The organism is Aeromonas sp. ASNIH2, assembly GCF_002934795.1.
Lineage (GTDB): Bacteria > Pseudomonadota > Gammaproteobacteria > Enterobacterales > Aeromonadaceae > Aeromonas > Aeromonas caviae.
Map to the genome: position 1 here is coordinate 2,097,501 of NZ_CP026406.1, position 56,883 is coordinate 2,154,383.

Sequence of the window (56,883 nt, forward strand, 5' to 3'; positions counted from 1 at the left end):
GCGTCTGCTTCTCGGGCTTGCGTGCCGTCAGGTTCACGCAGAAGAACGCCGCATTGGCTACTTCCAACTGTTCATGATGTGCGTGTATGAAGCTAAGCAGGCTGGGGTGGAAGTTACCATAGCGAATGGAAGCGCCAATCAACACCTTGGCATACTTGCTGAGGTTGCACATGGGCAGGGTGTGCAGGTCGTGCATCACCACTTCGCATCCTGATATTTCCTCCAGCATGACATCCACGATTTTCCGCGTTTGCCCGTCCCGGGAAGAATAAAGCACCAAAATCTTGTCCATACCAACCTCAACTACGCCAGAATGCAGGAGTAAACAGTACCAGAAGTGTGAAGATTTCCAATCGACCAAACAACATGGCCACGATTAATATCCACTGTGCTGTGGCCGAGATATTGCCGAAATTGGCCGACACCTCCCCCAGACCCGGCCCCACGTTGGTGAATGCCGCAGCCACGGCGGAGAAGGCCGTCACTTCGTTCAGCCCCGTCATCAGCAGCAACAGCATAAAGATGAAGAACAGGATGATGTAGGTGGCAAAGTAGCCCCAGACCGCTTCCACGATCCGTTCCGGTACGGCGCGGCGTCCCAGCTTCAAGGTGTAGATGGCCCGCGGATGCACCAGCCGTTTGAGTTCACGCATCCCCTGCAGGAACAGGATCATGAAGCGCATCACCTTGATGCCCCCCCGGTACTGCCAGCACAACAGCCGATGAAGGCGGAGAACATCAACAGCATGGGCAGAAAGGAGGGCCACTCCGCATAGCTGGTCGTGCTGTAGCCGGTGGTCGTGCCCAGCGACACCGCCTGGAACAGACCATGGTTGAGCGCCTCCTGCCAGGTGGCGTAATGACCGTGGAACAGCAGAGAGACGAAACAGATCAGCACCAGCACACATTGGATGCTCAGAAACACTTTGAGCTCCGAGTCCCGCAGATAGCTGCTCACGCGCACCGGCTTATGGGCAAACACCATGAAGTGCAGCGCGAAGTTGACGCTCGCCAGCAACAGGAACACCACTGTGATCAGGTTGATGGCCGGGCTGTCGAAGAATCCGATGCTGGCGTCGTGGGTCGAGAACCCCCCAACCGACAAGGTGGAGAAGGAGTGGCAGATGGCATCGAACAACGTCATCCCCGCCATCCAGTACGCGAGAGCACAGAGGGAGGTCAGCAGCAGATAGATGAACCAGAGCGCCTTGGCCGTCTCGGCGATGCGCGGGGTCACCTTGTTATCCTTGACGGGCCCCGGGATCTCGGCGCGATAGAGCTGCATGCCCCCGATACCCAGCAGTGGTAGCACGGCCACCGCCAGCACGATGATCCCCATGCCACCAAGCCATTGCAGCAGCTGGCGATAGAACAGAAACGCCTTGGGCAGATTGTCCAGCCCGGTCAGCACCGTTGCACCCGTGGTGGTCAGGCCGGAAAACGACTCGAAAAATGCCTCCGAGACCGACATGTCAGGCGTGTCGCTGATGATGAAGGGGACGGCACCCACGCTCCCCAGCACCACCCAGAACAGCACCACGATGAGGAAGCCTTCCTTGGACCTGAGTTCCTTTTTCTGGTGCCGGTTGGGGAACCAGAGCAGGAGGCCGAGCAGGAGGGCAATGACGAAGGAGTTGACGAACTCGGTACCACCGCCATCACGATACCCAAAAGCGACCATCGCGGGCAGCAGCATGGTCGAGCTGAACAGGGCAACCAGCAGACCGACGATACGAATGATGCTCAGAATCTGCATTCCGGCTCCCTCTTCAGACTAAAAGAGCGATGGATTCTAGCCATCTAAGGGACGAAGGGATACCCGACCCTGGGTCCGGTCGGTCAATTCCTGTGCGATACGGGCCCAGAGCGCAGACTCCCACGCTACCTGAAGGGTGACGCTGGCACCATAATCGGCCATCAGCAACTGCCCTTGATGGGCAGAGATGAGGGACTCCACGGCCCCCATGTCGGTGTAGTCACACTGGATCACGGAGGAGGTCAGCTGACGCTTGATACAGGTTTCAAGTTGCTTGAGTGCTGCCCCCACACCACCGCCATAGGCCTTGACCAGGCCACCGGTCCCCAGCAGCACGCCACCGTAATAGCGCACCACCACGGCGGCGACTTCACCAAGACCGGCCCCCATCAACTGGGCCAGCATGGGTTTGCCCGCTGTGCCCGAGGGTTCGCCATCATCACTGAAACCATAAACCTGGCTGTCTTGCGGGGCGCCGGCGACAAAAGCCCAGCAGTGATGCCGGGCTCCCGGGTGTTGCTGTTTGATCTCGTCTATCCAGGCCTTGGCGGCCTCGACGGTCGGAGTGTGGGCGATGTAGGTAATGAAGCGGCTCTTCTTGATCTCTTCGCTCACCTCCAGTGGGGCTGCCGGTATGGGGTAATCCGTCGCCATCAGAGCCCTGCTTGTCTGGTCAGGTTCTCCACCCCGTTGGCATGCAGCACCACGTTGTCCTCGATGCGAATGCCACCATAGGGACGCAGCGCCTCCACCTTGTTCCAGTTGACCCGCTTGCCCTGCTCACCCTGGCGCAGCGGCTCCAGCAGGCTGTCGATGAAGTAGAGACCCGGCTCTATGGTGAACACCTGGCCCACTTCCATCACCCGGGTGCAGCGCAGATAAGGGAACTGCTCGGGGGCCGCCAGGTGGGTGCCGCGCTCATCCTGCATGAAGCCGCCGACATCGTGTACCTGCAGGCCGAGGAAGTGGCCGAGACCGTGGGGGAAGAAGACATTGGTCACCCCGGTGTGGATCATCTCGTCCACCGACATGTCTACCAGTTCGGTGGCTTGCAGCAGGCGCGCCAGCCTGTGGTGCATCTGCAGGTGCAGCTCGCTGTAGCGGCGGCCCGGCTTGATCTCGTCGACGATCTCCTGTTGCTGTGCATCCAGCGCTGCGATCAGATCGGCGAACTCACCGCGGCGCCAGGCCCAGGTCCGGGTAATGTCGGAGGCATAACCGTGCACGTCCACACCGGCATCGATGAGGAAGGAGTAACGCTCCGCATCCGGCACCCGCTGGGTGGAGAGATGGGTGTAGTGCAGGATGGCCGCATTGCGGTTGATGGCAACAATGTTGCCGTAGGGCGCCTCATTGGCCCCCTGTCCGACCGCCTTCATGTAGGCTAGGTTGATCTCGAACTCGCTCGCCCCCGCCATGAAGGAGTCCTTGGCCGCGATGTGGCCGCGCACGCCGATGCGGTTGGCATCGCGAAGACATTCCAGCTCATAGGGCGTCTTGTAGGCACGGTGGTAGTGCAGGTAGTTGAGGACCGCCTCCGGATTGGGCTGACCCAGTCCCAGCAGCTCGGCCACTTCCAGATGGCCGCCCAGATAGGCCCACTCCTGCTTGTTGGCCGGCAGGTGATCGGCAACCTGCTCCGGGCGAGTCAGGAAGCGAATGTCGAAGAAGTCGACCCAGAAAGCGTTGGGCAACTCCGCCACCTTGTGCCAGAAGTCCACCGGCCGGTAGAACAGCAGCACCGGCTTGCTCACGCCATCCACCAGCAACCAGCAGTGAGGGTTGTCCAGCACCGGCAGCCAGGCCTTGAACTGGGGATTCACCTTGAAGGGATAATCCTGGTCATCGAGGAAGATACGATGAGTCTGGCCGGAGTGGATAGCGAGACCGCCAAGACCCTGTTGTTGCAGGATGTCGCGGGTACGCTGCTGAAGGGTGTCGAGATGCTGGGCAAAAAGTTGGCTGTAACTGCTCATGGCGTCCTGCTCCGGGCGAATGTGACTTCAGCATAACATCAAGCGAATCAAGGCTCGAGCCACCCGGCTTTCGCTTCGTGAGGTAACGCATAGGTTACAGGCTTTTTGTTATGAAGATAAAACAGACAATTAACAAACAAAGAACAATTCAATACACTGCCCACAGACAGTAGATATCAGCCGTCAGGAACGACTCATGCAAACCCTTTGTCTGTGGACACCGGATCAGGACAGGATGCAGCACTCCAACCTCCACCAGTTCATGGCCGAGGTCAATCACTTCCATGGTCTGCAACTGCGCAGCTATGCCGACCTGTATCAATGGTCGGTGGAGAAGACCACCCGCTTCTGGCCCCTAGTGTGGCAGCACTGCGGCGTCAAGGGCGAGCTTGGCAACATTGTGGCGGAGAACCGCCAGGATATGCAGCGCGCCCGCTGGTTCCCCGACAGCCAGCTCAACTTCGCCGAGAACCTGCTGCGCCGTCAGGATGAGAGCCCGGCCATCATCTCCCGCATCGAAGGGGGTCCAAGCCGGACCCTGAGCTGGCATGAGCTGGCAGATCAGGTCGCCCGCCTGGCCCAGTGGCTTCGCAGCCAGGGCATAGGCCGGGGTGATGTGGTCGCAGCCTACCTGCCCAATATCCCGGAAACCGTGGTAGCCATGCTGGCAACCACCAGCCTCGGCGCGATCTGGACCTCCACCAGTCCCGATTTTGGCGAGGCCAGCGTGGTGGAGCGCTTCGGCCAGACCCGTCCCAGGGTGCTGTTCGCGGTGGATGGCTACCGCTACGGCGGCAAGGCCATCGACATTCAGGACAAGGTGGCCAGCGTCGTCGGTCAGCTCGACAGCATAGAGCAGACGGTGATGATCCCTCTGCTCGGCAACCCGCTGCAGCTTGGTCACAACTGGCAGCAATTGCTGGCAAGCCAGCATGACACCCAGCTCGCCTTCGAGCCCATGGCTTTCAATGACCCGCTCTATATCCTCTACTCCTCCGGCACCACCGGCAAACCCAAGTGCATCGTGCACGGCATTGGCGGCACCCTGCTGCAACACCTGAAAGAGCACCAGTTACACTGCGACATCAAGCCGGGGGAGCGCATCTTCTACTTCACCACCTGTGGCTGGATGATGTGGAACTGGCTGGTGAGCGCCCTCGCCTCCGGCGCCACCCTGGTGCTCTACGATGGTTCCCCCTTCTACCCGGATGGCAACGTGTTATGGGATCTCGCACGAGACGAAGAGGTCGCCCTGTTCGGTACCTCGGCCAAGTATCTCGATGCGCTGCACAAACAGGGTTATGCCCCCATCAATACCCACGACCTGCCTGCCTTGCGCCTCATCTGCAGCACCGGATCCGTGCTGTCGCCGGAGGGGTTTGACTACGTTTACCAGCAGATAAAGCAGGATGTGCAGCTCAGCTCCATCTCTGGCGGCACCGACATCTGCTCCTGCTTCGTCATCGGCAACCCCTTGAGCCCCGTCTATCGCGGCGAGAGCCAGGGGCGCGGCCTTGGTCTCGCGGTGCAGGTATTCAACGAGGCGGGCCAGCCGGTGCTGGGGGAAAAGGGCGAGTTGGTCTGCACCAAGCCTTTCCCGGCCCAGCCCATCTACTTCTGGGGTGACGAGAACGGCGACAAATACCACGCCGCCTACTTCGAGCGGTTCGACAACATCTGGTGCCACGGGGACTGGATCGAGCTGACCCCGACCGGCGGCATTCTGTTCTACGGCCGCTCCGACGCGACCCTCAACCCGGGCGGCGTGCGCATCGGCACCAGCGAGATCTACCGCTATGTGGAACAACTCGATGAGGTGGAAGAGAGCATCGTCATCGGCCAGCAATGGAAACAGGACGAGCGGGTGGTGCTGTTCGTCAAGCTCAAGGCGGGTTGCAAGCTGGACGACGGGCTGCGTGAGCGGATTTGCCAGCAGATCAAGCGACACTGCACCGCCCGTCATGTTCCTGCCCGCATCCTGCAGGTGGATGCCATCCCCCGCACCAAGTCCGGCAAGATAGTGGAGCTGGCGGTGCGGGAAGTGGTGCACAACCGCCCCGTCAACAACACCCACGCCCTCGCCGATCCCGAGGTCTTGAACCAGTATCGCAACCGGCCGGAACTGGCTAGCTGATACCACGCTCATCTCCATCGGAGGCGCCGCAAGGCGCCTCTTTTTTGCCCGTTTTGTGATGAAGAGCTTTTACTCGATAACTGTTAAACAAATGTTTTAAATAGGTGTTGAAAATGTCTCCTTTTGGATCAATAGTGAGCCTCGCCCCCTGCTGGGGATAAAGGAGCACCATTCCCCACAGAGTGGGAACAAGGAGACACTCTCATGATCTACCAAGGCGAAACCCTGACGGTCAGCTACCTCGAAGACGGCATTGCCGAGCTGAGGTTCGATGCCCCGGGTTCAGTCAACAAGCTGGATCGCGCTACCCTGCTCTCCCTGAGCGAAGCGATCGCCGCATTACAGCAACAAGCCGATTTGAAGGGTCTGATCCTCACCTCCGGCAAAGACGCTTTCATCGTCGGCGCCGACATCACCGAATTCCTGGAACTGTTCGATCTGCCGCAAGAAGACCTGCTCGGCTGGCTGAAAAAGGCCAACGACATCTTCAACGCCATCGAAGATCTGCCGGTGCCGACCCTCTCTGCCATCAAGGGTCACGCCCTGGGTGGCGGCTGCGAGACGATACTCTCCACCGATTTCCGCCTGGCTGATACCACAGCCAAAATCGGCCTGCCCGAGACCAAGCTCGGCATCATGCCGGGCTTTGGCGGCACCGTCCGTCTGCCGCGGGTGATCGGTGCCGACAACGCACTGGAGTGGATCACCACCGGCAAGGATTACCGTGCCGATGACGCCCTCAAGGTGGGTGCCATCGATGCCGTGGTCGCCCCGGACGCGCTGCACAGCGCCGCCGTGCAGATGATCAAGGACGCGGTCAAGGGCAAGCTGGACTGGCAGGGCCGCCGTGCCGCCAAGAAAGCGCCGCTGCGCCTCTCCAAACTGGAAGCCATGATGAGCTTCACCACCGCCGCCGGCATGGTTGCCGCCGTGGCGGGCAAACACTATCCGGCCCCCATGGCCGCCGTGAAGACGGTGGAAGCCGCCGCCGGCATGGGCCGTGACGAAGCGCTGGCCGCCGAGGCCGCCACCTTCATCAAGCTGGCGAAAACCGACGTGGCCAAGGCGCTGGTCGGTATCTTCTTGAACGATCAACACATCAAGGCGCTGGCCAAGAAGGCCGCCAAGCAGGCAAACAAGGCCACCGGCCATGCCGCCGTGCTGGGTGCCGGCATCATGGGGGGCGGCATCGCCTACCAGTCTGCCAGCAAAGGCATCCCGGCGGTGATGAAGGACATCAACGAGAAGGCGCTGGCACTTGGCATGCATGAGGCCACCAAGCTGCTCAACGGCCAGCTCGAGCGCGGTCGCATCGACGGCATCAAGATGGGTCAGGTGCTCTCCGCCATCACCCCGACCCTCAGCTATGACAACGTCAAGCATGTGGATGTGGTGGTCGAAGCCGTGGTCGAGAATCCCAAGGTGAAAGCCGCCGTATTGGGCGAAGTGGAAGGGCTCATCGGCGAAGACGCCGTGCTCGCCAGCAACACCTCCACCATTCCCATCTCTCTGCTGGCCAAGGGGCTGAAGCGCCCGCAGAACTTCTGCGGCATGCACTTCTTCAACCCGGTGCACCGCATGCCACTGGTGGAGATCATCCGCGGCGAGCAGACCTCCGATGAAACCATCAACCGCGTGGTGGCCTATGCCGCCGCCATGGGCAAGTCCCCGGTGGTGGTCAACGACTGCCCGGGCTTCTTCGTCAACCGCGTGCTGTTCCCCTACTTCTTCGGCTTCAACAAGCTGGTCGCCGATGGTGCCGACTTCGCGGCCGTCGACAAGGTGATGGAGAAAGAGTTTGGCTGGCCGATGGGCCCCGCCTACCTGCTGGATGTGGTCGGCATCGACACCGGCCACCATGCCGGTGAGGTGATGGCGCAGGGCTTCCCGGCACGCATGAGCAAGGAAGGCCGTACCGCCATCGACGTGATGTACGAAGTGAACCGCTTCGGTCAGAAGAATGGCAAGGGCTTCTACGCCTACGAGCAGGACAAGAAGGGCAAGCCGAAGAAGGTGGCCGACGCCGCCAGCTACGAGCTGCTGGCACCCATTGCCAAGCCGAAACAGGATTTCGACAAGGACGCCATCATCGCCCGCATGATGATCCCGATGATCAACGAGGTGGTGCTCTGTCTGGAAGAGGGCATTGTCGCCACACCAGCCGAAGCCGACATCGCGCTGGTCTACGGTCTGGGCTTCCCTCCCTTCCGCGGCGGCGTGTTCCGCTATCTGGACACCATTGGTCTGGATCGCTACGTGGCCATGGCCGACCAGTATGCCGATTTGGGCCCGCTCTACCGCGTCAGCGACCGCTTACGCGAGATGGCAGCCCAGGGCAAAACCTTCTACTGATTGCGGAAAGGAGATCCATTCATGAAAGACGTAGTCATTGTCGACTGTATCCGGACCCCGATGGGCCGGTCCAAGGGCGGCGCCTTCCGCAACGTGCGTGCAGAAGATCTGTCCGCGCACCTGATGAAATCCATCCTGCTGCGCAACCCCAACCTCGACCCGAACGAGATCGAGGATATCTACTGGGGCTGCGTGCAGCAGACCCTGGAGCAGGGCTTCAACATCGCCCGCAACGCCGCGCTGCTGGCCGGTATTCCGAAGCAGGTGGGGGCGGTCACCGTCAACCGCCTGTGCGGCTCCAGCATGCAGGCGCTGCACGACGCCTCCCGCGCCATTCAGGTGGGTGACGGCGACATCTTCATCATCGGCGGCGTCGAGCACATGGGTCACGTGCCCATGAGCCACGGCGTCGACTTCCACCCCGGCATGGCCAAGTCGGTGGCGAAAGCCTCCGGCATGATGGGGCTGACCGCCGAGATGCTCGGCAAGCTGCACGGCATCAGCCGATCGCAGCAGGACGAGTTTGCCGCCCGCTCCCACCGCCGTGCTCACGCCGCCACCGTGGAAGGGCGTTTCGCCAGGGAGATCGTTGGGCTGGAAGGCCATGACGCCAGCGGCGCCCGCTTCTTCTACGACTATGACGAGGTGATCCGCCCCGAGACCACGGTCGATACGCTGAGCCAGCTGCGCCCGGTGTTCGACCCGGTCAACGGTACCGTCACCGCCGGCAGCTCCTCGGCCCTGTCCGATGGCGCCGCCGCCATGCTGGTGATGAGTGCGGACCGTGCCAAGGCCCTCGGCCTCACGCCCCGCGCCAGGGTGCGTGCCATGGCTATTGCCGGCTGTGACGCCGCCATCATGGGTTACGGCCCGGTGCCGGCCACCCAGAAAGCGCTCAAGCGAGCCGGGCTGACCGTCGGCGACATCGACCTCTTCGAGCTGAACGAGGCATTTGCAGCCCAGTCCCTCCCCTGTGTGAAGGATCTGGGTCTGCAAGACCTGGTGGATGAGAAGGTGAACCTCAACGGTGGCGCCATCGCCCTGGGTCACCCGCTCGGCTGCTCCGGTGCCCGCATCTCCACCACCCTGATCAACCTGATGGAAGAGAAGGACGCCACCCTGGGAGTCGCCACCATGTGCATCGGCCTGGGTCAGGGCATCGCAACCGTGTTCGAGCGGGTGTAAGTGAATCTCCCCTGACCGCTCGCCGATCAGGGACGCCGCCTGGGGGCGGCAACAACAGACAGAAGGCGGCCCTGCTTCCCGGCACAGCGGCCCCATCACGAATACCGGGTCGGCCTGCCGACCCTGCTGTCGAGTCTGTGGAACGCGCCACACGGGGTGCGCTCCTGCCGTCGGAATCTGCGTGTTGGCCGGCCCGTTTGGGTCGGCCTTTTTTATTCTTTTCCCGCGATCGGGGCCAATCCTGAGGCTATATTGCCCATAACTTCACATTAGAGGGGGGGCTTGCTTGCTTTTTGCTCCCCCGACAGGTTCAATCTGCACAAAAAAATGGGTGGATGCACATACATATGTCAACGAGCAAACAACTGCTTATCGTCGACGACGATCGGGAGATCCGCGAGCTGCTCAACGAGTACCTGACCCGGGCTGGTTTCGAGGTACTGACCGCGGCCGAAGGGAACGAGATGCGCCAACAACTGGCCCAGCACAGCCCGGACCTCATCATTCTGGACATCATGATGCCCGGCGACGACGGCTTTACCCTCTGCCAGCAGATCCGCCGCGACTCCCAGGTACCCATCATCATGCTGACCGCCGCCTCCGACGAGGCTGACCGGGTGATTGGGCTGGAACTTGGCGCCGACGACTACATCGCCAAGCCGTTCAGCCCGCGCGAACTGCAGGCCCGCATCAAGGCGCTGCTGCGCCGCGCCGAATTCCGCCAGCCGGAGAAAGAAAAGGAGCCGAGCCGTCGGCTGCGCTTCGCCGAGTGGACCCTGGACACCCTGAGCCACCAGCTGACCCACGAAGATGGCAGCCTGCTGGATCTCTCCGGCAGCGATGCCCTGCTGCTCGGCATGTTCCTGCAGCAGCCCGGCGTGGTCCTGGACCGGGATACCATCTCGGACGCCACCCGCGGTCGCGAGAGCCTGCCCATGGAGCGCGGCATCGATGTGCAGATCAGCCGCCTGCGCCAGAAGCTCGGGGACAACGGCAAGAGCCCGCGCATCATCAAGACCATTCGCGGCAGCGGCTACATGCTGATCGCCGAAGTCCACGAGATCCCGTAACAGACAGATGCTACGGCGAGACCTTGAACGGGCAGAAGAGAGACCCATCACGGGGCAACGGGCAAGGCACAGAGGTAAGCACCCCATGCTGATCGACAAGAGACACACGCTGCCATGACGGGGCAGAAGTTCTGGCGGGCCCTGGTGCCCCGCTCCCTGCTGTCGCGGATGCTGCTGCTGTTGCTGCTCGCCATCCTGCTCTCCCAGACCATCCTCACCGGCATCTGGATGCAGCAGATCCAGAAGCGGGAGCTGGAGGGCATGCTCAGCACCACCCGCAACCTGGCGCTGTCGGCGGCTTCCACCGTCAACTTCTTCAAGTCCCTGCCCCTGCAATACCGCCACATCGCCCTGGATCAGCTGCGCAACATGGGGGGCAGCCGCTTCTTCGTCTCCCTGAACGAGGAAGAGATCCACATCAGCGCCATCCCCGACAGCGAGCGCAAGACGCTGGTGCTCAAAGAGGTGCAGGAGGTGCTCAGCCGCAAGCTCTCCGACGCCATGGCGATCAAGGTGGACTTCTCCCGCCCCGAGGAGCTGCACGTCTTCAACAACGACACCCTGCTGGCGGATCTCCCCTCCTCCTGGGCCCGCTACACCCTGTCCCTGGAGCCTATCAATCCGCCGGTGCTGGTGACCCAGATCGAGATAGAACCGGGGGAGTGGCTCTATCTGGCGGCCCTGCTGCCCGCCCCCTACATGACGCTGGATGACACCGTGATGCCGAGCAACCAGGTGCGTTTCATCGCCCTGATGACGGTCTTCCTCTGCTTCTTCACCTTCATGCTGGTGCGCTGGCAGACCCGCCCCCTGCGTCGCCTCGCCAAGGCAGCGGTCAACCTCGGCAAGGACATCGACCAGCCGTCCCTCAAAGAGGAGGGTGCCTCCGAAATCGTGGCGGCGACCCGCGCCTTCAACATCATGCAGCAGCGCATTCGCCGCTTCATCGACGATCGGGAGCGCCTCTTCAGCTCCATCTCCCACGACCTCAAGACCCCCATCACCCGGCTGCGACTGCGGGTCGAACTGCTGGACGACGAGGTGCAGATCGCCAAGTTCAACAAGGACCTGGACGAGCTGGAGCTGATGGTCAAAGGGGCGCTGCAGACGGTCAAAGAGACGGACATTCACGAGAACCTCGAGCAGATCGACGTCAACGCCCTGCTGGAGCAGATGGCGGAGGCCATGAACCTGCACGAGGATCTGCTCACCATCGAGGGCCACTGCAAGTGGCCCTATCGCGGCAAGCTGCTGGCCCTCAAGCGCTGCATCGGCAACCTGGTGGACAACGGCATCAAGTACGGCCAGAAGGTGCGCATCATCATCATGGATGACGAGGAAATGCTGATCCTCTTCATCATGGACGAGGGGCCCGGTCTGCCGGACGATCAGTTCGAGCGCATCTTCGAGCCCTACTACCGCCTCAGCACCGATGCCGCTGGCACCGGGCTGGGCCTTGGCATCGCCCGCAACATAGCCCACGCCCACGGCGGCGACCTGGTGCTGGAAAATCGCCCCCAGGGCGGCCTGCAGGCCACCCTCTCCCTACCAAGGCAGTAATGTATGAAGTGGTTGTCTTTTTCTGTCATCGCCCTGCTCTCCCTGCCCGTTTGTGCCTCCCAGGTGGAGGTATTGCACTGGTGGACCTCCGGCGGCGAGGCCAGGGCCGTGGAAGTGCTCAAGTCCGAGTGGGCCGAACAGGGCAACCAGTGGAACGACTTCGCGGTACAGGGGGGGGGCGGCAAGAGCGCCATGACGGTGCTCAAGAGCCGGGCCCTGGCGGCAAACCCGCCAGAGGCGGCCCACCTCAAGGGGTTCGAGCTGCACGAGTGGGGCAGCCTGGGCTTTCTGCGCGATCTCACCCCCATGGCCGAGCACCTCGGCTGGTACCCTCAGCTGCCCCCCATGGTGCGCGACACACTCAGCCAGAACGGCGCCCTGATGGCGGTCCCCACCGGCATCCACCGGGTCAACTGGCTGTGGCTCAACCGCAAGGTATTCGAGCGACAGGGGCTCAAGCCCCCCACCGACTGGGCCCAGTTCGTGGCGGTGGCGGACAAGCTCAAGGAGCAGGGCATCACCCCCCTCGCCATCGGTAACGAACCCTGGCAGATCGCGGTGCTGTTCGAAACGGTGGCCCTCGGCGAAGGGGGCAAGACCTTCTATCGCAAGGCCTTCCTCGAACAGGACAGCGCCACCCTGACCGGCCCCGACATGGTGCGGGTGCTGACTCGCTTTCAGCAGTTGCGCGCCTATGTGCCCGAGAAATACGCCGGCCTGAAATGGCACCAGGCCACCAACCTGCTGGAGAGCGGCGGCGCCGCCATGCAGGTGATGGGGGACTGGGTGAAAGGCGAGCTGAGTGCAGGCAACTACCGCCCCGGCGAGGATATCGAGTGCCTGCCAAGCCCGGGCAGCCAGGGGCTGTTCAGCTACAACCTCGACTCCATCGCCATGTTCAAGCAGCGGGATCCCGCCCAGTTGCAGGCCCAGGGCGAGCTGGCCAGGCTGTTGATGACGCCGCGCTTTCAGGAGGAGTTCAACCGGGTGAAGGGCTCCATCCCGGCGCTCATCAAGCCGGACATGAGCAAGTTCGATCGCTGCGCCATCCGCTCCTATCAGGATTTCCTCCACGCCGAGCAACAGGACAACCTGCTGCCCAGCATGGCGGAGGGGATGGCGGTGCCCACCAACATGCGCCAGGGGATCATGGATGTGCTGAGCAGCTTCTTCAACGACGCCAGGGCCAACCCCGAGCAGACGGCGCAGCAGCTGGAACGCGCCATGCGCTCGACCCGTTCCGGCGCGGAGCAGAAATGACAAAGGCGGACATCGTCCGCCTTTGAGTGCCGAGAGCCAGGCTCTCAGGAGGGATCGTTCTCGTCCTCATCCTCGTCGTAGTAGTCGCTGAGCTCGATCCAGAGCCCCAGCCCTATCATCACCATGGAGCCGAACCAGGTACCGGTATTACCGATCGGGCTGCCCAGCACTATCATGGCGAACGACAAGAACCCCATGCCTGCGTAGGCTTGCAATCTGCCGTAGGAGACCTGCATATTCACACCTCCTTGTTGAATATGGTTCAATTTTTATATTACTCATCGAGCGAAGCCTGGGTAGAGCCGGTTCACATTTTGGTAGCATATGCTGCATAACCGCCCCGTGGTTTGATTATTTTTTCGCCGTGAGTATCATTGCTGGCCGAATTGGTTGAAGGTTGATTATTGATGAGTGCTTTATTCTGCGACGCAACGCACGAGTTGGACGCAATCGGGCTTCGTTGCCCCGAACCCGTGACGATAGCGCGCAAGAAGGTGCGGCTGAAGGTTGATTATTCATGAGTACTGAATTCTGCAATGCGACCCACGAGCTGGACGCAATCGGGCTTCGTTGCCCCGAACCCGTGATGATGGTTCGCAAGAAAGTGCGGCTGATGGCGGATGGGGAGACCCTGCTGGTCAGCGCCGACGACCCCTCCACCACCCGCGACATTCCCAGCTTCTGCCGCTTCATGGACCACACCCTGGTCGCCAGCGAGACAGAGCAGGCCCCCTATCGCTATCTGATCCGCAAGGGTCAATAACCCTGTACCGGAGCAAACATGACAACCATTACCCGTATCGGGACCACCCAGCGCTGGTCTGATGTGGTCATCCACAACGGCACCCTCTACGTGGTGGAAGTGCCCGCCACCGACACCGCCGACATCCACCAGCAGACCCGTGAAGTGCTGGAAAGCCTGCAGCGTCTGCTGGAAGCCAACGGTTCCGGCGTCGACAGGATCCTGATGGCCAACATCTATCTCAAGGACATTGAAGACATCGCCGCCTTCAACGCCCAGTGGGACGCCTGGATCCCTGCGGGTACAGCCCCGGTCAGAGCCTGCGTACAGGCCCGTCTCGCCCACGAAGGCTACAAGGTGGAAGCGCAGCTGACTGCGGCTGTCTAAACAAAGCGGGATGCCTGGCTCCCCTGATGCCGACACAGCCCCCGTTCGCGCCTGTGTACAGGCCCGTCTCGCCCACGAAGGCTACAGGGTGGAAGTACAGCTGACTGCCGCTGTCTAATCAAAACGGGATGCCTGTCTCCCCTGATGCCGACACAGCCCCCGTGCGCGTCTGCGTGCAGGCCCGTCTCGCCCACGAAGGCTACAGGGTGGAAGTACAGCTCACTGCCGCTGTCTAAACAAAGCGGGATGCCTGGCTCCCCTGATGCCGACACAGCCCCGGTCCGCGCCTGCGTACAGGCCCGCCTCGCCCACGAAGGCTACAAGGTGGAAGTGCAGCTGACTGCGGCTGTCTAAGAGGCGGTTATCCCCTCATCCCCGACCCTTCTCCCGCAAGGGGAGAAGGGAGCAAAGAACAAGGCGCCACTGCCCACAACGCCGGATAGCAAAAGGCCCCGCCATCACTGGCGGGGCCTTTTTCATGACTGCAACGCAGGCCGCTTAGGCGGTCGGGGTCAGGGTGATGGTTACCCGACGGTTCTGGGCCTTGCCTTCGGCGGTGCTGTTGCTGGCCACCGGCTGATCCGGACCCACACCGCTGATGGCAATGCGGCTGCCGGACACGCCCTGGCCGATCAGCTGGGCGGCGACGGCATCGGCGCGATCCCGGGAGAGCTTCATGTTCAGCTCGCGGGAGCCGGTGCTGTCGGTGTGGCCGACCACGTTCAGACGGGTCTTGTCGAACTCGGCAACCACCAGGGCCACGCCGGACAGGGTGTTGGCACCGGCGGCTTTCAGCTGGGCGCTGGAGCTGTCGAAGGTGACGTTGTTCGGCATGTTGAGGATCAGCTGATCACCGTTGCGGGTCACGCTGACGCCGGTGCCTTGCAGCTTCTCGCGCAGCTTGGCTTCTTGCACATCCATGTAGTAACCGATACCGCCACCCAGGGCCGCACCGGCGGCGACGCCAGTCAGGATGCCCTTTTTGCGGTCGCCCTTGCTGGAGGAGAGCGCCCCCACGGCTGCGCCGGTCGCCGCACCCGCCAACGCGCCCCAGGCGCCCTTGGAGGTCTGGGATTCACCGGTATAAGGGTTGGTGGTACAGCCAGTGATGGCGACGGTCAGGGCAAGTGCAGGAACCAGTTTCTTGAAATGCATGAAAAAACCTCTGAAAAAGAACGACTCTAGCCGATGGTCGCGCATTCTAACCCAGAGAGGCGCCAGAGTGTGACGCGCGCATTGCGAAGATGGGCAGGGGGGCAACATGCCCCCCTGCCCCTAGTGACTTACCCGGTGCAGGCCATCTTCGGACGGGCCCGCATCAATATTTGATATCCCGGGCCTTGTCTCGCCCCTCCTGCTTGTTGTCACGATGCTCCTGGCGGCAGTCGGCATTGCCCACCCCCCCCTCACGACACGCCTGTTTCGCGTCACGGGACTCCTGACGGGTATCCTGACGCACATCGCGGGCGTCACGGCGCTCCTGGGCCTGCTTGGTGGCCTGTGCAGGCAGGGCGGCCAGCAAGGCGGTGGCGGCAAGCAGCGCCAATACAGACTTCTTCATGATGGCTCCTTCGCCAGACAACCTGAACCGGTCCGGCGTCTTTCAATGATAGGGGAGGGGCAGGATCCCGGTAGCGCAACCTCGGCCCTCGGGGACGTCGTCTGTGCAGCCTCGGACCTTCTTGCACAGGGCCGGCTTCCCCTCGTGTTTGCCCTGACGAGCAACATCATCCCCGGGGTACAGCCGATCAGGCTCAGACAACCGGGGAAGAGAGGGCGGCGGCGCTCAGTGACACGGGATTCCCTCGTGATGACGATCCCGATGGTGAACCCGTGTGACTGTATCCCGGCTGTACCGAGGGGCGAAAAGGCCCCAGGCCCGGTGCAACGGAACATGCTCCCGGGGTCTGGAGTGGTTGCCCCCCATATGCGGGTTGTCTCATAAGAGCCCATGGCCCCAGAGTGGGTGACATTTCTCACGGAGCCATGACCATGTCGTCCCTTTCCCGCCCCGCGCTGCTCATCATCGACATCCAGGTGGGCCTCCTTCACGGCCCGGAAGCCCCCCATGCCGGGGCCGAGACCCTGGCCAACATCAATCGCCTGAGCCAGGCGGCCCGCAGTGCCGCTCTCCCTGTGCTGGCGGTGCGCCACACGGGCCCGGCCGGCAGCCCCATCGCCGCCGGCAGTCCGTTCTGGCAGCTTGCGCCTGAGCTGGTCGTCGGCGAGGCCGATCGGGTGTTCGACAAGCAGCGCCCCAGCGCCTTCCATGGCACCGGTCTCGATGGCTGGCTAAAAGAGGACGGCGTGCAGACCCTGATCGTCACCGGCATGAAGACCCAGTACTGCATCGACACCACCTGCCGGGCGGCGGCAGATCTCGGCTACACCGTAGTGCTGGTGAGCGATGCCCATACCTGCATGGACACGCCGCAACTGACCGCCCCCCAGATCATCGCCCATCACAACGCCACCCTGGCCGGCCCCTTCGTGCGGCTGATGAGCAGCGACGAGGTGTGCGAGGCGCTCGGTCGCCCCCTTGAGCCCTGCTGATTCAGAGCAAAAAAGAAGGGAGGCTTGAGCCTCCCTTCTTCGTGCATTTCCCCTTCACGTCGCCGCTGCTTGCTGGCACTCGGCGTGGCAAGGGCAGGTCACCAGATGATCGTTCACCATGCCCACCGCCTGCATGAAGGCGTAGCAGATGGTGCTGCCGACGAAGGTGAAGCCGCGCTTCTTGAGGGCCTTGGACATGGCATCCGACTCTGGTGAGGTCGCCGGAATGTCGCCGTTGCCCTGACGCTGGTTGACGATGGGGGCGCCGCCCACGAAGCCCCACAGATAATCGACGAAGTCGATGCCTTCCGCCTCCAGCGCCAGATAGGCGCGGGCATTTTTGATGATCGATTGCACCTTGAGCCGGTTGCGGATGATGCCGCTGTCCTGCATCAGCCGTTCCACATCCTGCTCGTCGAACTGCACGATGCGCACCGGATCAAAATCCGCATAGGCGCGATGGTAGCTCTCGGTGCGCTTGAGGATGGTGATCCACGACAGCCCCGCCTGTTGACCGTCGAGGCAGAGCTTGGCAAACAACTCGCGGGCGTCATACACCGGCCTGCCCCACTGCTTGTCATGGTATTCGATGTATTCCGGGTCTCTGGTCACCCAGGCGCAACGCAGTTCCATTTCCTCTCCCCTGTTTTTCATCGGCCATCGGCAGGCCGCTTGTGTCGGCGACATCATAGGGCAAGCGGCAACATAGCCCCACTAATCCCCTGTAATTTCGCCTATTATCCGACCATGCCAGACGGTATACTCCCTCGGTTCACATTCAGCAAATCTTGCTCTGATTTCATTTCGCGCGAAAAACACTATGCAAAAATTCGATGTCAAAACCTTTCAGGGCCTGATCCTGCAGTTGCAGGACTATTGGTCCCGCCAGGGCTGTACCATCATTCAGCCGCTGGATATGGAAGTGGGTGCCGGTACCTCCCACCCCATGACCTGCCTGCGCGCCCTGGGCCCGGAGCCCATCGCCTGCGCCTACGTACAACCGTCCCGCCGTCCGACTGACGGCCGCTACGGTGAAAACCCGAACCGCCTGCAGCACTACTACCAGTTCCAGGTGATCATCAAGCCCTCCCCCGACAACATTCAGGAACTCTATCTGGGCTCCCTGAAAGAGCTGGGCATGGATCCCGAGATCCATGACATCCGCTTCGTGGAAGACAACTGGGAAAACCCGACGCTGGGTGCCTGGGGTCTGGGCTGGGAAGTGTGGCTGAACGGCATGGAAGTGACCCAGTTCACCTACTTCCAGCAGGTTGGCGGCCTCGAATGCAAGCCGGTCACCGGCGAGATCACCTACGGTCTCGAGCGTCTGGCCATGTACATCCAGGGCGTCGACAGCGTCTACGACCTGGTCTGGTCTGACGGCCCGCTGGGCAAGACCACCTACGGCGACGTGTTCCACCAGAACGAAGTGGAGCAATCCACCTACAACTTCGAACACGCCGATGTGGAGTTCCTGTTCCACTGCTTCGAGCAGTACGAGAAGGAAGCCCAGAATCTGCTGGCACTGGAAAAACCGCTGCCGCTGCCTGCCTACGAGCGCATCCTGAAAGCCGCTCACTCCTTCAACCTGCTGGATGCCCGCAAGGCCATCTCGGTCACCGAGCGTCAGCGCTACATCCTGCGCATTCGCACCCTGACCAAGGCCGTGGCAGAGGCATACTACGCCTCCCGCGAAGCGCTGGGCTTCCCGATGTGCCAACGTGGCAGCAACGAGAACAAGCAAGGTTAAGGAACGGACATGGCACAACATACATTTCTGGTAGAGATCGGTACTGCTGAGCTGCCGCCCAAAGCCCTGCGCTCCCTGGCCGAAGCCTTTGCCGACAACTTCAAAGCCGAACTGACCAAGGCCGATCTGGCCTTCGGCGACGTCGAGTGGTTTGCCTCACCGCGCCGTCTGGCGCTGAAAGTGAGCGAGCTGGCTGGCGAACAGCCGAGCAAGAGCGTCGAGAAGCGCGGCCCGGCCGTGGCTCAGGCGTTCGATGCCGAAGGCAAGCCGACCAAGGCTGCCGAAGGCTGGGCCCGTGGCAACGGCATCACCGTTGAGCAGGCCGAGCGTCTGGTCACCGACAAGGGCGAGTGGCTGGTTCACACCGCCAAGGTCGAAGGCCGTCCGGCCGTCGATCTGCTGGGCGAACTGGTCGCCTCCGCACTGGCCAAGCTGCCGATCCCGAAAATGATGCGCTGGGGCGACAAGACCATCCAGTTCGTGCGTCCGGTCTTTACCGTGACCCTGCTGCTGGATGGGGATCTGGTGCCCGCCCACATTCTGGGTATCGACTCTGCCCGCACCCTTCGCGGTCACCGCTTTATGGGCGAGAGCGAGTTCACCATCGACAACGCCAGCCAGTACCCGCAGATCCTGCAGGAGCGCGGCATGGTGATTGCCGACTTCATGGCACGCAAGGCCAAGATCAAGGCTGACGCCGAAGCGGCCGCTGCCGCCTTCGGTGGCGTGGCCGATCTGGACGACGCCCTGCTGGAAGAAGTGACCGCACTGGTCGAGTGGCCGGTGGTGCTGACCGCCAACTTCGAAGAGAAGTTCCTGGCCGTGCCGGCTGAAGCGCTGGTGCACACCATGAAGGGTGACCAGAAGTACTTCCCGGTCTACGACAAGAACGGCAAGCTGCTGCCGAAGTTCATCTTCGTCACCAACATCGAGTCCAAAGACCCGAGCCAGATCATCAGCGGCAACGAGAAGGTGGTTCGCCCCCGTCTCTCTGATGCCGAGTTCTTCTTCAAGACCGACCTCAAGCAGACCCTGGCCTCCCGCCTGCCGCGCCTTGAAACCGTGCTGTTCCAGCAACAGCTGGGCACCGTCAAGGCCAAGGTCGAGCGCATCGAGACCGTCGCCGGCTTTATCGCCGAGCGTATCGGCGCCGACGTGGCTCAGGCCAAGCGTGCCGGTCTGCTCTCCAAGTGTGATCTCATGACCAACATGGTCGGCGAGTTCACCGACACCCAGGGTGTCATGGGGATGCACTACGCCCGTCACGATGGCGAAGACGAAGCAGTGGCCGTGGCCCTCAACGAGCAGTACATGCCGCGCTTTGCCGGCGATGCCCTGCCGTCCGGTCTGGTTGCCTGCGCCGTCGCGCTGGCCGACAAGTTCGACACCCTGGCCGGTATCTTCGGCATCGGCATGCTGCCGAAGGGTGACAAGGACCCGTTCGCCCTGCGTCGCGCCGCCATCGGTGCCCTGCGCATCATGACCGAGAAGCAGCTGGATCTGGATCTGGTTGAACTGGTTGAAGAAGCGGTACGCGTCTACGGCGACAAGCTGACCAACAAAACCGTCGTCACCGACGTGGTCGACTTTATGCTGGGTCGCTTCCGTGCCGCCTATCAGGACGAAGGCATCGGTGCCGACGTGGTGCTGGCCGTGCTGGCCCGCCGCCCGACCCGTCCGCTCGACTTCGATCGCCGGGTCAAGGCCGTCAGCCACTTCCGCACGCTGGATGCCGCACTGGCACTGGCTGCCGCCAACAAGCGCGTGAGCAACATTTTGGCCAAGGTCGAAGGCGAATTGCCGACTGCCGTCAAACCGGAACTGCTGGTCGATGCCGCCGAGAAGGCGCTGGCCACCCAGGTTGCCGAACTGCAAGCCGAACTGGCCCCGCTGTTCGCCGCCGGTGACTATCAGGCTGCCCTCACCCGTCTGGCCGCCCTGCGCGAGCCGGTCGATACCTTCTTCAACGAAGTGATGGTGATGGCCGACGACGAAGCCCTCAAGGCCAACCGTCTGGCACTGCTGAACAACCTGCGCAACCTCTTCCTGCAAGTCGCGGATATCTCCCTGCTGCAGTGATGTTGGGTTAGTGATATAAAAAACGGCGCCGTAAGGCGCTGTTTTCATTTATATTTCTTCTCAAAGCTATCATTATCAAACTATAATATATAAATATTTAAAGGAGGCTAACGTGCAAACTACAGATTGTATATTAAAGTCTTTTGAAGAAAATCAACATATATATATGTCACTTGAAAAAATGACAGCAAGTCTAATTTCAAGCTTACTTCAGAATCACTCGTTTCATATTCACTCAATATCAAGCAGAACAAAAACCATTGATAGTTTCAAAGAGAAAACATCACGGCCAGATAAAAATTACGATCAATTGAAAGATATAACAGACATTGTTGGAATAAGAATAACAACGTATTTCTCTGATGAATTAGACAAAGTTTCAGAGTTAATTAAATCACAGTTCAAGGTTGATTTAGAGAACTCAATTGATAAAAGAAAATCCCTTGAACCTGATAAATTTGGGTACATGTCCCTTCATCTGGTCGCTGAGCATAACAACATAAGGACTAATCTTCCAGAATATAGTTTATTTGCTGACATGAAATTTGAAGTACAGATAAGATCTATATTGCAACATGCTTGGGCAGAGATAGAACATGACTTAGGGTATAAGTCTGAAATTGAAATACCAAATATTGTTAAAAGAAAATTCTCAAGACTCTCTGGTTTATTAGAACTTGTAGATGATGAGTTTGTATCTATCAAAAACATTATTTCTGAGTATATCAAGGTTTTGCCAAACAAACTTTCAGAAAAACCTGCAGAAATAACTATCGACATTGACTCTCTAAAAGCTTCTATCTTGAATACCCAAGACGTGATAAGAATAGAGAATCAAATGAGAGATGTATTTGACTGCCCGATTTTTGAACCAAGATCAGATACTCTATCAATGAACCTAGATCGTTTGAAAATACTTAATATAGAAACCATTGAACAACTATCAGGTATTTATGAATCTCATAAGGAAGATATTGCGCGAATTCAACTTCGAAGTGCGACACTCGCCTATGCCGCCTGACAGTACTCTTCGAATACCTTGACAGGCTGCCTGAATCCGAGACATTTCCGAGGTCGTAGGTTGAGCCACTGCTCCGCTCTCCTGACATCCTCGTCCGTGAGGTGTCCTGACAAGATCGGACAGTCCCGGATCAAGCAGCCTGAGCAGTTCTCCAATACCTCTTGTTAAACTCCGCCGGGCTGACATTGCCAAGTCGTGAATGCCGACGCTGGCGGTTGTAAAAAATCTCTATGTATTCCTGAATCGCTGCCTTGGCCTCCGCTCTCGTCTCGAATCTATGGTGGTGAACCAGTTCATTTTTAAGAGACCCCCAGAAGCTTTCTATCGGGGCATTGTCGAAGCAGTTCCCCTTGCGTGACATGGAGGTCTGCATGCCAAATTGTACCTGGAGAGCCCGGTAAGCCTTGGCACAGTACTGACTGCCCCGGTCTGTGTGATGAATAAGCCCAACGGGTGGCCTCTTCTGCTGCACAGCCCGAAACAGCGCCTGACTGACCAACCCGGTGGTCATTCGCTCTCCCATCGCATAACCCACTATCTCACAGGTAAACACATCCTTGAGACCAGCCAGATAAAGCCAGCCTTCGTCGGTGGCGATATAGGTGATATCACCGGTCCAGACTTCGTTGGGCTTCGTCGGCGCAAAGACCTGACCAAGGAGATTCTCCGCCACGGGCAGGGAATGAGCAGAATGGGTTGTCGCCTTGAATTTGCGCTTTTGTTTGCAAGACAACCCCATTTCACGGCGCAATCGTCCAATCCGGTCCCGCCCAGCGTAAAATCCTTCGGCGGCCAACTCAGCTTGTAAACGCGCTGCGCCATAGGTCTGGCGCGTCTTGCTGTGAGCAGCCCGAATGGCGACCTTGAGTCGTTCATCTTCTTGTTGGCGCTGTGACGGTGGACGGTGGCGCCAGTGGTAGAAGCCCGCACGAGAGACCTCCAGCACACGACAGATAACGGAAATGGGATAGAGGTGCATATTCCCACGCATGGCGATCGCTCAATAACATTCATGCCGATCACGTAATAACATCCATGCCGATCACTCAATAACATCCCACGCCGATCACTTTTTACCCTCGATGGGAAACCATGATCGGCATCCATGTTATTGGTGACTTTTTCTCCCCGCTTCGTTAAACCCGCACTTTCCCATCTGCTCCAACAGAGGAACGTGCATGTCTGCGAGGCCTATCACTGTGAGAAAACTCAAAGAAATTCTTCGCCTTAAATATCAGGCTCAACTGGCTCATCGGCAGATCGCCCTCAGCCTGCATATCTCTCCTAGCACCGTATCCTATTACCTCAACCGGGCGGCTCAACTGGGTATCATGACCTGGCCCCTGTCTGAGTCCTGGGATGATGTCTCCCTGGAGCGCGCATTTCTCAAGACCTGCTCTGTCCATAAAACTCAGCACAAACCCACTCCCAACTGGGCCTTGTTGCATCAGGAACTCAAAAAACCAGGTCAAAAAGGCGTGACCCTCGAGCTGCTATGGCAGGAGTACGCCGAGCGCCATCCAGGCTCCCACTACAGCTACAACCACTTCTGTCGGCTCTATAAAGAGTGGGCGGCGCTGCTGCAACCCTCGATGCGGCAGACCCATATTGCGGGCGAAAAACTCTTTGTCGACTACTGCGGCCAGACCATGCCCATTGTCGATCCGCATACCGGCGAGATCCTTTACCGGGCCCAGATCTTTGTCGCCGTGCTGGGGGCCTCCAACTACACCTTTGCCGAGGCCACCCGCTCCCAGCAGCTCGATGACTGGGTGATGAGCCACAAGCGCGCTTTCGAGTTCTTTGGCGGTGTGCCGCAATTGGTGGTACCTGATTGCCTCAAGAGTGCCGTCAGCGTGGCGCGCAATACCGATCCGGATCTCAACCCTACCTACCAGATGCTGGCGGCCCATTTCGGTACGGCGATCATGCCCGCGCGGCCCCGCAAGCCGAAGGATAAGTCCAAGGCGGAGGTGGGCGTGCAGATCGTCACCCGCTGGATCCTGGCGGTGCTGCGTCATGAAACCTTCCATAGCCTGGCCCAGCTCAATCAGCGAATGGGTGAACTGCTGACCCGGCTCAACCAGAAATCCTTCCAGAAGCTGCCTGGCTGCCGTGCCTCACTGTTTGCCGAGCTCGATGCACCGGCGCTCAAGCCGTTGCCGGATTATCCCTATCACTACACCAAAGTAGTGCCGGTGCTGGTTGGTAAGGACTACCACGTCGATCTGGAAAAGCACTATTACTCAGTGCCCTATGCCTTGCAGGGCAAGCGGCTGGAGGCGCATCTGGCCGAGCATACCGTCACGCTGTACCACGCGGGCAAGATCGTGGCCGAACACCAGCGGAGTCATCACAAAGGCCAGCACAGCAGCCTGCGTGAACACATGCCCGCGCATCATCAGGCACTGCTGGAGTGGTCGCCAGAGCGACTGCTTGGCTGGGCGGCGTCCATCGGCCCCTACACCTGCATATTCCGGCTGATCATGAACACCGATTCCGGTTCAACGTGAACACCATTTCCGGACCAATGTGAACGCTCATTCCGGTTCAACCTGAACACTTTGCCCCTCCTTTCCGGAAACAGTGTTCAACATCCCGGAATCACTGTTCACATTCACCGGAATCATCCTTAACGCATTGATTTAACAACCTTTGATACGCTCTCCCTTTTGCCAGGGAAGAGCCTATGTCTGCCAAGAGGATTGCAATGCGTAAAATTCGTGAAGTGCTGCGACTGCGGCTGGAGGCTGACCTCTCTGTTCGCCAGATAAGTTGCTGCACCAAGGTCAGCGTTGGCTCCATCCAGAAACTCCTCAAAAGTGCCCAGGCGCTCGGCCTGACCTGGCCCTTGCCCACCGAGCTTGATGATGCCCGACTGGCTGCCCTGTTCTATCCGCAGGCCGATACCACCATCTCGGCCCGCCATGTCGTGCCGGATTGGCCCTCTGTCCATCAGGAGCTCAAGCGCAAGGGGGTCTCCAAACAACTGCTCTGGGAGGAATACACCCAGCGCTATCCCAATAGCTGTTACAGCTACTCCCAGTTCTGCGACCGTTACAAGTCCTGGTGTCAGTTGCAAAAACGCTCCATGCGCCAGATCCACAAGGCGGGGGAAAAGCTCTTTATCGACTACTGCGGGCCCACGGTGCCCATCGTCTCGCCCTCCACGAGTGAGATCCGTCAGGCCCAGATCTTTGTCGCCGTGCTTGGTGCGTCCAACTACACCTTTGCCGAGGCCACCTGGTCACAGTCACTGCCGGACTGGCTGCAAAGCCATGTCCGTGCCTTTGAGTTTTTCGGCGGGACCCCGGCACTCCTGATCCCCGACAATCTCAAGAGCGGTGTCAGCAAGGCTTGCCGTTACGATCCCGAGCTAAACCCCAGCTACCAGCAGTTGGCCGAGCACTATCAGGTGGCAGTGATGCCAGCTCGCCCTTATAAGCCTAAGGATAAAGCCAAGGCTGAAGTGGGAGTGCAGATCGTCGAGCGCTGGATCCTGGCTCGTCTACGCCATCAGACCTTCTTCTCGCTTGCCGAACTCAACCAGTGCATCCGGGCTTTGTTGAATGAGCTCAACGAGCGCCCGTTCAAGCAGCTGCCCGGTAACCGACGCGAGGCGTTTGAGCAGTTGGACCGCCCGGCACTGGGGTCACTACCGGTGCATCCCTATCGCTATGTCGCCATCAAAACGGTCAAGGTCAACATCGACTATCACGTCAGCTATGAGCAGCACCATTACTCGGTGCCGCACCAGTATGTGGGTCAGCAACTGGAGCTCCATGCGGGCGATACCCTGCTTCAGGTCTATCACCAGCAACAGCTGGTCGCGAGCCATCCACGTAAAACCATCCCGGGGATGAGCACGCTCCCTGAGCACATGCCGGAACGTCACAGCAAGCAGCAACGCTGGACGCCAGGGCGTCTTAAGCAGTGGGCTGCTGACATCGGACCGGGCACCTTGTGCTGGGTTAGCGAACGGCTGGAAGAAAAAGCCCATGCCGAGCAGGCATACCGACTCTGCCTGGGTCTACTGAGTCTTAGTCGAGAGTATCCGCCATCACGGGTCGAGGCTTGCTGCCAGTTGGCTAACCGGGAAGGACTGGTGCGGCTCAAGCAGCTCAAGTCGGTGCTGACCAGTGGCCGCGACCAACTGCCCGCAAGCCCGCTGAGCTACCCAGAGTTACCGCAAGAGCACGAGAACATCCGTGGCCCCCAGAGCTTCCACTAAAGAGGATACGCCCCATGACCCAACAAACCCTGACCCGCCTGAGAAACCTGAAACTGACCGGCATGGCGGATGCCGTGCAACAACAACTTGAACAGGCGAGTACCTACGAAGGGCTGCCCTTCATCGAGCGGCTAAGCCTGCTGGTCGAACACGAACAACTGAGCAGGGAGCAGCGTAAGCAAGCTCGGCTGGTCAAGCAGGCAAGGCTCAAACTCCAGGCCACGGTGCAGGAGCTGGACTACCAGTCAGCACGCAACCTAGAGCGGTCACAGGTAGCAAACCTGGCCCAAGGAGAGTGGCTGCGCCGGGGCCAGAACCTGCTCATTACCGGCCCCTGTGGCTGTGGAAAAACCTACCTGGCTTGTGCGCTGGGCTACCAAGCCTGTCAGCAAGGGCATAGCACTCGTTACTACCGGCTGCCGCGTCTGCTACTTGAGCTGAGCCAGGCCAAGGTAGATGGCAGTTACGCCAGGCTGCTGGGTCAACTGGCAAGGATAGAGCTGTTGATCCTGGATGACTGGGGACTAGAAGCGGTGAATGCCGAGCAGCGCAACGCCCTGCTGGAGATCATGGATGATCGGTACGGGAAATACTCGACGGTAGTGGTCAGTCAGCTGCCAACGGAAGAGTGGTACGCGAGCTTGGGGGACAACACTCTGGCAGATGCGATCCTGGACCGGCTGATGCACAACGCTCACCGGCTGTCACTGAAGGGAGAATCGATGAGAAAGAGGAGAAGTGAGTTGACCCAATCTGAACACTCGAGTTAGAAACGGGGTGACGTGAGCGCGTTAAGGATCAGGGTGTTCACGTTGGCCGGAATGGCTGTTCAACTTCGCCGGAATACGCAACACCACGCATTGGGTGGATGGCTTTATCCGGCAGGCAGAGCATTCGACGCAAGCGGTGCGCCCTTGCCTGGCCTTGCTGGGGCAGAGCAAAACCTATGGCAAGGAGCGGCTGGAAGCGGCCTGCCTCCGGGGGCACCTGACCGGCGCCAACCGGCTGCACAACATCCGCAGCATGCTCAAGCATGGCCTGGAGGAGCAACAACTCATTGCCAACGAGCGACAGGATCCGCTGCAAGACATCCGTCATGACAATGTCCATGGCGAGCACTACTTCCACTAACCCCACGGATCAGGAGAAGCCGATGCAATTACACCTCGATGAACAACTAAGCCGCCTGCACTTGAGCGGCATGAAACAGGCTCTGAACCAGCAGCAGGCCCAGAGCATGCTGTACCTGGATATGGGTTTTGAAGAGCGGCTGCAACTATTACTGAGCCATGAGCTGGTGCAGCGGGAGCAGAGGAAAACCAACCGCCTGGAGAAGCAAGCCCGGTTCCGGCTAGCCGGACAGGTGGAGCAGCTCGACTATCGGGCGGGTCGAGGCGTGAGCAAAGCGCAGATCCGCCAACTGCTGGAAGGACACTGGCTGAGTCATCAACAAAACCTGCTGCTAACGGGCGCGGCAGGCTGTGGCAAGAGTTACCTGGCGTGTGCCCTGGGCCGTTACTTTATCCGGCAAGGAGTGGGCGTGCGGTATTACCGGCTGAAAACCCTACTTGAAGAGATGCGACTGGCCCAAGCGGATGGCAGCTATCCGAAACTGCTGGAGCGGGTAAGCAACATAGGGGTACTGATCCTGGATGACTGGGGCATGGAGATGCTGGACGCGAGCGAACGCAGCAACCTGCTGGAGATCATCGATACCCGCTACGGCAACGTCTCAACGATAGTGGCGAGCCAATTGCCGGTGGAGAAGTGGTACGGGATGATCGGAGAGGCAACCTTCGCCGAGGCGATCTTGGACCGACTGATCCACAGAGCGGTGCGCGTGACCTTAACGGGAGAATCGATGAGAAAACAGGGCGCCAACTTGACCGATGCCGATCAGGCGGAGTAAAAGGAAGACGCTATAAACGCGGGCAGAAAAAAAGTGATCGGCATGATGTTATTGGCTGATCGACATGATGTTATTAGCCAAGAGGTCCTGTTGGTTGGCTATCCACGCGTACTTGGCAGTGACTCCTGAGCAAAGTACGCGGCGGCCTTTTTTATGATGTCGCGCTCCATGTTGGCTTGTGCGAGAGCTTTGCGTAGCCGGGCCACTTCAGCCTCCAGCTCGGCGACAGAACGCGCTCCGGGAATGGCCGATGTATCCTTTCCTCCTTTGGCTGCGACCACCCAGTTGCTCAGTGTGCCTTTGGCAATACCCAACCTTCTGGCGGCTTCAGCTTGGCCAAGGCCTTGCTCCAACACCAGTCGAACCGCCTCTGCCCGAAACTCTGGTGAATAGTGTTCTCTCGATTTCATTCAATACCCCCGATTGTCTCATCGTAACAATCGGGACTGTCTGTGAAAATCAGGATACCTCAATCCAGGGATAACCGGGCAAACAGACGGATGGAGGCGATTTCGTACAGAGCATCTTCCATCGCGCCATCGCTCAGGTTGTACCAATGCTGCATGCAGTGAATGCGTAGCATGGTTTCCAGCGGATAAGGTCGCCGGCCATTACCAGCCTTGGGATAAAACGGCTCGATGACTTCCACCATGTTTTGCCATGGCAGAATCTGCTCCATGCGGGACAAGAAAATCTCTTTTCTGGTCTGACGGCGCTTACTGCTGAATTCACTGTCGGCGAAGGTGAGCTGATGACTCATGATGAACCCTTTTTCATGGCTCCAGATGACAAACATGATCTCATATCAGGGACTTGTTCGCACCTTCCCTAGTCGATTCATTATTTCAACGACTGGTGATTTGGCATACTTATAGTCATACACCAAGTGGCTACTATGCCAGTGGCGATTCACTGTGGACTAACCATGTTAGGCTTACTCTATCTTCCTTTCGAGTCTTTTAAACAAGTTTCTGACCTTTTCGACCAATTACATTATCCATATTTTCTATATACTTACTAAATCGGAAAGATGAGAAAATAAAAGGGATATGGCATGAGAAATTTAATGAAACTTGGTGGTGTGCTAATGATGGCTGTTATATTAATGTTTATTACAGTTAAGTCATATGCCGACCAAAGTGAGTGTAAAAATTCGGAGTTTTTTATGAATGAAAACAATAGTAAGACAATAGTTCAACGTTTCAATAAGGAAGTAATTGTTGATTTAAATAGAAAATCCTTCGATGAATTAATGTCTACGGACTTCATCAATCACTCTGCTGCCTCTGGCACTGATAATGGTCCAAACAGCATGTGGAATACATTTAGTAACGTTCTGCACCCAGCAATTAGCAATCTCAACGTCGAAATACTCGATCAAATCGTTGAGGGTGATAAAGTGGTGACACGTAAGAGAATTACTGGCCGTCATACAGGAAGTCTTATGGGCATTGAAGCCACAGGGCGAGATGTAAGTATTGATGTCATTGACATAATACGAGTTAAAAATGGACAATACGCAGAACACTGGGGGTTAAATACTTTTGGTGCGGTGATACAAGAGTTAAAATCTGCTGAAAACTAAACGAATAATTTACCAGCTATTATTCAAAGTCTTCAAAATTATCCCACGACGTTGTTTTTATGCGTGGGATGCCCCCATTCCTAGGGAAGGTGCGAATAAGTACCCTATGTGCCAAAACTAAAAAGTTTAGCCATTTAATATCAATAATTTAGAATGGTGTGTTTTTGTGCCAAGTGACTTGTTAGCACCTTCCCTAGAAAAGCAGTAATCTGTTTAGATCTGAAAGCTGTTACTACTAACCACAATCACTTGGCTTATTTCAAAACGAAAGCAATCTGTTGTTACTTACGTCAAGAGTTCGGAGGCATTCCTATATGTTCACGAGGACTGACACCAAAATGCTTCTTGTAAGCATGACTAAAGCTTGAATATTCACTATAGCCAAGCTGTGAGTATACTTCAGCTAATGGCACTTTATGCTCACATATAAGCTTTTGAGCGTATGTCATTTTTTTATTATTCAACCATTTTCTTGGTGGCTGATTAAATATGCTAATAAAGGTTCGTTTGAATGTAGATAAGCTCATGTTGCATAAAAAAGCCAACTCTTGTAAAGAGAGATTAGAGTACATGTTACTTTGAATGACTTGGCTCAATGCAACTTCTGAGCGAGATCGGCTATGTACACTGCAAAAAAACGACTGTAATCCCTCTATCTGAGTTGTTTCTAGATACCCAAAAAGTTCTAATAATTTGGCCCATTTTACGGTTGAACTTATAGGGCCGCTGGTTAACAAGAGCCTAAGTGATCGAGCATAATGCCGGATGAAATCATCCTGATTAAAAATTTGGCATGGGGAAGGTCGATTAGATTTACGGGGAAACTCAACGTTTGACAATAATTTTTCTAGCGTTTCATTTTTAATGTAAATAACAATGCTGCTGAAAGGATTATTATCCGGAATAACCTCGGAGGTCATTAAATTTCCAGAATTCAACATTACAAGTTGATTTTTTTTGACCGATACACTCAACTCCGGAGTCAACACAGTTTTCTCTCCAGATAATAATATGTTCACCATGACTCTGTTTAGCTGAATTTTATTCTTATTAGATGCTTCCTTAGTGACATAATGACGGATAATAATATCCTCATTGCATTGTGACTCCGTAAGCAAATCTTCCGGTAGGTTATATATCATCATCTTGTCCAAAATAGATCGCCTGATTTCCTATAGTGGATTCGAGGCTCAATAAGTTTAAGCTATTTTCCCATACATAAAGTAATTCATAAACTTACAAATTAGCAAAGGCGCCAAAATGGATATGTCCAGAAACGTGTTTCTAGACTAGCCCCCTGAATCTCCAGACAGTTGGTATCACTTAAGTTAGGGAAGGTGCGAATAAGCGGGGAAATTCTTCTCGGCTGACGCAGTCATTTCATTTCTTCATGTTTGAGCCGATTTTTTCTCCCGTAAATGCCTTGAATCAGCCTATTTAGACCGTTTCTTCGCCATTTAAGGCGCTATTCCCAGTTTTTAGTGAGATCTCTCCCACTGACGTATCATTTGGTCCGCCCGAAACAGGTTGGCCAGCGTGAATAACATCGCCAGTTGGTTATCGTTTTTCAGCAACCCCTTGTATCTGGCTTTCACGAAGCCGAACTGTCGCTTGATGATGCGAAATGGGTGCTCCACCTTGGCCCGGATGCTGGCTTTCATGTATTCGATGTTGATGGCCGTTTTGTTCTTTCGTGGATGCTGTTTCAAGGTTCTTACCTTGCCGGGGCGCTCGGCGATCAGCCAGTCCACATCCACCTCGGCCAGCTCCTCGCGCTGTGGCGCCCCTTGGTAGCCGGCATCGGCTGAGACAAATTGCTCCTCTCCATGCAGCAGATTACCCAGCTGATTGAGGTCATGCTCGTTGGCCGCGGTGGTGACTAGGCTGTGGGTCAGGCCACTCTTGGCATCGACACCAATGTGGGCCTTCATGCCAAAGTGCCACTGATTGCCTGGATTTGACCCCATAGGTCCAGACACTTTTTCCCGCTTAGGGTTGTGATACCCGACTGCGCAGAAATTCCCGTGGTGAACGGTATCCCAAGGCGCTGTGCGGGTGGTGCTCGTTATAATGCTCAAACGCGATAGCCAAATTGCCTACCGCTGTTCGGCTATCCGGTTTTGGCATCATCTCGATATAGTCTCGCTTCATCGTCTTCACGAAGCTTTCCGCTATACCGTTACTCTGTGGGCTTCTCACTGCTGTCGTTCTGGGCTCCAACCCGATTTCTCGTGCAAACGCGCGGGTCTCATGGGCTCGATACGCCGAGCCATTATCAGTCAGCCACTCCACCGGTGATGCCGGCAACGAATCCCCAAAGCGACGTTCGACAGACCTCAGCATGACATCTTGCACAGTGTCACTATCGTAACCCCCAGTACTGGCCGCCCAGTCCAACGCTTCCCTATCGCAGCAATCCATGGCGAACGTGACACGTAGTTTTTCACCGTTATCGCAGCGAAACTCGAAGCCATCTGAGCACCACCGTCGATTGCTCTCCTTGACGGCAACACGCCCCTTATGTGCCTGCTGGGCCAATGGTGCAGCTGGTTTTCTTTCCAGCAGCAAGCCATGCTCGCGCATGACGCGATATACCCGCTTAGCGTTTACCACAGGTTGTTCTGTTGCCTCAGACTGACGCCGTAACAGCGCCCAGACCCGGCGATAGCCATAGGAGGGAAGCTCTGCCATCGCCTCCATGATACGGCCAAGTAAGGCTGCATCATCACGCTGGCGATGATGACGACCATCTTGCCAACCCGGTTTTCGATGAACACGAACGGATAGCTGCGCACGCGATACATTAAGAGCCTGGCTCACAGCACTTAATCGTCGTCCCCCGGCAACAAGGGCGCATGCGCAATCCATTTTTTTGCTCGACCATACTCCACGGCTTCTTTGAGGATCTCGTTCTCCATGGTCTTCTTCCCGAGCAGACGCTGAAGCTCTCGGATCTGCTTGATGGCAGCAGCCAACTCGGAAGCAGGAACAACATCCTCACCGGCGGTGATCGCCGTGAGAGACCCTTCTTGGAATTGCTTACGCCATTTGAAAAGCTGGTTTGCGTTGACGTCGTGCAAGCGAGCAACATGAGAGACGGTCATCCCGGGCTCAAAGGTCTGCTGCACGATGGCGATCTTTTCTTGTGGAGTCCGGCGTCGACGGCGCTCGGCCCCTGGTAACACTTCGACCATCTTCTCGTTGTGACTAGTACTGAACATAGCTCCAAGACTACCTCTTAAGTTAAGAGGGGCGAAGTGTCTGGATCTTCAAGGGGCCAATCTATTGCCTTTCTTGGTCTGATGCATCTGCGGATCGCGTTGCTGCTCTTTGTTCTTGGTCGAGCTGGGAGCCTCAATGATGGTGGCATCGACCAAGGTGCCTTGAGTCATCATGACGCCTGCTTCGGCCAGCCAGCGATTGATGGTCTTGAACAATTGGCGGGCCAGTTGATGCTGCTCCAGCAGGTGGCGGAAATTCATGATGGTGGTGCGGTCCGGCAAGGCGCTATCCAGGGATAACCGGGCAAACAGACGCATGGAGGCGATTTCGTACAGAGCATCTTCCATCGCGCCATCGCTCAGGTTGTACCAATGCTGCATGCAGTGAATGCGTAACATGGTTTCCAGCGGATAAGGTCGCCGGCCATTACCAGCCTTGGGGTAAAACGGCTCGATGACTTCCACCATGTTTTGCCATGGCAGAATCTGCTCCATGCGGGACAAGAAAATCTCTTTTCTGGTCTGACGGCGCTTACTGCTGAATTCACTGTCGGCGAAGGTAAGTTGATGACTCATGATGAACCCTTTTTCATGGCTCCAGATGACAAACATGATCTCATATCAGGGACTTGTTCGCACCTTCCCTTGTCCAGCAATTTCTTCAAACAAGTTGTAAGGCTGGGACTGCAAGATCAACTGACTCGCAGTCTGATCAACTTCAATATGAAGAATGGATATGCTCCCGAGAGTGGATACTATGAATTCAGCGGCACAACCGAAATTCATATAAAGCCACGGGACTTCAGCGTATCCATCTTGTCTTCGGAGGGCGTCAGCAATCCTTACAGGGAGGGGCAGGTCGGAAAAGACATTCTGAGCTTCTCATACAATATCTCTGATAGCGGCCCCATCAGTGCCGATATGCTGGAAATTTCTATTTCACAGGACAGGGGGTCGCCTTATCGGGGATATTGCACTTTCTATCCGGCAGGCACCTTCGCACCTGAACAGGCCGTCCCCATCCCTACCAGGCTGGTATTCGATTCGGTGGCTCATGGAGCGGGTTCACGGCACGCCATTCGCTGCGATCGCACACCGGTGGATATTCGCACCCTCGGAATACAGGACAATCAACCACCACAGGAGTGGAATGATCCCGTCAACGGCCAGGGCATCACCCGGTTTTACAAGCTGGCGCTGGAATTCGACCTGACCGATCCCATGGTGCAGCGCACCATGGGCGACGAGATGTGGGAAGGCGAGGTGGAACAAAGCGGCACCATCACCATCAAGGGGACCTGGCGCTGACCATGGAGTACAACATGCATCGTCTACTTTGGCCCTTGCTGGGCGGCTTGCTGGCCTCACAGGCCGCCGCCCTCGACATCGGCGCCATGACTCTTGCCATGGCGCCAGAGCAGGAGTTCATTACCAGAACCCTGACCAACAACAGTGCTTCACCCAAGCTGTACGACATACAGATGGAAAAAATCAGCGACCCCACGGCCAGAGGCAGGACACTGCCCACCGTCCCCGGTGAGCTGCTGTTTGCCCCCAGGCGCTTCACCCTGCACGCCAGACATGCCCAGAACGTCAAGTTCTACTACAAGGGGCCCGCCGATGACCATGAGCGTTACTACCGCATCACCTTCACCGAGTCACCGGCAGCCCAGGTGGATGAAGGCAGCCAGACGCAGCACCGGGGAACCGTCGAGGTGAAACTGGCCCTGCAGTCCATCCTGGTGGTGCGCCCGCGTCAGTCACGTTTTGCATACCAGCTGGACCCGGTACAGAGCGCCATCACCAATACCGGCAACACCTATTTCGAGTTCATGGTGAAACGGGGCTGCCAGCAGGCGGACAGCGAGGCGGACAGCAAGTACCTGCTGCCCGGGGAGACCTACCACAATCCCGGGATCAATCAACCGGGCAACCAGAAGCTCATCGTCTACCAGTCCCGCTTCATCCCCGTGGGCAAGGATTGCTGGCCAGACTAGGTGCCCGACACGGGACGGTCAGCAATCCCCAGGGTCAGGAGGAGAGCGTCGCCAGCCTGGCCGCAAACCCCATGAAGAAGAGGCCGATAAGGCCGTTGCCAAGACGGGCCGCCGTCTGGCGCTGACGGAAAAAGCGGGCCATCAGGGTACCGCCGAAGATCAGCAGGGTCAGGTAGACGAAGCTCATCGCTTCCAGCATGCCAGCCAGCACCAGGTAGGAGATCCAGGTGTGGGCATAGCTGAAGTCGATGAACTGCACGAAGAAAGAGACGTAGAACAGGATCGCCTTGGGATTGGTGAGGCTCAGGGTGAGGGCCTTGGTAAAATAGCGCTCACCGGGATCCATCTCGGACGCCGGTCCCGCCTTTTTGGCGATGAAGTTCGCGTGCAGGATCTTCACCCCCAGATAAAGCAGGTAGATGGCGCCCAGATAGCGCACCAGGGTAAAGAGCAATGGGGTGGTGCGAATGAGGGACGCGATCCCCAGATAGGCGCAGAAAATGAGAATGGCATCGCCGACGAAGACGCCGAGAGCGGCGCGATAACCCGGGCCTATGCCGCGCACGGCACCGGTTCGCAGCACGTAGAGGGAGTTCGGGCCCGGGGCGATGATGATGAAGAAGAGACCGACCAGATAGGTCCAGACGTTGATGACACCCAGGCTTTCGAACATGTTCCCTCCATGGCGGGTGATGGGCCGGATAACGGCGGCAGGCCTTCTATACTAATCCGCCCTGCGCCAAGCACAAGATCTGACCAGCCATCCACACGCCGTCAGCATGAACGGCCTGCGCGCCACGCGAACGCAATCCGGGCGTTCGCCCACTTTGGTTATGTCCAGATGCGCCGGGATAGGGCATGGTAGAGGGAGTGATACCCCAGCCATGGACAAGACCTTGAGTACCGACACCCCGATCACCGCCCCGCCCGCGGTGGACAACCCGACTACCACCGCTTATCCGGTGATCGCCGCCATCAGCTTCTCGCACCTGTTGAACGACATGATGCAGTCGGTACTGCTGGCCATCTATCCCCTCCTGAAGCTGGGGCTCGATCTGTCGTTCACCCAGATAGGTCTCATCACCCTCACCTACCAGTTCACGGCCTCGCTGCTGCAACCCCTGATCGGCCTCTATACCGACCGCAGACCCATGCCCTACTCCCTGCCTCTGGGCATGGGCTTCACTCTGGTGGGGCTGCTCTACCTGTCGCAGGCAGGCAGCTTTGGCGCCGTGCTGTTGTCGGCCATGCTGATCGGCATGGGCTCCTCCGTCTTCCACCCGGAATCCTCCCGGGTCGCCCGCATGGCGGCCGGCAACCAGCCTGGTCTGGCCCAGTCTCTGTTCCAGATCGGCGGCAATCTGGGATCGGCCATCGGCCCCCTGCTCGCGGCGCTCATCATCGTGCCGAAGGGACAGGGCAGTGCGGCCTGGTTCTCGTTGTTCGCACTCATCGGGGTCATCCTGCTCAGCTTCGTCGGCCGCTGGTCCAGCCACCATGCCGCCAGCTTCCATCGGCGGATGAAGGCCCATGCCGGCACCGGCCTGAGCCGCCGCCAGATTGGCTGGTCACTGGCCATCCTCGGTCTGCTGATGTTCTCCAAGTTCTTCTACATGGCCAGCCTGAGCAGCTATTACACCTTCTACCTGATGGACAAGTTCCACCTGTCGCTGGAGAGCGCCCAGCTCTATCTGTTCGCCTTCCTGTTTGCCGTCGCGGCGGGGACAGTGCTCGGCGGGCCGCTCGGCGATCGCATCGGTCGCAAGCGGGTGATCTGGATCTCCATCCTCGGCGTCGCTCCCTTCACCCTGCTGCTGCCCCACGTCGACCTGTTCTGGACCTCGGTGCTGTCGATCGTCATCGGCTTCATCCTGGCGTCGGCCTTCTCCGCCATCCTGGTCTACGCCCAGGATCTGGTACCCGGCAAGGTCGGCACCATTTCCGGCCTCTTCTTCGGCTTCGCCTTCGGCATGGGAGGGATAGGGGCCGCCCTGCTGGGCAAATTGGCCGATGCCACCAGCATCGAAACCGTCTATCAGGTCTGCGCCTATCTGCCCCTTATTGGCCTGCTGACCGCCTTCCTGCCCAATATCAGGAGAGGCTAGAGGCCAAGCGGCAGCCAGCGACCGACCATAAAAAACGCGGCCTGAGCAGGCCGCGTCTGGTTCCATCACTCGGGCCGCCTGACACGTCCATATCCGCTCGGACTCATCCGCCGAGCCTCTTTGTCAGCAGTACGGCCTCTCCCCCAGCCCGACGACCGGGCCCACTGGAAGTTGTCACCCGAGAGGCCGCTGACGGGACCATTCACAGCAAGGATGCGGCATCCCTCAGCAGTACTGGCCTGCCACCCAGCCCGACGACCAGGCCCACTGGAAGTTGTAACCACCGAGCCAGCCGGTCACATCGACCACTTCGCCGATGAAGTAGAGGCCGGGCACGGTGCGCGCCTCCATGGTCTTGGAGGAGAGCGCGTTGGTATCCACTCCCCCCAGGGTCACTTCGGCGGTGCGATACCCTTCGGTGCCGTTGGGCAGGATCTGCCAATCCCCCAGCAGGGTGGCCACCGCCTCCAGCTCCCGTTCGTTGTACTGGCGCATCGGCTTGCTCACCAGCCATCCCAGCTCCACCAGCTTGTCGACGAAACGCTTGGGCAGCTCGCGCCCCAGCACGGTTTTCAGCTCCTGGGCAGGATGGGCCTGGGCCCAGGTCTTGAGGGTCTCTGGAATGTCGAGATCCGGCAGCAGGTTGATGTGGATCTTCTCCCCCGCCAGCCAGAAAGAGGAGATCTGCAGGATGGCGGGGCCGGAGAGGCCGCGATGGGTGAACAGCATGGCCTCCTTGAAGCGGGTGCCGTCCTCGGCGGTCACTGCCACCGGCAGGCTGACCCCCGCCAGATCGGCGAAGGCCTCCTTGTCGGCCTGATGCAGGGTAAAGGGCACCAGCCCGGCGCGAGTCGGCAACACGGTGAGGCCGAACTGCTCCGCCAGCTTGAAGCCGTAAGGAGTAGCACCGAGTTTCGGCATGGAGAGGCCGCCGGTGGCGACCACCAGCGACGAGCAGGCGATCTCCCCCTTGCTGGTGTCGAGCACGAAGCCTTCATCTGTCTTGCTGACGGTGAGGATCTCGGTCTGGAACTGCAGGGTCACGCCAGCCCAGTCGCACTCGGTCAGCAGGATGTCGACGATATCCTTGGCGCTGTCGTCGCAGAAGAGCTGGCCCAGCGTCTTCTCGTGGTAGTTCAGGCCGTGCCTGTCCACCAGATCGATGAAATCCTGCTGGGTATAGCGCGCCAGCGCCGATTTGCAGAAGTGGGGGTTGGCCGAAAGGAAGGCATGGGGACCCGCCTGATGATTGGTGAAGTTGCAGCGACCGCCGCCGCTGATGAGGATCTTGCGGCCCGGCTTCTTGGCATTGTCGAGCACCAGCACGGAGCGACCCCGGTAGCCAGCCTGGGCCGCACACATCAATCCGGCCGCCCCGGCACCGATCACCACCACATCCACCTGTTTCATCGTCACTCACCCATCAAAAGAAAAACGGCCCCTTTACCTTAAAGGACCGTCATTGTACCCGGCAGACACCAGCACAGCGGTACAAGGACACCTGCAAATAGAAAACGGCCCCTTTACAAGGGGCCGTCATTGTACTGACTGAACACTAAGTGTCCACGACTATCAGGCGTTGCCGTCCATGATGCTGGCCGGGGCGCCCTTGGCCAGCTCGGCCAGCTCCTTGTCGATGAAATAGAGGCCCTTGCCATCCTCGCCCACCAGGCTCAGACGGTCGACGATGCTCTTGAACAGCTTCTCTTCTTCGTGCTGCTCGGCCACGTACCACTGCAGGAAGTTGAAGGTGGAGTAATCCTGGGTGGTGAAGGCGACGTGGGCCAGACCGTTGATGCACTTGGTGATGTGATACTCGTGCTCCAGGGTGGTGCGGAAGATGTCACCCAGGGACTTGAATTCGTGGGGAGGCGCTTCGATGGCCCCCAGCACCGGCATGGCGCCGGTCTCGCTCACGTAGGTGAACAGGCGCTCCATGTGCTGGCGCTCCTCGACCGCATGCTGGCGCAGGAAGGTGGCGGCCCCCTCGAAGCCCTTGTCCTCGCACCAGGCGCTCATCTGCAGGTAGAGGTTGGAGGAATAGAATTCAAGATTAATCTGCTCGTTCAACTTCTCGATCATGGCTTTGGCCAACATGATGATTCTCCACTGTGATTTGCCCACGATTGTCGCCACTGTTGCATCCTGACGCAACCAGAGACAACCGACGCACCCCGCAGTTGCGACGACTTTTCACCTCATCCTCTCCCCCATACGGTTATAGAGAAGCAAAGAAACATGGTGTAGGTGACATCAGCCATTATGATGGCGCCATTGGTCGGGGAAAGGATTCAATGAGATTCATAATGGCACTGGCGCTGCTCTGGATGACCCAGTTGCAGGCAGCTCCCTCCTTGCTGAAAGAGGCTGAATTGCAGGCGGCGCGCGATCCCGTCGGCTATCTGCAGCGCCTCGACGCCAGTCCCCAGCAGGATATGGAACTGTTCTACGCCAGGTCCCTGGCCCAGGCAGCCCTAGGCCGCTATCCCCAGGCACAGCGCGACAATGCCCGCGCCCGGGGTCTGGCCAATGCCCAGCAGGAGACCCTGCGCCTGCTCGACTTCCGGTTGCAGCAGATTGCCCTGACCCTGGATGCCGATACGCCGGATCAGGCGCTCGAGCTGCTCACCCAGCTCTGGCCGGCGGTCCGGCATCACCCCAGGCAGGTCTCGGAGTGGCATGCCCTCAACGGGCTCGCCCTCTACCGTACCCAGCAGATGAAAGAGGCGATCCTCGAGCTCAAGACCGCCTATCACCTCAAGCAGAAAGAGCCGGATTCCATCCTCTCCACCTTGCAGTGCGGCCGTCTGCTGATGACCCTCGGCAATCTCTATGCGGACCTCAATCTCTACCGTGAGGCCGAGACCTATTATCAGGATGCCCTCGGCCAGATGGTGCAGCTCAACGAACCCAACAGCCAGGCCATCATCCGGGCCAACATGGCCAGGCTCTACATCGACATGGGCCAGCCTGCCAGAGCCAGCCAGTTGCTCGATACCCTGCTGGCCACGCCGAGCCTGTCACCCCACTATCGCGCCATCGTCCTCGGCTACCAGGCCATGGTGTTCAACGCACGGGCGGACTGGCACTCAGCCTGGCGCAGCCTGGAGGAGGCACAAGCCATCTATGACAGGCTGGATAGCCCGCAGGCGGCCTCCCGTCTGACCGAGATCAGGGCAAGAACCCTGCTGGGTCGTGGCGAGAAGCAGCTGGCCCTGCAACTGCTGATGGAGCACACAGCCCCTCTCTCCATGGATGGTCGGGCGATGCAGGCCAGGTTACTGGCCGATCTGGGCCGCTACCCCGAGGCCTACGGGGCCATGACCCGCTACATGCAGTACTACAAGCAGCACTTCAACCAGACCCTGAGCCAGCACGCGGCTGCCTTCCAGGTCGAGATGGATCTGGCTCGCATCGAGGCCAGCAATCGCGCGTTGCAGCAGGAAAACGAGAGCAAGCGCCAGCAACTGCTCTACCAGCAGAGTGCCCGCTACTACCAATTGCTGCTGCTGGTGCTGCTGGCCGTCGCCCTGATCCTGCTCGGGCTCACCACCCGCAGGCTCCACCGCAGCTCGCGCCACCTCTACAAGCTCGCCACCTTCGATCAGCTGACCGGGCTGCCCAACCGGCGCGCCCTGCTGGAGAGACTGGGTCAGCAATGGCTGCACGAAACGCCCCTGACCCTGCTCATCATCGACATCGATCACTTCAAGCAGATCAACGACAAGCATGGTCACCAGGCGGGGGATCAGGCTATCCGGCAGTTGGCCAGGGAGCTCAAGAGCTGGGCGCCGGACCAGCAATTGACCGGGCGCTGGGGCGGGGAAGAATTTCTGGTGGCCATGACCCAGGACGGGGCCACCTGCTGGCGGCTGGCGGAGCAGCTGAGAAGCCGGATCGCCTACCTGGCCGCCCCCCACATGACCATCAGCATCGGAGTGGCGGAACGCTCGACGCAGGATGACAGCCTGAGCCAGCTCATCCATCGGGCCGACATGGCCATGTATCAGGCGAAACGCCAGGGGCGCAACCAGACCGTACTGGCCCAGTCTCCCAATCTTTCCCCTGAACTGGCCTGCAACGTCGCCTGATGCCCCTCGTGCGGGTGTCAGGGCGTCAGCTCAGTGAGTGACGCCACGTTCACCGGCGCACCGTAATCCACCCCCGGCAGCTCGAAGCCGTTGAGCTGCATGAACTCCTGGCGCAACCCGGCAAAATCCCCCAGGGTGCGGAAGTTCTCCGGCGTCACCTTGGGCCAGAGTGCCGAGACGGCGGCCTGCACCGCTGGCTCAAGCTCGTGGTCATCCATCCGGATCAGCCGGTTGCCATCGGCGACGACCCCTCTGGGCCCGTACATCTTGTCGGCAAACAGCCGCTGCATCTGCTCGATGCAGCCCTCGTGGACACCACGCTCCTTCATCACCCCCATCAACAGGCCCAGATAGACAGGCAGCACCGGAATAAACACGCTCGCCTTGGTCACCAGCGCCTTGCAGACCGACACCCAGGCATGGCCGCCGATCCCGGCAAGTTGCAGGTTGATGGTCTCGGCGGTGGCGTGCAGGTGCTCCTTGGCATAGCCGATGGTGCCGTCCCGATAGAGGGGATAGGTGGACTCGGGGCCGATATAGGAGTAGGCAACGGTCCGGGCGCCAGGGGCCAGGCAATCCGCCTGCTGCAATGCCTGCATCCAGCGCTGCCAGTCCTCGCCCCCCATCACGGTGACGGTGTCGCGGATCTCCTCCGGGGTGGCTGGCACCAGCGACTGCTGCACCAGGGTGTCCTGTTCCAGATCCAGCCCCCAGCCGCTGAATGGCTGGCCGGTGGTCTTGAGCACGGAGCGCACTTGCGTGCCATCCGGCATCACCCTGACTCCGCTCGCCAGCGAATAGACCACCAGATCCACCTGCCCGAGCTGCTGGCGGATGACGTCGATGGCCTGCTGGCGCATGGTGTCGGAGAAGGCATCCCCGATCAGGTTGACGGCGATGCGACCGGCTTGCTCCGCCGCCTGACGAAACCAGATGTTGTTGTACCAGCCAGCACTGCCGAGCCCCTTGTCGGAGGGACCCCGCTCGAACGAGACGCCCAGGGTATCGGCCCCGGCGCCGAAGGTGAGCGCGATCCGGGACGCCAGCCCGAAACCGGACGATGCCCCCAGCACCAGCACCCGTTTCGGCCCGTTGAACGGCCCCGCCGCCCGCACCTGTTCGATCTGTTGCAGCACGGCGGCGCGACAACCCATGGGGTGGCAATTGCGGGCAACACAACCCTGGATCTGGGGATGAATGATCATGAAGGACTCTCCGGTGCATCGGTGGGACATGAGAAACGGCCATGACAGCGTCACCCGGTTGCAGGTGAGGAGCCCTGGCCGTTTTGCCAAGGGAACTGGCTACAGCATAACCAAGGGGGGCGGGATTACCTTGATGTCGGACGGGATATGGGCTGGAAGAGGGCAGAAAAACAAAAGGGAGCGCGAGGCTCCCCAAAGCGGTATTCAGATGCTTTTTGTTGTTTTGTGTTCATTGCGAAGCACGGGCACATCCTATTCCCCCACCTTCCCGGGGGCAATAGCACGCCTGTGACCGGCGTCAAACTCCTGTTCAAAATATGCACTCCCCGGCCACCTGCACCTCTACGCCTTCCGGTTCGGGGTCAGGCAAATCCTGAAACTGTGGCGACGATGCCGTTTTAGTTTCAGCAGACATTGGTATAGTGGACCCAGGATCAGTGAGGAGAACTCCCATGAATGGAACCTATTACAAACACGTACTGGCCGCGATCGACCTGTCGGAAGACAACCGCAAGGTGATCGAGAAGGCAGTCGACCGGGCCCGCTCCAACGGCGCCAAGCTGTCGGTGATCCATGTGGATGTGGACCTCAAGGATCTCTACACCGAGATGATCGACATCGACATCGACAACGTGCAGGACCAGGTGATCGCCGAAGCGAAGGAGAAGCTGGAAGCCTTCCTCGCCTCGGTGGACTACCCCATCGAGAAGAAGCTGGTGATCTGCGGCGATCTGAGCGAGCGGGTCAACCAGGCGGTCAAGGACTACCAGATCGACCTGCTGGTGTGCGGCCATCGCCAGAGCTTCTGGAGCCTGCTCACCTCGAGCGCACGCCAGCTGATGAATACCGTGCCCTGCGACATGCTGGTCGTGCCCTTGCAGAAGTGATCGAACAGGCGTAGTGTGATTTGCCATGAATATGACCTCATTCAATCACAACTACTGGTGGTGCTGCTTCTAAACAGGCGGCACTGCTTTTCTATGTAAAATTTCCCAAAGAAAACACCGTGACCGCCGAGAGGCGGTCATTGTTTTCATCCCTTTGTCGCCTCCCGGCTCACCCAACTGGAGAGAGTGACATGCACAACCCCGTGATCCTGACCGGCGACCGCCCCACCGGCAAACTGCACATTGGCCACTACGTCGGCTCCCTGCGCCAGCGCGTGGCCGCCCAGCACCATTACCGCCAGTTCGTCATGATCGCCGATCTGCAGGCGCTGACCGACAACGGCCACAACCCGGCCAAGGTGACCGATCACGTGCTGGAGGTAATGGCCGACTACCTGGCCGCCGGCCTCGACCCGGCCAAGACCACTTTCTGCCTGCAGAGCGCCCTGCCCGCCCTCGCCGAACTCACGACCTACTACCTCAACCTGGTCAGCGTCGCCCGGCTGGAGCGCAACCCCACCGTCAAGGCCGAAATCCAGCAGAAAGGGTTCGAGCGCAGCCTGCCCGCCGGCTTCCTCGTCTATCCGGTCAGCCAGGCCGCCGACATCACCGCCTTTCGTGCCACTCACGTGCCGGTGGGCGAGGATCAGCTGCCCATGCTGGAGCAGACCAACGAGATAGTGCGCCGCTTCAACACCCTGGTGGGCAAAGAGGTGCTGACCGAGTGCCAGCCCATCCTGAGCGACACCGGCCGCCTGCCCGGCATCGACGGCAAGGCCAAGATGTCAAAGTCCCTTGGCAACACCATCGAACTCGGCATGTCGAGCGACGAGATCAAGCAGGCGGTGTTCGCCATGTATACCGACCCCAATCACCTCAAGGTGAGCGATCCGGGTCAGGTGGAGGGCAATACGGTGTTCGCCTATCTGGATGCCTTCCACCCTGACAAGGCCCTGGTGGCCGAGATGAAGGCCCACTACCAGCGCGGTGGTCTGGGGGACATGCGCTGCAAGCAGGTACTCAACGACTGCCTGCAGACCCTGCTCGCTCCGATGCGGGAGCGGCGCGAGGCCGCCATCGCCGACAAGCGCCAGCTGCTGCGCCTGTTGCAGCAGGGTACCGAGCAGGCCCGGGCCCTCACCGACGAGGTGCTGGCCGAGGTGAAGGGGGCGATGGGGCTGGACTACTTCTCCGGATTGGCGTGATCTGCCCCCTGCGGCGCGGGATGGCCGAGCGCATCCGCGCCGTAGCGCTCCCTCGCCAGCCGGTGCAACAACCCCTTGAACCAGCCGATCGCCTCGTCATGGGCACTGAGCGGGTGGCCCGCCATCAGGTAGACGATGGGGATGGCGGGTTCCAGCTGGTGCAGGCGCAACGGATAGTGGCGACAGAAGTGGCGCCCGATCATCTCGGGCACCACCACCAGGTAACGGCCGGTCGCCATCAGCGGCGGTACCGCCATAAAGCTCGGCAGCCTGACCCCCAGCTCCCGCTCCACCCCGAAACGGGCCAGCCAGAGATCCACCATGGCCTGGCTGTGGCCCCAGCTGGAGGTGTGGATGTGGGGCCGGCTGACCAGTTCTCCCGGCCCCAGCATGTCGGGCAGAGCGCTGCCGAGGGGCGACAAACAGACCAGCGGATTGCTGAACCACTCCTCGCGCCACAACCGGGGCGAGAGATGGTTGGCACCGGCAAACCCGATCACCAAATCCAGTTCCCCCTTCTCCAGCTCCCGCTCGTAGTCGCTGTCCGCCAGCTCGCACACTTCCAGTCGGCAGTGGGGAGCCTGCTGCACCATCCACTCCACCAGCACCGGCACCAGGCCGTGCTCCACCGAGCCCGGGGTGGCGATGCGAAAGATCCGCCGGGCACTTGCCGGGTCGAATCCCTTGGCCTGACGCAGCCCCTGCTCCAGCATGGCCAGCGCCTGGCGCACCGGGCTCGCCAGCGCCTTGGCCCGTTCGGTCGGCATCATCTCGCGCCGGCTCATCACGAACAGCGGGTCATCCAGCGCCTGGCGCAAGCGCCCCAGCGCATGGCTGACGGTGGACTGGGAGAGGTGCAGCCGTTCGGCGGCACGGGTGACGTTGCGCTCCTGCATCAGCATGTCGAACACGGTGAGCAGGTTGAGGTCGAGGCGGGAGAGGGGCAGTTCCATCGATATTGGCCATAGTTGAATGACGACAATTCATTTTTGGCATAGTAGCAGATTGCATAGAATGCGCAGGCGAATTACATCGGAGATTCAAATGCGTAGCTATCTGTTGTTGCTGGCGATCGGCCTGTTGTGGGGCTCCCAGTTCATTTTCATGCACCAGGCCGTGGCTGAACTGCCCCCCATCATGGTGGCCGCCGGACGCGCCCTGTGCGGCAGCCTGACCCTGGGTCTGCTCTGCCTGTTCATGCGCCTCAAGAGTGAACACACCCCGTGGCGAACCTATATGCTGATCGCCCTGCTCGACGCTACCATCCCCTTCATCATGGTGGCCTGGGGACAACAGTATGTGGACAGCGCCATCGCGGCCGTGGTCATGGGTTGTATCCCCTTTGTGACCATTCTGGCGGCACCCTTGTTTATTTCTGGTGAAAGAATCACCAAGGGCGGCCTCGTCTCCGTGATCATCGGCTTCGTCGGCGTGCTGGTACTGTTCTGGCCCAAGCTGACCAGCGGCATGAATGCCGGGCTGCTCGGTGCCATGGCCATCCTGTTTGGTGCCAGCTGCTTCGCCATCGGCCTGCTGATGATCAAGCGCTTCGCCAAGGACCATCCTGTGGTCGTGGCCCGCAACATCCTTATCTCCTCGGCCATCCAGCTGCTGCTGGCCGCGCCCTTCGTGGCCGACCTGAGCAACCTCACCCTGCCGAGCCAGCAGGCCATGGGCGCCGTCGCCATGCTGGGGATCTTCTGTACCGGCCTGGTCTACTTCCTCTACATGGCGCTGATCCAGAAGGCGGGCCCGACCTTCGCCTCCTTCAGCAACTACCTGGTGCCGCTGTTCGGCGTCATGCTGGGAGCCCTGTTCCTCGGCGAGCAGATCCAGTCCACCACGGGCGTGGCGCTGGCCCTGATCCTGGGTTCGGTCGCCCTCAACCAGTGGGCACAGCAGCGCCGCCAACAGCGGGAGGCTGCCCTATGTCAGGCATCCTGACCACCCTCTGCGGCGGTCTGGTACTGATAGCCGGCTGGCAGTATCGCCACCGGCTGGCCGGGGTGCTGGGTCTGCTGATGGTGCTGCTGCCCTGGTTCTTCGACAGCAAGCTGCAAGCCATGCTGAACTATGCACTGAATGCCTGAAGACCCTCTCTGCGTGTGTGACGAGAGTGTATCTCTCCTGTTTTTGGGACCGTTTTAACAAAACCTCCGATTTGTCCCCTCTACCGGCGCCCTGCGCCGGTTTTTTTATCTCTGCGCCTCTGGTCCGTAGCGATAACTCAACCGCTCGTTCTTGCGCGGCCCCGTTATCTGCCAGGCGAGCAGGAAACCCTCGCCGGTTTCGGTCAGCTCGGCGCTGTAGTGATCCTGCCCGCACAGGTGAGGCTCGGCCGTGACCCAGTGCCCGTCCCCCCGGGGCAACAGCTCGAACAGCATCACCGGCTGCTCGTAGCGCAGGTGGGAGAGCATGATCCCCCGTGCGGTGCGCTGCCACCAGAAGCGGTTGTGCATGGTCAGCTCCCGGCCATGGGGCGTGGTGTAGCGACCCGTCTCGGCATACAGCCACCCCCCATGGTGATCGGTCACCACCACGGCACCCTCCCCGCGACCGCACCAGTCGGTGGCGGATCCGACCCCGTTGCTCGCCTCGAAGGCAAATGCTCCGATCTGTGACAACCCTTCCCATAAACGCTGGATCGCGCCTTCCAACTCGGCCATCATAGCGCCCTCCAAATTGACAACTGACGACAATTCAATCACATGAACTACTTGATAGGGGTTACCCTGCTCTGGTCCTTCTCCTTCAGCCTGATCGGGGTCTACCTTGCCGGTCAGGTGGATGCCTACTTCTCGGTACTGACCCGCATCGTGCTCGCCAGCCTGGTGTTTCTGCCCTTCCTGCGCCGTCGCTGGCTGCGCCCCGATCTGGTGGCCAAGCTGATGGCCCTCGGTGCCATCCAGCTCGGCATCATGTATCTCTTCTACTACCACTCCTTCCTGCTCTTGACGGTACCGGAAGTACTGGTGTTCACCATCTTCACCCCCATCTATGTCACCCTGATCCACGACCTGCTGGAAGGGCGCTTCAAGCCTGTCTATCTGTGGGGGGCCCTGCTGGCGGTGCTGGGGGCGGCCGTCATCCGTTTCGACGGCCTGACAGAAAGCTATGTACTGGGATTCCTGGTGGTGCAGGGCGCCAACGTCTGCTTCGCCCTGGGCCAGGTGGGCTACAAGGTGCTGCTGGCCCGGGAGGCTGAGCAGCCGCCCCAGCTGGCGGTGTTCGGCTGCTTCTATCTGGGCGCCCTGGTGATCGCCCTGCCCGCCTGGTGGCTGCTGGGCAAACCTCAATATCCCGCCAGCCCCCTGCAATGGGGCATCCTCTTCTGGCTGGGGGTCGGGGCATCCGGGCTCGGCTACTTCCTGTGGAACAAGGGGGCGACCCTGGTCAGCAGCGGCGTGCTGGCCATCATGAACAACGCCTTGATCCCCGCGGGTCTGCTGGTCAATCTGGTGCTCTGGGGAAAGGATACCGACCTGCTCAGGCTCGGTCTGGGCGCCCTGCTGATGCTGGCTTCCCTCTGGGTCTGCCAGCGTCAGCAGGTCAGTGAGCGCTGACTGAAAACCATTGACGCTGATGGGTCCATCGGCGTCAATGGGTTCGCGGACAGTGACTGGCCGTCAGCCGACCACGGCGTTGTGTTCCCGCTTCGCCTGACCGTGGCAGGAGGCCAACCGGGCCAGCAGGTGATCGAGCTGCTCGGCACTCTGGCTCTGCACCAGGCCGATGCTCACGGTCACCGGACGCTGGGGCAGCAGGCTGGCGTCGGCGATCTCGAGCCGCATCCGCTCGGCAATCTCCAGGCCGCTCAACCGATCGGTCTGGGAGAGCATCAGAATGAAGCCGTCTTCGTCCCAACGGGCGAAGGGATCTTCCCGACGCAGCTCGCGGCGCACGATGCGGGCCAGCTTGGCCAGCATGGCGTCGCAGGCCGCCTCCCCGAACAACTGCAGGATCTTGCTGCGGTGATCCACGCTGAACTGCAGCAGACAGAAACTGCCACTCTCGCTGGCCAGCCGTTCATCCAGCAACAGCTCGAAGTGGCTGCGGCTCTCGAGGCCGGTGAGGGGATCCGTGTCGTGGCGATCCTCCAGGGGCGCCATGGCGGCATCCAGATGGCGAACCACCCCCAGCAGTTGACCCCCTTCGTCGCGACGGACCCGCTCCTCCAGCCGGATGTAATGGCCCTGATGGTGCAGGATGCGGTACTCGAGTCGAAGCCCGTTGCTGCGCCCTTGCTGACAGGCCTCCAGGGCCTCTGCCAGACGGGGAGCATCATCCGGATGTACCCGATCCAGCCAGCCGAGATCTCCCTGCTCGCCCCCCTCCAGACCCAGCAGTTGCAGACAGGAAGGGTCCCGCCTCAGACCCTGCCCGGCCGACCAGGTCCAGATCCCGGCCTCCAACATCGCCATGGCCTGTGCCATCAGCGTCACCTCAAGGGGAGTGGTGACCTCAACCCCGGGAGTCTCATACCTTTCCATCACGCGCCTCGAAACCGGATCTGAATATCTGTCCAAGCAATCACACTCAATAAGTAACATTGGTGCTGGCGCCGAGCAACCGCGCCAGCATCGCTGGCCTCGCACCTCTCGCCCCCGGTGGTCCGCCATCAGGGCTTGCCAGCCTCCAGATACGAAGTGAAGCTCGACGTCACGCCACCTTGCCCTGATAGCCTGCCATCAGCGCCTGCCAGTTCTCCGGCACGAAGTGGAAGCTGGTGTGCAGTTGCGACTCCTTGTTGAAGGAGCGCAGCAACCGCTCCAGGTTGGCCTGCTGCCAGTTGCCGGGGGAGCGGATGGCTCCTTTGTCGAAGTCGATCACCCACACCTTGCCCTCCTTGTCGAGCAGCAGGTTGTGGCTGTTGAGATCCGCATGATAGACCCCTGCATCGTGCAACTGGCGCACCGTTTTGCCTATCTTGTGCCACACCTCACCGGCGATCGGCCCCTGCTTGAGCAGGGCCACCAGATCCTTGGCGCCGCGAATGCGTTCGATCAGGATGTCGGCCCGATAGAAGGGCCCCTGCTTGACCATGCGGGCCGCAAAGGGGCGCGGCACCGGCAGCCCCTGTTCACTCAGGGTCGCCAGCAGACGATATTCAGCCATGGCTCGGCTGCTCTCCACCCCCTCAAACCAGAACCGGTCACGCACCAGCTTGCCCACCATGCCGCCACGGTAGTAGTGACGCAGCACCAAGTGGCGGGATTCATCCTTCACGAACCAGGTCACCCCGCGGCCGATGGAAGAACCCACCACCTGGCGATGGGTCTGCCACCAGACAGGATCGAACAAGGCAGGGGAAGGATCGCGGAAGACTCCGTCGGCATACCAGCAGACCTGGTTGTGGGTGGTGTGTGTCAGCATGATGAGAATTCCGGTCGATAGTGGGTGCAGGGCATCCATTCAGAAAGCCGTGCCGGTCGGGCAACCGGCGCAATTTTACAATCCACAGGGGAGTTTGCATAATGCCATCCATCCATTTTGCCATCGTTGCGCCACATCATGCCGCTGTTCCAAACGCCGCCCTCCTCCATCTGCATCCTGCGGCTCTCCGCCATCGGAGATTGCTGCCACGCGCTGGCGCTGGTACGCGTCATCCAGCGGGAGTGGCCCCAGACCCGCATCACCTGGATCACCGGCAAGATTGAGGCGACCCTGTTCGCCGATCTGCCGGGGGTCGAGGTCATTCCCTTCGACAAGAGCAAGGGGTGGCGCGGCTATCGCGATCTCTGGCAGACCCTCAAGGGGCGCAGGTTTGATGCCCTGCTCCACCTGCAGGCCGCCATGCGCGCCAGCATCGCCACCCTCGGCATCAAGGCCAAGGTCAAACTCGGGTTTGATCGGGAGCGCGCCAGCGACGGTCAGTGGTTGTTCACCAACCATCGGGTCCCCTCACCCGCCTCCCCCCACGTGCTGGACGGCTTTCTCGCCTTCGCCAAAGAGCTCGGGATAAAGGATCTGACCCCGGACTGGCAACTGCCCATCAGCGCCGAGCACCAGACCTGGGCGAAGGAGAAAATTGGCGGCAAGCCGACCCTGCTCATCTGCGCCGCTGCCAGCAAGGCATTCAAGAATTGGACTGCCGCCGGCTACGCCGCGCTGGCGGATCACGCAACAGACAAGGGCTTTCAGGTCTATCTGTGCGGCGGACCGGCCAGGCTGGAGCGGGATCTCGCCGCCGAGATCCAGCGCCTCAGCCAGAGCAAGCCGGAAGATTTGGTGGGGCAGACCAGCCTCAAGCAATTGCTGGCGCTGATTGGCGAGGCGAGCCTGGTGCTGGCCCCGGATACCGGCCCTGCCCACATGGCCACCCTGGTGGGGACACCCGTGATCGGCCTCTACGCCCACCACAACCCCGCCCGTACCGGCCCCTATCTGTGCCGGGATTATCTGGTCAGCGTCTATCAGGAGCTGATTGAGCAGGAGACCGGCAAGCCGCTGGCCGAGCTCGGCTGGCGCACCCGCCTCAAGGATCCGGACGCCATGGCCAAGATAAGCCGCGAGCGGGTCATCGCCACCTTCGACAGCCTCTGTACCGACAAGCATCTTCTACCAACCCAGGGCAACTCGGAAATTCCGAGCCCTGGCGCAGGGATAATCTGATGGCCCGGCCCCGGCTCCGTGGGCAGAATGGCCCTCTATGCGGGTAACGCCCGCACAGCAAGCTACGGATATTTTGATCGGCTGGAATATGATTCCGGCCGTTTTTTTATCCGCCCCCATCTGCTAAGATTCGCCGCCTTTACATCCTCCTGACTCTGATTCCTCCGCGCATTGCGAGCAACCGTCTCCCTTATCGGGCACAAGACGGCGGCCTCTGCTACAACCAAAGCGCGGATCATCGCTTAAAGGTACAGACATGGCGCAACAAGGCACTCTCTATATCATCTCTTCCCCGAGCGGGGCCGGTAAGTCCAGCCTGCTCAATGCCTTGCTGACCCAGCACAACGCCGCCGGCAAGATGCAGCTGTCGGTCTCCCATACCACCCGCGCCACCCGTCCCGGTGAAGAGCACGGGGTGCACTACCACTTTGTCAAGGTGGAAGAGTTCAAGGCGCTGATCGAGCGCGGTGACTTTCTGGAGTGGGCAGAAGTCTTCGGCAACTACTACGGCACTTCCCGCGCCGCCATCGAGGCCTGCCTGGCGCAGGGCATCGACGTCTTCCTCGACATCGACTGGCAGGGCGCCCGCCAGATCCGCGAACAGATGCCGACCAAGTCCATCTTCATCCTGCCTCCCAGCCGCGAGGAGCTGGAGCGCCGCCTGATCGGCCGCGGCCAGGACAGCGCCGAGGTGATCAAGGGCCGGATGGAGAAAGCCATTGCCGAAATGGTGCACTATGACGAGTATGACTATGTCATCATCAATGAAGACTTTGAGCTGGCACTGTTCCAGCTCAGGGCCGTCATCGAGTGCCAGCGCCTGGAAATGCGTCAGCAACAGCAGGCCCAGCAAAACTTGCTGAAACAGCTACTGGCAGAGTAAGCCAAAAACAAGTAAACTTTTGCGTCATTTTTAAACACCGCTTTTTCAATCACAGAAAGCCCAAACACTGGAGTCCCGCATGGCCCGCGTTACTGTAGAAGATGCTGTAAAACAGGTAGGTAACCGTTTTGACCTGGTGCTGGTCGCCGCGCGCCGCGCTCGTCAAATCGCGGTACAAGGCAAGGATCCCCTGGTCGACGAAGAGAACGACAAGCCGACCGTGATCGCCCTGCGCGAGATCGAACTGGGTCTGGTCAACAACCAGGTGATGGATACTCAGGACCGCTACGAGCAGCAAGAGCAGGAAGCCGCCGAGCTGGCTGCCGTTGCTGCCATCGCAGAAGGTCGCGGCTAAGTCAGTCGCCTCCCATAGTCGGCACCCGCCCGGGTGCCGGCTGTTCTCCCCATTTACAACCGCTCGAAAACCTCGCAAACTCGAGGGCATACCCTCAATTTCACGGATTGCCGTTTAACCGCTGCGGGGACTGTCTTGTATTTATTTGAAAATCTTAAAGAAATAGCCAGTTCCTACCTGCCACCCGAGCAGGTTGAGAAGCTCAGGCAAGCCTATGTGGTAGCCCGTGATGCTCACCAGGGACAGATGCGTTCCAGTGGTGAACCCTACATCACTCATCCCGTTGCCGTGGCCCGCATCCTGGGCGACATGCGCCTCGATCACGAGACCCTGATGGCTGCCGTGCTGCACGACGTCATCGAAGATACCCCTGTCACCAAGGACGATCTTGCCGAGCAGTTTGGCAACGCCGTCGCCGAGCTGGTCTCCGGTGTCTCCAAGCTCGACAAGCTGAAGTTCCGCGATCGCAAGGAAGCCCAGGTCGAGAACTTCCGCAAGATGATGATGGCCATGACCCAGGACATCCGTGTCATCCTGATCAAGCTGGCCGACCGCACCCACAACATGCGCACCTTGGGATCTTTGCGGCCGGACAAGCGCCGCCGCATCGCACGGGAAACCCTCGAGATTTTCGCCCCCATCGCCAACCGCCTCGGTATTCACACCATGAAGAACGAGCTGGAAGAGCTCGGCTTCGAGGCGCTCTACCCCATGCGCTCCCGGGTACTGCGGGAATCGGTACGCCGCGCCCGTGGCAACCGGCGTGAGATCATCGACTCCATCCAGAGCGAGATTGAGGGGCGTCTGCGGGAAGCCGGCATCGATGCCCAGGTGAGCGGACGCGAGAAGAACCTGTTCTCCATCTACAACAAGATGGAGAAGAAAGAACTGCAATTCCACGAAGTGATGGATATCTATGCTTTCAGAGTGAGAGTGAAAGACATAGACACCTGCTACCGGGTGCTTGGGCAGATGCACAGCCTCTACAAGCCGCGCCCCGGTCGCTTCAAGGATTACATCGCCATCCCCAAGACCAACGGCTACCAGTCCCTGCACACCTCCCTAGTGGGCCCCCACGGGGTACCGGTGGAGGTGCAGATCCGCACCGAGTTCATGGACCAGATGGCCGACAAGGGCGTCGCCGCCCACTGGGCCTACAAGCAGGATGGGGACAGCTCGGGTACCACGGCCCAGATCCGCGCCCAACGCTGGATGCAGAGCCTGCTGGAGCTGCAACAGAGCGCCGGCAGCTCCTTCGAGTTCATCGAGGGAGTCAAGACCGACCTCTTCCCCGACGAGATCTACGTCTTCACACCGGAGGGCCGCATCATGGAGCTGCCCGCCGGCGCCACCCCGGTGGACTTCGCCTACACGGTGCACACCGACATCGGTCACGCCTGCGTCGGTTCCCGGGTCGACCGCCACCCCTATCCGCTGAGCAGCCCGCTGCACTCCGGTCAGACTGTGGAGATCATCACGGCCCCCGGCGCCCGCCCGAATGCGGCCTGGCTCAACTTCGTGGTGACCACCAAGGCGCGCTCCAAGATACGTCAGTTCCTCAAGAATCTGCGCACCGAAGAGTCCGTGGTGCTGGGCCGCCGCCTGCTCAACCATGCCCTCGGCGCCAAGAACATCGAAGACATCCCGGAAGCCCGCGTCAAGCAGGTGCTGGCCGACACCAAACACGAGAACCTGCAGGGGCTGCTGGCCGACGTGGGCCTTGGCAACGCCATGAGCGTCATGGTGGCACGCCGCATGCTCGGGGATGAGCTGCCGCCGGAAGAGCAGCCCAAATCCACCAGCAAAAAGATGCCGATCAAGGGGGCCGACGGCATGCTGGTCACCTTCGCCAACTGCTGCCGCCCCATCCCGGGGGACGCCATCATCGCCCACATCAGCCCGGGCAAAGGACTGGTGATCCACCAAGAGTCCTGCCGCAACATCAAGGGCTACAGCCGCGAACCGGACAAATACCTGCCGGTGCAGTGGGAGGTGGACAAGGAGCAGGAGCAGGAATTCCGCACCGGCATCAGCATCGAGATCGTCAACCACCAGGGCGCCCTGGCGGAGCTGGCCAACGTGATTGCCGCCACCGGCGCCAACATCCACGCCATCAGCACCGAGGAGAAAGATGGCCGGGTCTATGTGGTCACCCTGCTCATCACCACCAAGAGCCGGATCCACCTCGCCAACATCATGCGCAAGATCCGGGTCATGCCCAACGTGCTCAGGGTGAGCCGACAGAAAAACTGAACACAGGCGGCGCAAGCCGCCTGCTGCTTTTCAAGAGATACCCAGGGCCCCATGCCGCAGGCCACCAGCCTTGTTGCATGCACCGGCCTCACGACATAGAAACCGACATGACTCCTGAACGCTTCAAACGCATTTCCGACATGCTGGCCCAACGCCAGCTCGATTTGACCGTCTGCATGCAAGAGATGCGTGCACAAGCCTCACGACATAGAAACTGATATGACTCCTGAACGCTTCAAACGCATTTCCGACATGCTGGCCCAGCGCCAGCTCGACCTGACCGTCTGCATGGAAGAGGTTCATAAACCTCACAACCTGGCCGCCATCGTGCGCACCGCCGATGCCATCGGCATCCACCGGGTGCACGCGGTCTGGCCCAAGAGCTGGATCCACAAGCGCAAGGGCACCGCCCGCGGCAGCCAGAACTGGGTGGACGTGAAGCTGCACCCGGACATCGGCAGTGCCGTGACCGAACTCAAAGCCTCCGGCATGCAGATCCTGGCGACCCACCTCTCCGATAGCTCCGTGGACTTTCGTGCCATCGACTACACCAAACCCACCGCCATCCTGGTGGGCCAGGAGAAGCACGGCATCGGCGAAGAGGCGCTGGCCCTGGCCGATCACCATATCGTCATCCCCATGGTGGGCATGGTGCAGTCCCTCAACGTCTCGGTGGCCGCCGCCGCCATCCTCTACGAGGCCCAGCGCCAGCGCGAACTGGCCGGCTGTTATCAGCGCGGCTGCCCACTCAGCCTGGAAGAGCAGAACACCATCTTGTTCGAGGGGGGCTATCCCGTCTATGCCCAGCTCTGCAAGGAGAAAGAGATGCCCTACCCCCAGCTCGGTCCGGCCGGCGAGATCCTGGCGGACGAACGCTGGTGGCAGCAGATGCAGCTGACCCGCAAGGGCTGGGCCGCCCAGCAATCGGATGATCCTTCGGAAGAGTACACTGATGAAGCTTAACCACCTGCCCCTGCTGGCCCTGACCCTGTTTTCTGCCGGAGCCCTTGCCGTGAGCAATCCTTACCAGCTGACCACTGAAGCCGACGTCCCCGCCCTCTATCAGCAGACCCTGCCCGACTTCTGGCGCGACCATGCCGCCCCGGGGGAGTTCAAGGGCAAGGACGGGGTCACCCTCCGCTATGCCGCCCTGCGCCAACCCAAGATCGATCGCGCCATCCTCATCGTCAACGGCCGGGTCGAGAGCTACCTCAAGTATCAGGAGCTGGCCTGGGATCTCTGGCGCCAGGGTTACAGCCTCTACCTCATCGATCATCGCGGCCAGGGAATGTCAGACCGCATGCTAGCCGACAAAGAGAAGGGGTATGTCGACCAGTTCGACGACTATGTCGCCGATCTCAAACAGTTTCATGACGAAGTGATTGTACCGGACAAGCCTGCCAAGCTGTTCCTGCTGGCCCACTCCATGGGGGGGGCCATCTCGGCCCGCTATCTGGAACGCTGGCCGAACGACATCCAGGCGGCGGTACTCTCCTCCCCCATGATGGGCATCAACCTCGGCGGCCTGCCCAAGTGGCTAGCCAAGGGGTTGGCGGCCACCATCGGCACGGTCGGCGGCTGGGTGGGCGAGCCCCCCTACGGCCCGGGTCAGGGACCCTATGAGGATCACGGCTTTGCCGACAACGAGCTGACCCACAGCACGGCGCGTTATCAGGCCTTCCGCCAGATCTACGAACAGCATCCCCAGGTCAGGCTGGGGGGCGCCACCGCCCACTGGATCCATCAGGCCATCACAGGATCGGACGCGGCCGTGGCCGACGCCGGCGCCATCAAGACGCCGCTGCTGCTGCTGCAGGCCGGCGAGGACAGCGTGGTGGACAACGGCGCCCAGGAGGCCTTCTGCGCCAAGGCCCAATGTGAAGGGAGCAAGCCGCTGCGTATCGAAGGGGCCTGGCACGAGCTCTTCATCGAGGCGGATCCCCAGCGCCAGGCCGCGCTCAATGCAACCCTGGCCTTCTTCGCGCGCTACTGACGCGACCAGAAGGGGCTGGTTATTTTTTGGATCCCTAAATAAATGGGGTGACGGCAGACGCTGGGGTACACTCCCCCGGCGTTCAATTGAAGTCGAGGTAATGATGTTCAAGGTAGTTGTGTCCGATCTCGATGGTACCCTGCTCAACGGGCAGCACCAGATCTCCTCCCGCACCCGGGATACCCTGCACCGCCTGGTCGACCAGGGCGTCAAGTTCGTGGTCGCCACCGGCCGTCACCATGTGGATGTGCGCAGCATCCGCGATGCACTGGGGCTGGATATCTACCTCATTACCTCCAACGGCGCCGTGGTACACGACAAGCAGGATCAACTGGTCTACAACCAGGCGCTACCGAGCACGGTGGCGGCCGAGCTGATCGCCATGGAACGCGACCCGTCCATCCACATCAACGTCTACTACGGCGACGAGTGGCTGGTGGAAGAGGAGCTGCCCTGGTTGCTGCAGTTCCATCACGACTCCGGCTTCAGCTACCGCATGGCGGATCTGGCCAACCACCCGAAGGAC

Annotated in this window: 49 protein-coding genes and 11 pseudogenes (2 of these 60 running past the window's edge); 36 read left to right on the forward strand and 24 right to left on the reverse strand. The window is 59.7% G+C overall.

Annotated features, from left to right (window positions below):
• From hemG to pepQ, 4 genes and pseudogenes are all read right to left on the reverse strand, one after another.
• Positions 1-292, reverse strand: the 5' portion of a protein-coding gene (gene hemG, locus C3F36_RS09780) for a menaquinone-dependent protoporphyrinogen IX dehydrogenase (RefSeq protein WP_029313439.1). Its footprint begins 233 nt before the window's first position; the window shows 292 of its 525 coding nt (coding positions 1-292); its start codon is at positions 290-292; its stop codon lies beyond the left edge, outside the window.
• Between the two features lie 7 nt (positions 293-299).
• Positions 300-1,756 (reverse strand): annotated as a pseudogene (locus C3F36_RS09785) (TrkH family potassium uptake protein).
• A gap of 36 nt (positions 1,757-1,792) precedes the next feature.
• Positions 1,793-2,410, reverse strand: a complete 618-nt coding sequence (locus C3F36_RS09790; RefSeq protein ID WP_104454989.1) for a YigZ family protein — start codon at positions 2,408-2,410, stop codon at positions 1,793-1,795.
• Entirely contained in the window at positions 2,410-3,732 is a 1,323-nt protein-coding gene (gene pepQ, locus C3F36_RS09795; RefSeq protein ID WP_043156014.1) for a Xaa-Pro dipeptidase, read from the reverse strand. The genes C3F36_RS09790 and pepQ overlap by 1 nt, the downstream gene beginning before the upstream one ends.
• Before the next feature lie 196 nt (positions 3,733-3,928).
• Between pepQ and C3F36_RS09800 the strand changes: the two genes are divergently transcribed.
• From C3F36_RS09800 to C3F36_RS09825, 6 genes are all read left to right on the forward strand, one after another.
• On the forward strand, positions 3,929-5,866 hold the full coding sequence (locus C3F36_RS09800) for an acetoacetate--CoA ligase (RefSeq protein WP_104454990.1): 1,938 nt from the start codon (positions 3,929-3,931) through the stop codon (positions 5,864-5,866).
• A gap of 204 nt (positions 5,867-6,070) precedes the next feature.
• Positions 6,071-8,218, forward strand: coding sequence for a fatty acid oxidation complex subunit alpha FadB (fadB, locus tag C3F36_RS09805; RefSeq protein WP_104454991.1), 2,148 nt, complete (start codon positions 6,071-6,073; stop codon positions 8,216-8,218).
• 21 nt (positions 8,219-8,239) lie between these two features.
• Positions 8,240-9,403 carry an acetyl-CoA C-acyltransferase FadA gene (gene fadA, locus C3F36_RS09810; RefSeq protein ID WP_104454992.1) on the forward strand — a complete coding sequence of 388 codons (1,164 nt, stop codon included), beginning with the start codon at positions 8,240-8,242 and terminating at the stop codon, positions 9,401-9,403.
• A 347-nt stretch (positions 9,404-9,750) separates the two neighbouring features.
• Positions 9,751-10,473, forward strand: coding sequence for a response regulator (locus C3F36_RS09815; RefSeq protein ID WP_010672413.1), 723 nt, complete (start codon positions 9,751-9,753; stop codon positions 10,471-10,473).
• A gap of 114 nt (positions 10,474-10,587) precedes the next feature.
• Positions 10,588-12,033 (forward strand): ATP-binding protein, encoded by a 1,446-nt coding sequence (locus C3F36_RS09820; RefSeq protein WP_010672412.1) that lies wholly within the window; start codon positions 10,588-10,590, stop codon positions 12,031-12,033.
• A gap of 3 nt (positions 12,034-12,036) precedes the next feature.
• A complete protein-coding gene (locus tag C3F36_RS09825; protein ID WP_039041362.1) occupies positions 12,037-13,293 on the forward strand; it encodes an ABC transporter substrate-binding protein in 1,257 nt (418 codons plus the stop codon).
• 44 nt (positions 13,294-13,337) lie between these two features.
• On the opposite strand, the gene C3F36_RS09830 is transcribed toward C3F36_RS09825, so the two are convergent.
• Positions 13,338-13,529 carry a hypothetical protein gene (locus C3F36_RS09830; RefSeq protein ID WP_010672410.1) on the reverse strand — a complete coding sequence of 64 codons (192 nt, stop codon included), beginning with the start codon at positions 13,527-13,529 and terminating at the stop codon, positions 13,338-13,340.
• Between the two features lie 281 nt (positions 13,530-13,810).
• Between C3F36_RS09830 and tusA the strand changes: the two genes are divergently transcribed.
• The 4 genes and pseudogenes from tusA to C3F36_RS09855 form a co-directional block, all read left to right on the forward strand.
• Positions 13,811-14,056 carry a sulfurtransferase TusA gene (gene tusA, locus C3F36_RS09835; protein ID WP_041214136.1) on the forward strand — a complete coding sequence of 82 codons (246 nt, stop codon included), beginning with the start codon at positions 13,811-13,813 and terminating at the stop codon, positions 14,054-14,056.
• Between the two features lie 18 nt (positions 14,057-14,074).
• Positions 14,075-14,422: a RidA family protein gene (locus C3F36_RS09840; RefSeq protein ID WP_104454993.1), complete on the forward strand. Its 348-nt coding sequence runs from the start codon at positions 14,075-14,077 to the stop codon at positions 14,420-14,422.
• A 28-nt stretch (positions 14,423-14,450) separates the two neighbouring features.
• A pseudogene (locus tag C3F36_RS09845) lies at positions 14,451-14,540 on the forward strand (endoribonuclease L-PSP); the annotation flags it as partial.
• A 146-nt stretch (positions 14,541-14,686) separates the two neighbouring features.
• A pseudogene (locus C3F36_RS09855) lies at positions 14,687-14,776 on the forward strand (endoribonuclease L-PSP); the annotation flags it as partial.
• A gap of 144 nt (positions 14,777-14,920) precedes the next feature.
• Here C3F36_RS09855 and C3F36_RS09860 read toward each other — a convergent pair.
• A complete protein-coding gene (locus C3F36_RS09860) occupies positions 14,921-15,577 on the reverse strand; it encodes an OmpA family lipoprotein (protein WP_010672405.1) in 657 nt (218 codons plus the stop codon).
• Positions 15,578-15,740: 163 nt separating this feature from the next.
• Positions 15,741-15,983: a hypothetical protein gene (locus C3F36_RS09865; RefSeq protein ID WP_052814725.1), complete on the reverse strand. Its 243-nt coding sequence runs from the start codon at positions 15,981-15,983 to the stop codon at positions 15,741-15,743.
• A gap of 431 nt (positions 15,984-16,414) precedes the next feature.
• Between C3F36_RS09865 and C3F36_RS09870 the strand changes: the two genes are divergently transcribed.
• Positions 16,415-16,975 carry a cysteine hydrolase family protein gene (locus C3F36_RS09870; RefSeq protein ID WP_080989849.1) on the forward strand — a complete coding sequence of 187 codons (561 nt, stop codon included), beginning with the start codon at positions 16,415-16,417 and terminating at the stop codon, positions 16,973-16,975.
• Positions 16,976-17,029: 54 nt separating this feature from the next.
• Here C3F36_RS09870 and C3F36_RS09875 read toward each other — a convergent pair whose 3' ends face one another.
• Positions 17,030-17,608 (reverse strand): DNA-3-methyladenine glycosylase I, encoded by a 579-nt coding sequence (locus C3F36_RS09875; RefSeq protein WP_052814731.1) that lies wholly within the window; start codon positions 17,606-17,608, stop codon positions 17,030-17,032.
• 187 nt (positions 17,609-17,795) lie between these two features.
• On the opposite strand from C3F36_RS09875, the gene glyQ reads away from it, so the two are divergent.
• The 3 genes from glyQ to C3F36_RS09890 all read left to right on the forward strand — a co-directional run bounded on the left by glyQ (position 17,796) and on the right by C3F36_RS09890 (position 21,825).
• Positions 17,796-18,725: a glycine--tRNA ligase subunit alpha gene (glyQ, locus tag C3F36_RS09880; RefSeq protein WP_010672400.1), complete on the forward strand. Its 930-nt coding sequence runs from the start codon at positions 17,796-17,798 to the stop codon at positions 18,723-18,725.
• Positions 18,726-18,734: 9 nt separating this feature from the next.
• On the forward strand, positions 18,735-20,804 hold the full coding sequence (glyS, locus tag C3F36_RS09885) for a glycine--tRNA ligase subunit beta (protein WP_104454995.1): 2,070 nt from the start codon (positions 18,735-18,737) through the stop codon (positions 20,802-20,804).
• Between the two features lie 112 nt (positions 20,805-20,916).
• Entirely contained in the window at positions 20,917-21,825 is a 909-nt protein-coding gene (locus tag C3F36_RS09890; RefSeq protein WP_104454996.1) for a GTP pyrophosphokinase, read from the forward strand.
• Here the strand turns inward: C3F36_RS09890 and C3F36_RS09895 are convergent.
• Positions 21,813-21,926: pseudogene (locus C3F36_RS09895) on the reverse strand (IS30 family transposase); the annotation flags it as partial. The gene C3F36_RS09890 and the pseudogene C3F36_RS09895 sit on opposite strands and share 13 nt — an antisense overlap.
• 29 nt (positions 21,927-21,955) lie before the next feature.
• Positions 21,956-22,795: pseudogene (locus tag C3F36_RS09900) on the reverse strand (IS3-like element ISAeme20 family transposase); the annotation flags it as partial.
• A 208-nt stretch (positions 22,796-23,003) separates the two neighbouring features.
• Between C3F36_RS09900 and istA (C3F36_RS09905) the strand changes: the two are divergent.
• From istA (C3F36_RS09905) to istB (C3F36_RS09925), 5 genes and pseudogenes are all read left to right on the forward strand, one after another.
• A pseudogene (gene istA / locus C3F36_RS09905) lies at positions 23,004-24,293 on the forward strand (IS21-like element ISAs27 family transposase); the annotation flags it as partial.
• Positions 24,294-24,514: 221 nt separating this feature from the next.
• On the forward strand, positions 24,515-26,056 hold the full coding sequence (istA, locus tag C3F36_RS09910; RefSeq protein WP_104454439.1) for an IS21-like element ISAs29 family transposase: 1,542 nt from the start codon (positions 24,515-24,517) through the stop codon (positions 26,054-26,056).
• 14 nt (positions 26,057-26,070) lie between these two features.
• On the forward strand, positions 26,071-26,826 hold the full coding sequence (gene istB, locus C3F36_RS09915) for an IS21-like element ISAs29 family helper ATPase IstB (protein WP_104454438.1): 756 nt from the start codon (positions 26,071-26,073) through the stop codon (positions 26,824-26,826).
• Between the two features lie 82 nt (positions 26,827-26,908).
• Positions 26,909-27,187, forward strand: a pseudogene (locus tag C3F36_RS09920) (IS21 family transposase); the annotation flags it as partial.
• A 22-nt stretch (positions 27,188-27,209) separates the two neighbouring features.
• Positions 27,210-27,965 (forward strand): IS21-like element ISAs27 family helper ATPase IstB, encoded by a 756-nt coding sequence (gene istB / locus C3F36_RS09925; RefSeq protein WP_043851824.1) that lies wholly within the window; start codon positions 27,210-27,212, stop codon positions 27,963-27,965.
• A gap of 81 nt (positions 27,966-28,046) precedes the next feature.
• Here the strand turns inward: istB (C3F36_RS09925) and C3F36_RS09930 are convergent.
• Together C3F36_RS09930 and C3F36_RS09935 are read right to left on the reverse strand one after the other, a co-directional pair.
• Positions 28,047-28,375 (reverse strand): annotated as a pseudogene (locus C3F36_RS09930) (transposase); the annotation flags it as partial.
• A 62-nt stretch (positions 28,376-28,437) separates the two neighbouring features.
• Positions 28,438-28,725, reverse strand: a pseudogene (locus C3F36_RS09935) (transposase); the annotation flags it as partial.
• Positions 28,726-29,019: 294 nt separating this feature from the next.
• On the opposite strand from C3F36_RS09935, the gene C3F36_RS09945 reads away from it, so the two are divergent.
• The gene (locus C3F36_RS09945) at positions 29,020-29,550 is read left to right on the forward strand and encodes an ester cyclase (protein WP_199769688.1); all 531 of its coding nucleotides are present in this window, start codon (positions 29,020-29,022) and stop codon (positions 29,548-29,550) included.
• Positions 29,551-29,840: 290 nt separating this feature from the next.
• Here C3F36_RS09945 and C3F36_RS09950 read toward each other — a convergent pair whose 3' ends face one another.
• The 4 genes and pseudogenes from C3F36_RS09950 to C3F36_RS09965 all read right to left on the reverse strand — a co-directional run.
• On the reverse strand, positions 29,841-30,695 hold the full coding sequence (locus C3F36_RS09950; RefSeq protein WP_233759751.1) for a helix-turn-helix domain-containing protein: 855 nt from the start codon (positions 30,693-30,695) through the stop codon (positions 29,841-29,843).
• A gap of 333 nt (positions 30,696-31,028) precedes the next feature.
• Positions 31,029-31,502, reverse strand: a pseudogene (locus C3F36_RS09955) (IS5-like element IS5 family transposase); the annotation flags it as partial.
• Between the two features lie 37 nt (positions 31,503-31,539).
• Positions 31,540-32,744 (reverse strand): IS3 family transposase gene (locus C3F36_RS09960; RefSeq protein WP_104456028.1). Its coding sequence is split into 2 segments (ribosomal slippage): positions 31,540-32,426 and positions 32,426-32,744, totalling 1,206 coding nucleotides; the frame shifts between segments, so codons are not numbered across the junction.
• A gap of 87 nt (positions 32,745-32,831) precedes the next feature.
• A pseudogene (locus C3F36_RS09965) lies at positions 32,832-33,347 on the reverse strand (IS5-like element IS5B family transposase); the annotation flags it as partial.
• Between C3F36_RS09965 and C3F36_RS09970 the strand changes: the two are divergent.
• Entirely contained in the window at positions 33,339-34,079 is a 741-nt protein-coding gene (locus C3F36_RS09970) for a hypothetical protein (protein WP_233759737.1), read from the forward strand. The pseudogene C3F36_RS09965 and the gene C3F36_RS09970 sit on opposite strands and share 9 nt — an antisense overlap.
• A 14-nt stretch (positions 34,080-34,093) precedes the next feature.
• Positions 34,094-34,768, forward strand: a complete 675-nt coding sequence (locus C3F36_RS09975; protein WP_233759738.1) for a fimbria/pilus periplasmic chaperone — start codon at positions 34,094-34,096, stop codon at positions 34,766-34,768.
• Between the two features lie 34 nt (positions 34,769-34,802).
• On the opposite strand, the gene leuE is transcribed toward C3F36_RS09975, so the two are convergent.
• Positions 34,803-35,441, reverse strand: coding sequence for a leucine efflux protein LeuE (gene leuE, locus C3F36_RS09980; protein WP_010672336.1), 639 nt, complete (start codon positions 35,439-35,441; stop codon positions 34,803-34,805).
• Positions 35,442-35,652: 211 nt separating this feature from the next.
• Here leuE and C3F36_RS09985 point away from each other — a divergent pair, with 211 nt between their 5' ends.
• On the forward strand, positions 35,653-36,873 hold the full coding sequence (locus C3F36_RS09985) for an MFS transporter (protein WP_053287976.1): 1,221 nt from the start codon (positions 35,653-35,655) through the stop codon (positions 36,871-36,873).
• Positions 36,874-37,098: 225 nt separating this feature from the next.
• Here C3F36_RS09985 and C3F36_RS09990 read toward each other — a convergent pair whose 3' ends face one another.
• On the reverse strand, positions 37,099-38,283 hold the full coding sequence (locus C3F36_RS09990; RefSeq protein ID WP_045522679.1) for an NAD(P)/FAD-dependent oxidoreductase: 1,185 nt from the start codon (positions 38,281-38,283) through the stop codon (positions 37,099-37,101).
• Between the two features lie 162 nt (positions 38,284-38,445).
• Positions 38,446-38,970: a non-heme ferritin gene (ftnA, locus tag C3F36_RS09995; RefSeq protein ID WP_010672333.1), complete on the reverse strand. Its 525-nt coding sequence runs from the start codon at positions 38,968-38,970 to the stop codon at positions 38,446-38,448.
• A 209-nt stretch (positions 38,971-39,179) separates the two neighbouring features.
• Between ftnA and C3F36_RS10000 the strand changes: the two genes are divergently transcribed.
• Positions 39,180-40,964: a GGDEF domain-containing protein gene (locus C3F36_RS10000; RefSeq protein WP_104454998.1), complete on the forward strand. Its 1,785-nt coding sequence runs from the start codon at positions 39,180-39,182 to the stop codon at positions 40,962-40,964.
• Positions 40,965-40,981: 17 nt separating this feature from the next.
• On the opposite strand, the gene fabV is transcribed toward C3F36_RS10000, so the two are convergent.
• A complete protein-coding gene (gene fabV, locus C3F36_RS10005; protein ID WP_104454999.1) occupies positions 40,982-42,169 on the reverse strand; it encodes an enoyl-ACP reductase FabV in 1,188 nt (395 codons plus the stop codon).
• A gap of 452 nt (positions 42,170-42,621) precedes the next feature.
• On the opposite strand from fabV, the gene C3F36_RS10015 reads away from it, so the two are divergent.
• Together C3F36_RS10015 and trpS are read left to right on the forward strand one after the other, a co-directional pair.
• Positions 42,622-43,056: a universal stress protein gene (locus C3F36_RS10015; protein ID WP_010672329.1), complete on the forward strand. Its 435-nt coding sequence runs from the start codon at positions 42,622-42,624 to the stop codon at positions 43,054-43,056.
• A 191-nt stretch (positions 43,057-43,247) separates the two neighbouring features.
• Entirely contained in the window at positions 43,248-44,261 is a 1,014-nt protein-coding gene (trpS, locus tag C3F36_RS10020; RefSeq protein ID WP_104455000.1) for a tryptophan--tRNA ligase, read from the forward strand.
• On the opposite strand, the gene C3F36_RS10025 is transcribed toward trpS, so the two are convergent.
• Complete coding sequence (locus C3F36_RS10025) at positions 44,240-45,214, reverse strand: LysR family transcriptional regulator (protein WP_041212089.1); 975 nt, start codon at positions 45,212-45,214, stop codon at positions 44,240-44,242. The two genes, trpS and C3F36_RS10025, sit on opposite strands and share 22 nt — an antisense overlap.
• Before the next feature lie 91 nt (positions 45,215-45,305).
• On the opposite strand from C3F36_RS10025, the gene C3F36_RS10030 reads away from it, so the two are divergent.
• Entirely contained in the window at positions 45,306-46,205 is a 900-nt protein-coding gene (locus C3F36_RS10030; RefSeq protein WP_167826264.1) for a DMT family transporter, read from the forward strand.
• Positions 46,190-46,351, forward strand: a complete 162-nt coding sequence (locus C3F36_RS10035) for a hypothetical protein (protein WP_010672325.1) — start codon at positions 46,190-46,192, stop codon at positions 46,349-46,351. The genes C3F36_RS10030 and C3F36_RS10035 overlap by 16 nt, the downstream gene beginning before the upstream one ends.
• A gap of 105 nt (positions 46,352-46,456) precedes the next feature.
• Here C3F36_RS10035 and C3F36_RS10040 read toward each other — a convergent pair whose 3' ends face one another.
• Positions 46,457-46,927: a DUF6314 family protein gene (locus C3F36_RS10040; RefSeq protein WP_039040696.1), complete on the reverse strand. Its 471-nt coding sequence runs from the start codon at positions 46,925-46,927 to the stop codon at positions 46,457-46,459.
• A 42-nt stretch (positions 46,928-46,969) separates the two neighbouring features.
• On the opposite strand from C3F36_RS10040, the gene C3F36_RS10045 reads away from it, so the two are divergent.
• Positions 46,970-47,824 (forward strand): DMT family transporter, encoded by an 855-nt coding sequence (locus C3F36_RS10045; RefSeq protein ID WP_041212087.1) that lies wholly within the window; start codon positions 46,970-46,972, stop codon positions 47,822-47,824.
• A 63-nt stretch (positions 47,825-47,887) separates the two neighbouring features.
• Here C3F36_RS10045 and C3F36_RS10050 read toward each other — a convergent pair whose 3' ends face one another.
• Entirely contained in the window at positions 47,888-48,751 is an 864-nt protein-coding gene (locus tag C3F36_RS10050; RefSeq protein WP_199769689.1) for a GGDEF domain-containing protein, read from the reverse strand.
• 169 nt (positions 48,752-48,920) lie between these two features.
• A complete protein-coding gene (locus tag C3F36_RS10055; protein WP_010672321.1) occupies positions 48,921-49,634 on the reverse strand; it encodes a 3-deoxy-D-manno-octulosonic acid kinase in 714 nt (237 codons plus the stop codon).
• 138 nt (positions 49,635-49,772) lie between these two features.
• On the opposite strand from C3F36_RS10055, the gene C3F36_RS10060 reads away from it, so the two are divergent.
• From C3F36_RS10060 to C3F36_RS10095, 7 genes are all read left to right on the forward strand, one after another.
• The gene (locus C3F36_RS10060; protein ID WP_104456029.1) at positions 49,773-50,873 is read left to right on the forward strand and encodes a glycosyltransferase family 9 protein; all 1,101 of its coding nucleotides are present in this window, start codon (positions 49,773-49,775) and stop codon (positions 50,871-50,873) included.
• A gap of 256 nt (positions 50,874-51,129) precedes the next feature.
• Complete coding sequence (gmk, locus tag C3F36_RS10070; protein ID WP_039040668.1) at positions 51,130-51,756, forward strand: guanylate kinase; 627 nt, start codon at positions 51,130-51,132, stop codon at positions 51,754-51,756.
• 79 nt (positions 51,757-51,835) lie between these two features.
• Entirely contained in the window at positions 51,836-52,111 is a 276-nt protein-coding gene (gene rpoZ, locus C3F36_RS10075) for a DNA-directed RNA polymerase subunit omega (RefSeq protein ID WP_005307060.1), read from the forward strand.
• Positions 52,112-52,246: 135 nt separating this feature from the next.
• On the forward strand, positions 52,247-54,364 hold the full coding sequence (gene spoT, locus C3F36_RS10080; protein WP_039040667.1) for a bifunctional GTP diphosphokinase/guanosine-3',5'-bis pyrophosphate 3'-pyrophosphohydrolase: 2,118 nt from the start codon (positions 52,247-52,249) through the stop codon (positions 54,362-54,364).
• 219 nt (positions 54,365-54,583) lie between these two features.
• A complete protein-coding gene (trmH, locus tag C3F36_RS10085) occupies positions 54,584-55,327 on the forward strand; it encodes a tRNA (guanosine(18)-2'-O)-methyltransferase TrmH (protein ID WP_162540507.1) in 744 nt (247 codons plus the stop codon).
• Positions 55,317-56,357 (forward strand): alpha/beta fold hydrolase, encoded by a 1,041-nt coding sequence (locus tag C3F36_RS10090; protein WP_104455004.1) that lies wholly within the window; start codon positions 55,317-55,319, stop codon positions 56,355-56,357. The genes trmH and C3F36_RS10090 overlap by 11 nt, the downstream gene beginning before the upstream one ends.
• Before the next feature lie 103 nt (positions 56,358-56,460).
• Positions 56,461-56,883 carry the 5' portion of a Cof-type HAD-IIB family hydrolase gene (locus C3F36_RS10095; RefSeq protein WP_103858757.1) on the forward strand. Its footprint extends 381 nt past the window's final position, so 423 of the gene's 804 nt are visible here — the first part of the coding sequence; the start codon lies at positions 56,461-56,463; its stop codon lies off the right edge, out of view.

Coding starts and splice junctions, on each gene's coding strand:
- C3F36_RS10055 (WP_010672321.1), bottom strand. CDS start 49,634: ATGCTGACACACACCACCCACAACCAGGTCTGCTGGTATGCCGACGGA.
- C3F36_RS09840 (WP_104454993.1), top strand. CDS start 14,075: ATGACAACCATTACCCGTATCGGGACCACCCAGCGCTGGTCTGATGTG.
- C3F36_RS09975 (WP_233759738.1), top strand. CDS start 34,094: ATGCATCGTCTACTTTGGCCCTTGCTGGGCGGCTTGCTGGCCTCACAG.
- C3F36_RS10060 (WP_104456029.1), top strand. CDS start 49,773: ATGCCGCTGTTCCAAACGCCGCCCTCCTCCATCTGCATCCTGCGGCTC.
- C3F36_RS09825 (WP_039041362.1), top strand. CDS start 12,037: ATGAAGTGGTTGTCTTTTTCTGTCATCGCCCTGCTCTCCCTGCCCGTT.
- fadA (WP_104454992.1), top strand. CDS start 8,240: ATGAAAGACGTAGTCATTGTCGACTGTATCCGGACCCCGATGGGCCGG.
- C3F36_RS09990 (WP_045522679.1), bottom strand. CDS start 38,283: ATGAAACAGGTGGATGTGGTGGTGATCGGTGCCGGGGCGGCCGGATTG.
- C3F36_RS10035 (WP_010672325.1), top strand. CDS start 46,190: ATGTCAGGCATCCTGACCACCCTCTGCGGCGGTCTGGTACTGATAGCC.
- C3F36_RS09985 (WP_053287976.1), top strand. CDS start 35,653: ATGGACAAGACCTTGAGTACCGACACCCCGATCACCGCCCCGCCCGCG.
- C3F36_RS10025 (WP_041212089.1), bottom strand. CDS start 45,214: ATGGAACTGCCCCTCTCCCGCCTCGACCTCAACCTGCTCACCGTGTTC.
- fadB (WP_104454991.1), top strand. CDS start 6,071: ATGATCTACCAAGGCGAAACCCTGACGGTCAGCTACCTCGAAGACGGC.
- tusA (WP_041214136.1), top strand. CDS start 13,811: ATGAGTACTGAATTCTGCAATGCGACCCACGAGCTGGACGCAATCGGG.
- C3F36_RS09970 (WP_233759737.1), top strand. CDS start 33,339: ATGACTCATGATGAACCCTTTTTCATGGCTCCAGATGACAAACATGAT.
- ftnA (WP_010672333.1), bottom strand. CDS start 38,970: ATGTTGGCCAAAGCCATGATCGAGAAGTTGAACGAGCAGATTAATCTT.
- rpoZ (WP_005307060.1), top strand. CDS start 51,836: ATGGCCCGCGTTACTGTAGAAGATGCTGTAAAACAGGTAGGTAACCGT.
- C3F36_RS09800 (WP_104454990.1), top strand. CDS start 3,929: ATGCAAACCCTTTGTCTGTGGACACCGGATCAGGACAGGATGCAGCAC.
- glyS (WP_104454995.1), top strand. CDS start 18,735: ATGGCACAACATACATTTCTGGTAGAGATCGGTACTGCTGAGCTGCCG.
- istB (WP_104454438.1), top strand. CDS start 26,071: ATGACCCAACAAACCCTGACCCGCCTGAGAAACCTGAAACTGACCGGC.
- C3F36_RS09870 (WP_080989849.1), top strand. CDS start 16,415: ATGTCGTCCCTTTCCCGCCCCGCGCTGCTCATCATCGACATCCAGGTG.
- C3F36_RS09860 (WP_010672405.1), bottom strand. CDS start 15,577: ATGCATTTCAAGAAACTGGTTCCTGCACTTGCCCTGACCGTCGCCATC.
- leuE (WP_010672336.1), bottom strand. CDS start 35,441: ATGTTCGAAAGCCTGGGTGTCATCAACGTCTGGACCTATCTGGTCGGT.
- C3F36_RS10030 (WP_167826264.1), top strand. CDS start 45,306: ATGCGTAGCTATCTGTTGTTGCTGGCGATCGGCCTGTTGTGGGGCTCC.
- C3F36_RS09865 (WP_052814725.1), bottom strand. CDS start 15,983: ATGAAGAAGTCTGTATTGGCGCTGCTTGCCGCCACCGCCTTGCTGGCC.
- C3F36_RS09875 (WP_052814731.1), bottom strand. CDS start 17,608: ATGGAACTGCGTTGCGCCTGGGTGACCAGAGACCCGGAATACATCGAA.
- istB (WP_043851824.1), top strand. CDS start 27,210: ATGCAATTACACCTCGATGAACAACTAAGCCGCCTGCACTTGAGCGGC.
- C3F36_RS09820 (WP_010672412.1), top strand. CDS start 10,588: ATGACGGGGCAGAAGTTCTGGCGGGCCCTGGTGCCCCGCTCCCTGCTG.
- istA (WP_104454439.1), top strand. CDS start 24,515: ATGTCTGCCAAGAGGATTGCAATGCGTAAAATTCGTGAAGTGCTGCGA.
- C3F36_RS10040 (WP_039040696.1), bottom strand. CDS start 46,927: ATGGCCGAGTTGGAAGGCGCGATCCAGCGTTTATGGGAAGGGTTGTCA.
- glyQ (WP_010672400.1), top strand. CDS start 17,796: ATGCAAAAATTCGATGTCAAAACCTTTCAGGGCCTGATCCTGCAGTTG.
- C3F36_RS09950 (WP_233759751.1), bottom strand. CDS start 30,695: ATGATGATATATAACCTACCGGAAGATTTGCTTACGGAGTCACAATGC.
- C3F36_RS09945 (WP_199769688.1), top strand. CDS start 29,020: ATGAGAAATTTAATGAAACTTGGTGGTGTGCTAATGATGGCTGTTATA.
- C3F36_RS10015 (WP_010672329.1), top strand. CDS start 42,622: ATGAATGGAACCTATTACAAACACGTACTGGCCGCGATCGACCTGTCG.
- gmk (WP_039040668.1), top strand. CDS start 51,130: ATGGCGCAACAAGGCACTCTCTATATCATCTCTTCCCCGAGCGGGGCC.
- trpS (WP_104455000.1), top strand. CDS start 43,248: ATGCACAACCCCGTGATCCTGACCGGCGACCGCCCCACCGGCAAACTG.
- pepQ (WP_043156014.1), bottom strand. CDS start 3,732: ATGAGCAGTTACAGCCAACTTTTTGCCCAGCATCTCGACACCCTTCAG.
- C3F36_RS10090 (WP_104455004.1), top strand. CDS start 55,317: ATGAAGCTTAACCACCTGCCCCTGCTGGCCCTGACCCTGTTTTCTGCC.
- C3F36_RS09830 (WP_010672410.1), bottom strand. CDS start 13,529: ATGCAGGTCTCCTACGGCAGATTGCAAGCCTACGCAGGCATGGGGTTC.
- C3F36_RS10045 (WP_041212087.1), top strand. CDS start 46,970: ATGAACTACTTGATAGGGGTTACCCTGCTCTGGTCCTTCTCCTTCAGC.
- fabV (WP_104454999.1), bottom strand. CDS start 42,169: ATGATCATTCATCCCCAGATCCAGGGTTGTGTTGCCCGCAATTGCCAC.
- C3F36_RS09790 (WP_104454989.1), bottom strand. CDS start 2,410: ATGGCGACGGATTACCCCATACCGGCAGCCCCACTGGAGGTGAGCGAA.
- C3F36_RS10000 (WP_104454998.1), top strand. CDS start 39,180: ATGGCACTGGCGCTGCTCTGGATGACCCAGTTGCAGGCAGCTCCCTCC.
- trmH (WP_162540507.1), top strand. CDS start 54,584: ATGACTCCTGAACGCTTCAAACGCATTTCCGACATGCTGGCCCAGCGC.
- C3F36_RS09815 (WP_010672413.1), top strand. CDS start 9,751: ATGTCAACGAGCAAACAACTGCTTATCGTCGACGACGATCGGGAGATC.
- C3F36_RS10050 (WP_199769689.1), bottom strand. CDS start 48,751: ATGGAAAGGTATGAGACTCCCGGGGTTGAGGTCACCACTCCCCTTGAG.